The organism is Roseomonas sp. BN140053, from assembly GCF_047690175.1.
GTDB lineage: Bacteria > Pseudomonadota > Alphaproteobacteria > Acetobacterales > Acetobacteraceae > Roseomonas.
Window position 1 is genome coordinate 1 of record NZ_JBLLEB010000011.1, and the last position, 55630, is coordinate 55630.

The 55630-nt window shown below is 71.7% G+C and carries 49 protein-coding genes and 1 tRNA gene (1 of these 50 cut by a window edge); 16 read left to right on the forward strand and 34 right to left on the reverse strand.

The annotated features are described in order from the left end of the window. Window positions 1–44: 44 nt before the first annotated feature. Window positions 45–118, forward strand: a tRNA-Met gene (locus tag ACLIBK_RS12365). Between the two features lie 175 nt (window positions 119–293). On the opposite strand, the gene ACLIBK_RS12370 is transcribed toward ACLIBK_RS12365, so the two are convergent. Then, window positions 294–1211: a L,D-transpeptidase family protein gene (locus ACLIBK_RS12370; protein ID WP_415387565.1), complete on the reverse strand. Its 918-nt coding sequence runs from the start codon at window positions 1209–1211 to the stop codon at window positions 294–296. Window positions 1212–1515: 304 nt separating this feature from the next. On the opposite strand from ACLIBK_RS12370, the gene ACLIBK_RS12375 reads away from it, so the two are divergent. Further along, a complete protein-coding gene (locus tag ACLIBK_RS12375) occupies window positions 1516–1992 on the forward strand; it encodes a DUF3830 family protein (protein WP_415387566.1) in 477 nt (158 codons plus the stop codon). Between the two features lie 54 nt (window positions 1993–2046). Here the strand turns inward: ACLIBK_RS12375 and ACLIBK_RS12380 are convergent, their stop codons facing one another. The 10 genes from ACLIBK_RS12380 to paoA all read right to left on the reverse strand — a co-directional run bounded on the left by ACLIBK_RS12380 (window position 2047) and on the right by paoA (window position 12279). Beyond that, a complete protein-coding gene (locus ACLIBK_RS12380) occupies window positions 2047–3417 on the reverse strand; it encodes an amidase (RefSeq protein ID WP_415387567.1) in 1371 nt (456 codons plus the stop codon). After that, window positions 3414–3593 (reverse strand): hypothetical protein, encoded by a 180-nt coding sequence (locus tag ACLIBK_RS12385; protein ID WP_415387568.1) that lies wholly within the window; start codon window positions 3591–3593, stop codon window positions 3414–3416. The genes ACLIBK_RS12380 and ACLIBK_RS12385 overlap by 4 nt, the downstream gene beginning before the upstream one ends. Continuing rightward, the gene (locus tag ACLIBK_RS12390; RefSeq protein ID WP_415387569.1) at window positions 3590–4564 is read right to left on the reverse strand and encodes a succinylglutamate desuccinylase/aspartoacylase family protein; all 975 of its coding nucleotides are present in this window, start codon (window positions 4562–4564) and stop codon (window positions 3590–3592) included. Before ACLIBK_RS12390 ends, ACLIBK_RS12385 begins: the two co-directional genes overlap by 4 nt. Before the next feature lie 19 nt (window positions 4565–4583). Next, a complete protein-coding gene (locus ACLIBK_RS12395; protein ID WP_415387570.1) occupies window positions 4584–5642 on the reverse strand; it encodes an ABC transporter ATP-binding protein in 1059 nt (352 codons plus the stop codon). Beyond that, window positions 5639–6421, reverse strand: a complete 783-nt coding sequence (locus ACLIBK_RS12400) for an ABC transporter permease (protein WP_415387571.1) — start codon at window positions 6419–6421, stop codon at window positions 5639–5641. Before ACLIBK_RS12400 ends, ACLIBK_RS12395 begins: the two co-directional genes overlap by 4 nt. Then, window positions 6418–7266: an ABC transporter permease gene (locus ACLIBK_RS12405; RefSeq protein WP_415387572.1), complete on the reverse strand. Its 849-nt coding sequence runs from the start codon at window positions 7264–7266 to the stop codon at window positions 6418–6420. Before ACLIBK_RS12405 ends, ACLIBK_RS12400 begins: the two co-directional genes overlap by 4 nt. Beyond that, a complete protein-coding gene (locus ACLIBK_RS12410; RefSeq protein ID WP_415387573.1) occupies window positions 7263–8321 on the reverse strand; it encodes an ABC transporter substrate-binding protein in 1059 nt (352 codons plus the stop codon). Before ACLIBK_RS12410 ends, ACLIBK_RS12405 begins: the two co-directional genes overlap by 4 nt. A 132-nt stretch (window positions 8322–8453) precedes the next feature. Further along, window positions 8454–10673 (reverse strand): aldehyde oxidoreductase molybdenum-binding subunit PaoC, encoded by a 2220-nt coding sequence (gene paoC / locus ACLIBK_RS12415; RefSeq protein ID WP_415387574.1) that lies wholly within the window; start codon window positions 10671–10673, stop codon window positions 8454–8456. Window positions 10674–10678: 5 nt separating this feature from the next. Further along, the gene (locus tag ACLIBK_RS12420; RefSeq protein ID WP_415387575.1) at window positions 10679–11626 is read right to left on the reverse strand and encodes an FAD binding domain-containing protein; all 948 of its coding nucleotides are present in this window, start codon (window positions 11624–11626) and stop codon (window positions 10679–10681) included. Continuing rightward, a complete protein-coding gene (gene paoA / locus ACLIBK_RS12425) occupies window positions 11623–12279 on the reverse strand; it encodes an aldehyde dehydrogenase iron-sulfur subunit PaoA (RefSeq protein ID WP_415387576.1) in 657 nt (218 codons plus the stop codon). Before paoA ends, ACLIBK_RS12420 begins: the two co-directional genes overlap by 4 nt. A gap of 441 nt (window positions 12280–12720) precedes the next feature. Here paoA and ACLIBK_RS12430 point away from each other — a divergent pair, with 441 nt between their 5' ends. Next, on the forward strand, window positions 12721–13806 hold the full coding sequence (locus ACLIBK_RS12430; RefSeq protein ID WP_415387577.1) for an AbrB family transcriptional regulator: 1086 nt from the start codon (window positions 12721–12723) through the stop codon (window positions 13804–13806). On the opposite strand, the gene ACLIBK_RS12435 is transcribed toward ACLIBK_RS12430, so the two are convergent. After that, entirely contained in the window at window positions 13803–14606 is an 804-nt protein-coding gene (locus ACLIBK_RS12435) for a GntR family transcriptional regulator (protein ID WP_415387578.1), read from the reverse strand. The genes ACLIBK_RS12430 and ACLIBK_RS12435 overlap by 4 nt on opposite strands. 348 nt (window positions 14607–14954) lie before the next feature. On the opposite strand from ACLIBK_RS12435, the gene ACLIBK_RS12440 reads away from it, so the two are divergent. Next, complete coding sequence (locus tag ACLIBK_RS12440; RefSeq protein ID WP_415387579.1) at window positions 14955–16517, forward strand: ABC transporter substrate-binding protein; 1563 nt, start codon at window positions 14955–14957, stop codon at window positions 16515–16517. Window positions 16518–16580: 63 nt separating this feature from the next. On the opposite strand, the gene ACLIBK_RS12445 is transcribed toward ACLIBK_RS12440, so the two are convergent. From ACLIBK_RS12445 to ACLIBK_RS12490, 10 genes are all read right to left on the reverse strand, one after another. Further along, the gene (locus tag ACLIBK_RS12445) at window positions 16581–16997 is read right to left on the reverse strand and encodes a carboxymuconolactone decarboxylase family protein (protein WP_415387580.1); all 417 of its coding nucleotides are present in this window, start codon (window positions 16995–16997) and stop codon (window positions 16581–16583) included. A gap of 32 nt (window positions 16998–17029) precedes the next feature. After that, window positions 17030–19030, reverse strand: a complete 2001-nt coding sequence (locus ACLIBK_RS12450; protein WP_415387581.1) for an FAD-dependent oxidoreductase — start codon at window positions 19028–19030, stop codon at window positions 17030–17032. After that, entirely contained in the window at window positions 19027–20025 is a 999-nt protein-coding gene (locus ACLIBK_RS12455; protein WP_415387582.1) for an ABC transporter ATP-binding protein, read from the reverse strand. Before ACLIBK_RS12455 ends, ACLIBK_RS12450 begins: the two co-directional genes overlap by 4 nt. Continuing rightward, complete coding sequence (locus ACLIBK_RS12460) at window positions 20022–21008, reverse strand: ABC transporter ATP-binding protein (protein ID WP_415387583.1); 987 nt, start codon at window positions 21006–21008, stop codon at window positions 20022–20024. The genes ACLIBK_RS12455 and ACLIBK_RS12460 overlap by 4 nt, the downstream gene beginning before the upstream one ends. Continuing rightward, the gene (locus tag ACLIBK_RS12465) at window positions 21008–21898 is read right to left on the reverse strand and encodes an ABC transporter permease (RefSeq protein ID WP_415387584.1); all 891 of its coding nucleotides are present in this window, start codon (window positions 21896–21898) and stop codon (window positions 21008–21010) included. The genes ACLIBK_RS12460 and ACLIBK_RS12465 overlap by 1 nt, the downstream gene beginning before the upstream one ends. Further along, window positions 21895–22911 carry an ABC transporter permease gene (locus ACLIBK_RS12470; RefSeq protein ID WP_415387585.1) on the reverse strand — a complete coding sequence of 339 codons (1017 nt, stop codon included), beginning with the start codon at window positions 22909–22911 and terminating at the stop codon, window positions 21895–21897. Before ACLIBK_RS12470 ends, ACLIBK_RS12465 begins: the two co-directional genes overlap by 4 nt. A 59-nt stretch (window positions 22912–22970) precedes the next feature. After that, complete coding sequence (locus tag ACLIBK_RS12475) at window positions 22971–23696, reverse strand: DUF2848 family protein (RefSeq protein WP_415387586.1); 726 nt, start codon at window positions 23694–23696, stop codon at window positions 22971–22973. A 287-nt stretch (window positions 23697–23983) separates the two neighbouring features. After that, the gene (locus tag ACLIBK_RS12480; protein ID WP_415387587.1) at window positions 23984–24847 is read right to left on the reverse strand and encodes an amidohydrolase family protein; all 864 of its coding nucleotides are present in this window, start codon (window positions 24845–24847) and stop codon (window positions 23984–23986) included. A 58-nt stretch (window positions 24848–24905) separates the two neighbouring features. Further along, a complete protein-coding gene (locus tag ACLIBK_RS12485; protein ID WP_415387588.1) occupies window positions 24906–26510 on the reverse strand; it encodes a GMC family oxidoreductase in 1605 nt (534 codons plus the stop codon). 11 nt (window positions 26511–26521) lie between these two features. Beyond that, entirely contained in the window at window positions 26522–28537 is a 2016-nt protein-coding gene (locus tag ACLIBK_RS12490) for an FAD-dependent oxidoreductase (protein ID WP_415387589.1), read from the reverse strand. A 194-nt stretch (window positions 28538–28731) separates the two neighbouring features. Here ACLIBK_RS12490 and ACLIBK_RS12495 point away from each other — a divergent pair, with 194 nt between their 5' ends. The 4 genes from ACLIBK_RS12495 to ACLIBK_RS12510 are packed head-to-tail and all read left to right on the forward strand — an operon-like array spanning window position 28732 to window position 32910. Then, a complete protein-coding gene (locus ACLIBK_RS12495; protein ID WP_415387590.1) occupies window positions 28732–30315 on the forward strand; it encodes an ABC transporter substrate-binding protein in 1584 nt (527 codons plus the stop codon). Then, window positions 30315–31943 (forward strand): GMC family oxidoreductase, encoded by a 1629-nt coding sequence (locus ACLIBK_RS12500; protein ID WP_415387591.1) that lies wholly within the window; start codon window positions 30315–30317, stop codon window positions 31941–31943. Before ACLIBK_RS12495 ends, ACLIBK_RS12500 begins: the two co-directional genes overlap by 1 nt. Next, the gene (locus ACLIBK_RS12505; protein ID WP_415387592.1) at window positions 31940–32359 is read left to right on the forward strand and encodes a hypothetical protein; all 420 of its coding nucleotides are present in this window, start codon (window positions 31940–31942) and stop codon (window positions 32357–32359) included. Before ACLIBK_RS12500 ends, ACLIBK_RS12505 begins: the two co-directional genes overlap by 4 nt. Then, the gene (locus ACLIBK_RS12510; RefSeq protein ID WP_415387593.1) at window positions 32356–32910 is read left to right on the forward strand and encodes an ureidoglycolate lyase; all 555 of its coding nucleotides are present in this window, start codon (window positions 32356–32358) and stop codon (window positions 32908–32910) included. The genes ACLIBK_RS12505 and ACLIBK_RS12510 overlap by 4 nt, the downstream gene beginning before the upstream one ends. 288 nt (window positions 32911–33198) lie before the next feature. Here ACLIBK_RS12510 and ACLIBK_RS12515 read toward each other — a convergent pair whose 3' ends face one another. Next, entirely contained in the window at window positions 33199–34269 is a 1071-nt protein-coding gene (locus tag ACLIBK_RS12515) for an SDR family oxidoreductase (protein ID WP_415387594.1), read from the reverse strand. A gap of 683 nt (window positions 34270–34952) precedes the next feature. Between ACLIBK_RS12515 and ACLIBK_RS12520 the strand changes: the two genes are divergently transcribed. After that, the gene (locus tag ACLIBK_RS12520) at window positions 34953–35579 is read left to right on the forward strand and encodes a hypothetical protein (RefSeq protein ID WP_415387595.1); all 627 of its coding nucleotides are present in this window, start codon (window positions 34953–34955) and stop codon (window positions 35577–35579) included. A gap of 101 nt (window positions 35580–35680) precedes the next feature. Here ACLIBK_RS12520 and ACLIBK_RS12525 read toward each other — a convergent pair whose 3' ends face one another. Continuing rightward, entirely contained in the window at window positions 35681–36667 is a 987-nt protein-coding gene (locus tag ACLIBK_RS12525; RefSeq protein ID WP_415387596.1) for an NAD-dependent epimerase/dehydratase family protein, read from the reverse strand. Between the two features lie 132 nt (window positions 36668–36799). Here ACLIBK_RS12525 and ACLIBK_RS12530 point away from each other — a divergent pair, with 132 nt between their 5' ends. Both ACLIBK_RS12530 and ACLIBK_RS12535 read left to right on the forward strand, forming a co-directional pair. After that, window positions 36800–37549, forward strand: coding sequence for an SDR family NAD(P)-dependent oxidoreductase (locus tag ACLIBK_RS12530; RefSeq protein ID WP_415387694.1), 750 nt, complete (start codon window positions 36800–36802; stop codon window positions 37547–37549). Further along, window positions 37546–38268, forward strand: coding sequence for a carboxymuconolactone decarboxylase family protein (locus ACLIBK_RS12535; protein ID WP_415387597.1), 723 nt, complete (start codon window positions 37546–37548; stop codon window positions 38266–38268). Before ACLIBK_RS12530 ends, ACLIBK_RS12535 begins: the two co-directional genes overlap by 4 nt. A 260-nt stretch (window positions 38269–38528) precedes the next feature. Here the strand turns inward: ACLIBK_RS12535 and ACLIBK_RS12540 are convergent, their stop codons facing one another. From ACLIBK_RS12540 to ACLIBK_RS12550, 3 genes are read right to left on the reverse strand one after another with little or no spacing between them, the layout of a single operon-like run. Further along, on the reverse strand, window positions 38529–39368 hold the full coding sequence (locus ACLIBK_RS12540; RefSeq protein ID WP_415387598.1) for an ABC transporter permease: 840 nt from the start codon (window positions 39366–39368) through the stop codon (window positions 38529–38531). Next, the gene (locus tag ACLIBK_RS12545; RefSeq protein ID WP_415387599.1) at window positions 39365–40150 is read right to left on the reverse strand and encodes an ABC transporter ATP-binding protein; all 786 of its coding nucleotides are present in this window, start codon (window positions 40148–40150) and stop codon (window positions 39365–39367) included. Before ACLIBK_RS12545 ends, ACLIBK_RS12540 begins: the two co-directional genes overlap by 4 nt. Continuing rightward, window positions 40147–41193 (reverse strand): ABC transporter substrate-binding protein, encoded by a 1047-nt coding sequence (locus ACLIBK_RS12550; protein ID WP_415387600.1) that lies wholly within the window; start codon window positions 41191–41193, stop codon window positions 40147–40149. Before ACLIBK_RS12550 ends, ACLIBK_RS12545 begins: the two co-directional genes overlap by 4 nt. Window positions 41194–41277: 84 nt before the next feature. On the opposite strand from ACLIBK_RS12550, the gene ACLIBK_RS12555 reads away from it, so the two are divergent. Further along, the gene (locus ACLIBK_RS12555; RefSeq protein WP_415387601.1) at window positions 41278–42882 is read left to right on the forward strand and encodes a GMC family oxidoreductase; all 1605 of its coding nucleotides are present in this window, start codon (window positions 41278–41280) and stop codon (window positions 42880–42882) included. 270 nt (window positions 42883–43152) lie between these two features. Here ACLIBK_RS12555 and ACLIBK_RS12560 read toward each other — a convergent pair whose 3' ends face one another. The 6 genes from ACLIBK_RS12560 to ACLIBK_RS12585 are packed head-to-tail and all read right to left on the reverse strand — an operon-like array spanning window position 43153 to window position 49983. Continuing rightward, window positions 43153–43914 (reverse strand): carboxymuconolactone decarboxylase family protein, encoded by a 762-nt coding sequence (locus ACLIBK_RS12560; RefSeq protein ID WP_415387602.1) that lies wholly within the window; start codon window positions 43912–43914, stop codon window positions 43153–43155. Window positions 43915–43940: 26 nt separating this feature from the next. Continuing rightward, a complete protein-coding gene (locus ACLIBK_RS12565) occupies window positions 43941–44762 on the reverse strand; it encodes a phytanoyl-CoA dioxygenase family protein (protein WP_415387603.1) in 822 nt (273 codons plus the stop codon). 34 nt (window positions 44763–44796) lie between these two features. Then, the gene (locus ACLIBK_RS12570; protein ID WP_415387604.1) at window positions 44797–45417 is read right to left on the reverse strand and encodes a cysteine hydrolase family protein; all 621 of its coding nucleotides are present in this window, start codon (window positions 45415–45417) and stop codon (window positions 44797–44799) included. Then, a complete protein-coding gene (locus tag ACLIBK_RS12575; RefSeq protein WP_415387605.1) occupies window positions 45414–47477 on the reverse strand; it encodes a hydantoinase/oxoprolinase family protein in 2064 nt (687 codons plus the stop codon). Before ACLIBK_RS12575 ends, ACLIBK_RS12570 begins: the two co-directional genes overlap by 4 nt. Then, a complete protein-coding gene (locus tag ACLIBK_RS12580) occupies window positions 47474–49114 on the reverse strand; it encodes a hydantoinase B/oxoprolinase family protein (RefSeq protein WP_415387606.1) in 1641 nt (546 codons plus the stop codon). The genes ACLIBK_RS12575 and ACLIBK_RS12580 overlap by 4 nt, the downstream gene beginning before the upstream one ends. Before the next feature lie 2 nt (window positions 49115–49116). Next, window positions 49117–49983 (reverse strand): isocitrate lyase/PEP mutase family protein, encoded by an 867-nt coding sequence (locus ACLIBK_RS12585; RefSeq protein WP_415387607.1) that lies wholly within the window; start codon window positions 49981–49983, stop codon window positions 49117–49119. Between the two features lie 119 nt (window positions 49984–50102). On the opposite strand from ACLIBK_RS12585, the gene ACLIBK_RS12590 reads away from it, so the two are divergent. Together ACLIBK_RS12590 and ACLIBK_RS12595 are read left to right on the forward strand one after the other, a co-directional pair. Continuing rightward, entirely contained in the window at window positions 50103–51524 is a 1422-nt protein-coding gene (locus tag ACLIBK_RS12590) for an FAD-dependent oxidoreductase (protein ID WP_415387608.1), read from the forward strand. A 23-nt stretch (window positions 51525–51547) separates the two neighbouring features. After that, window positions 51548–52222, forward strand: a complete 675-nt coding sequence (locus ACLIBK_RS12595) for an isochorismatase family protein (RefSeq protein WP_415387609.1) — start codon at window positions 51548–51550, stop codon at window positions 52220–52222. Window positions 52223–52451: 229 nt separating this feature from the next. On the opposite strand, the gene ACLIBK_RS12600 is transcribed toward ACLIBK_RS12595, so the two are convergent. After that, entirely contained in the window at window positions 52452–54125 is a 1674-nt protein-coding gene (locus ACLIBK_RS12600) for a thiamine pyrophosphate-requiring protein (RefSeq protein WP_415387610.1), read from the reverse strand. Between the two features lie 97 nt (window positions 54126–54222). Between ACLIBK_RS12600 and ACLIBK_RS12605 the strand changes: the two genes are divergently transcribed. Then, on the forward strand, window positions 54223–55380 hold the full coding sequence (locus tag ACLIBK_RS12605; protein WP_415387611.1) for an ABC transporter substrate-binding protein: 1158 nt from the start codon (window positions 54223–54225) through the stop codon (window positions 55378–55380). An 18-nt stretch (window positions 55381–55398) separates the two neighbouring features. Then, window positions 55399–55630, forward strand: the start of a protein-coding gene (locus ACLIBK_RS12610) for a branched-chain amino acid ABC transporter permease (protein ID WP_415387612.1). It continues 644 nt past the right edge of the window; only the first 232 of its 876 coding nucleotides appear in the window; its start codon is at window positions 55399–55401; its stop codon lies off the right edge, out of view.

Consider the following 55630-nt stretch of genomic DNA (forward strand, 5'->3'; position numbering starts at 1 on the left):
GGCCGCCCGAGAGGAACGTTTCCCTGTCCCACAAACACCACCGACGCGGGGTGGAGCAGCCCGGTAGCTCGTCAGGCTCATAACCTGAAGGTCACAGGTTCAAATCCTGTCCCCGCATCTCCCCATCTCACACCACATCATCCCAATGCACACCACCCAACCCCAGGCCCGCATGGACCCGGGGTGCTGCGCGTTCAAAGGCGGCGTGGAGCAAGGGAGAGATGCGCTGAACTGAGACTTGGTCGTGAAAGCGCGGCTGTGAGTACGACCTTCTGCGCGCCGTCCAATCTCCCTTACAGCGGATCATCCTGCGGCGTCGCAGCGGCAGCAGCAGCTTCGGCATCGGCGGGGGTTTGCGTCGGCGGCCGCATGATGCGCCGGTACGCTGCACGGCGGCTCCCCGGTTGATCGAGGCCATAAGGGTCGGAATGGTGCACCAGCCGACCATCAGCCGCGGGCCAAACCGTCAGGTAAGCCAGCACCACCTGCACCTCCGTGGGTGGAACCGTATCGGTGGTACGGCCCGTGGCCACCGTGGCCCGGAGCACGGGCGGCATCGTATCGAGCAGCCACGCCGCGAGCTCGAAGATGCGCTCGACCCGCACGCAGCCGTGGGAGAGTGCCCGTCCCGAGCGGGCGAAGAGCTCGGGATTGCTGGTCCCATGCAGGAAGATTCCGTCGGAATCCTGCAAGCCGATGCGGATCGGGCCGAGCGGATTGCGTGGTCCCGGTGGCTGCACGAGATGCCCATTGATGGTGCGGAAACCGACCGCGCCGGCCGCGCGGATCTCGGGTTCGATGCTGGCGGGCACGTACCAGGGCGGATTGCAGCGGACCGAGGTGACAAAGGTCGCGAGCTGCGGCGTGCGCGTCCGTCCAGCCCCGACCACCACCCGGGAGCGGAGAACTTCGCGGCCATCCTCGTAGGCGATCACCTCCGCAGACGCGATGTTCACCACGATCAAGCGCGGTGCCGAGAAATCAATGGCCAAGTCATTCAAGCGCTCGAGCGTCCGGTCCAGCCCGATCCTGACCTGCCGGGCCGCAACCGGCGTCACGAGCTGTGCCTGAAGGAGACGGGCGCGCACGTCCAGGCTTCCCGTGGCCGGCGTGACCTGCCCCAGGGCCATGCGTGGCCGCAGGCCGACCGCAGTGGCCAGCGAACTGGCTCCGAGCAGGGCGACAGCGAGGGAGCGGCGTGTCGGGATCATTGTCCTGCCGGGAAGTTATGCGGCAACAGTGTAGCGCAGCCTCTCAAAATTTCTACAATGCATCGGTGCGAAAGGTGGAACGACCGTGCTGCGCAGCTATGCGGACCATTCTCGCACCACGTGGTGCGGGACGATGATGGTCTTGCCCCGGGATGAGGGGACGACGGCACCGGATTGCTGGCCGAGCGGAGACCGGGGCGCTGTAATCCGGCAGGCGCGGGGTTGGACGGGATCACGCCTACCGGCCGGTTGACCCGCCCGGCAGCCGTGAACAATGCTGCCGCTTCAACCTGAGAATCTCCGTATGCCCCGATTGCTGCGTTTCACCTTCACGCAAGCCGGCGTGTCCGGCCGCGTCGAGCTCCACGAATCCCTTGCCCCGCGCACGGTGGACGCGATCTGGGGTGCCCTGGCCGAGCCGGTGCGGGAGCTGAGTTTCCACGCCATGTATGCCGGGCCGGAAATCATGATCGGCCTGCCCGAGGCGGCGCGGAGCTTCGACCCTCGTGCCCTGCCGCCGGAAAACCAGACGGTGATCCCCGCGCCCGGCGACGTGCTGTGGTTCTACCAGGCACCCAACCTGATGAAGGGCTTGTCGGACGAGTTCTGGGAGGTCGGCATGTTCTACGGCGAAGGGGGGCGCGTCTTCGGGCCGCTGGGCTGGACGCCGGTCAGCATGTTCGGCCGCATGCTGCCCGAGGATCTGCCGGGCTTCGCGCGCGAATGCGCCGACATCCGGCTGCACGGCGCCAAGATGCTGGAAATCCGGCGCGGGGACTGAGCCGCTATACTTTGCCGTTGCGGCAGCCGTCCCACTGCCGCGACGCACTCTGCCCTACGGGACTGAAGCAGGCGGCTGAGCGTCCCGGCAGCCGAGCCGCGCTTCCAGGGCGTGGGCGGCAGCCAGCAGGCGGACCTCGCCGCCGCGACGGCCGACCAGTTGCAACGACAGTGGCATCCCCGCGGCATCGAAGCCGCAGGGCAGCACCAGCGCGGGGTGGCCCGTGACGTTGAAGGGGATCCGCAGGGACGGCTGCTGTGTAAAGGGAAAGCTGTCACCCACCGTGTCCGCGAAGAACGGGGCGCCCGACACTTCGCCGGCGCAGGCCAGCACGTCGTAACGATCGAACAGCGCGTCCATGGCGGCAGCCAGGCGTTGCCGCTGCCGCTGGGCCTGCAGCAGGTCGGCGGCCGACAGGAAGGCACCGAGGGCAAAGCGGTGCCGGGCGAGGCGGCCGTAGACCGCAGGATCGTTGCGAAGCTGCGCTTCGTGGTTGGCGAAAGCCTCGCTCAGCAGGATGACGCGGCCACAGGCGTCCAGCAGGTGCGGATCGGGCGGCACCGCATCTTCCAGCCGCGCGCCGAGGGTGGCGAACAGGGACAGCGCGCCTTCCACCGCGTCCACCACCGCTTCTGAGGCGCGCACCGCCGGGCCCGCGAAGAAGGTGCGCAGCACGCCCACGCGCAGCCCGGCCAAGTTCTCGCTCAGCTGCGGTGCCGTGGCAGTGCCGGCGATGGCGTCCAGCAGCAGGGCGCAGTCCTCGACCGTGCGGGCCAGGGGGCCGGGCTCGCCCAGGGTAAAGGTCAGGGGCAGCACGCCGCTTCGGGGAACCAGCCCCAGCGTCGGCTTCAGCCCGACCACGCCGCAATAGGCGGCCGGCTGCCGGATGGAACCGCCGGCATCGGTGCCCACCGACACCGGCGCCTGCCCATCCGCCACTGCCGCGGCGGAGCCGGAAGAGGAGCCGCCGGGGATACGCTCGGGGTTCCAGGGATTGCGGGCAGGCGGGAAAGGCAGGTCGAAGCTCGGGCCGCCATAGCTCAGCTCGTACATCGCCTGCTTGCCCAGGATCACTGCGCCCACCTCCCGCAGGCGCGACACCAGCGCGGCGTCGCTGTCGGGCACCTGGTCGAGGAAGCGGCGCGAATGCCCGGTGGTGCGCAGCCCGGCCGTGTCCAGGCAGTCCTTCAGCCCCAGCGGCACGCCGTGCAGCGGGGCGCGCGGGCCGTCGCGGCGGATGGCGGCATCGGCGGCGCGGGCCGCCTGCAGGGCACCCGCGGGGTCCAGGGTGATCCAGGCGGCGATCTCCGGCTGCCGGGCGGCGCTGCGCTCCAGCAGGGCCTCGGCCCAGGTTTCCGCCGTCAGGCTGCCGGCGGCGAGGCGGCGCGCGCCCTCGGCGGCGGAAAGCCGGGCGAGGTCGGTCACCCCTCGACGCCCAGGGGCGGACGCGGGGGCTGATCCTGCGGCGTCAGTTCTTCGCGCAAGCGGTCGAGCTGCGGCTGCATGCCCGCGAAGCCCCGGCGCAGGGCTTCCAGATCCGCATCGGTCAGCCGGCCGAGGCCGAGGCGCTCGGCCCAGGCGCGGAACTCCGCCGGGCTCACGCGTCGATCCGTTCCACCACTTCCACCACCTGGTCGCCGTTGAACAGCGGCATCCAGGCGCGCTTGATGGAGCCGACCCAGGCGCGGGGCAGGGGACAGGTGATCGTCTCCACCACCTCGCCGAAGATGTCGATCATCTCGCCCATCGGCTGGCCGCCCACCATGTCGTCGCCGGGCGCGATCAGCGGGCGCCAATAGCCGCCGCGCCGGCACTTCACGTGCACGGCGTTGCCGCCGTGGCGGATGTCGCTGACCTCCGGCACCTCGCCCGGCAGCATGCCCAGGGCGCGCGTCAGCCCGTGCAGCGTGACGCGGAAGTTGGTCAGGTCGTCCTCGGTGACGCGGGCGCCGCCGCCGCTCTCCACGATCAGCGCGGCCTTGTTGTGCTGCCGGGTGACGTTGGTGAAATAGGCGCCGTCCAGCCAGTCCTCGCTGGAGCCCCACTGGAAGCGCGAGCCGACGCAGCCGGCCAGCCGCCGGCTTTCCCGCTCCGCCGCGCCGTCGCCCTTGGCATCGAAGATCACGTAATGCGCGGTGATGGTCAGCTCGCCGCCGGAATGCAGGTCCAGCACGGCGTCGCCGCCTTCCGCGCCGGCGATGGACAGCAGCCGGTCGGCCAGCTGCTCGCTCACCGTGCCGTCGGGCTTGCCGGGAAAGACGCGGTTCAGGTTCATGCCGTCCTGCGGCGTCAGGCGGCTATGGGTGCGGGCGCCCAGCGGATTGGCCACCAGCAGCGCGGCGATGCTGCCCTTCAGGGCGGACAGGTCGATCTCGCGCAGGAAGCGCGCCAGGGACACCGGGCCGACATTCTCGCCGCCATGGATCAGGCACTGCACCAGCAGCCGTGGCCCGGGCGAGGCGCCGCGCGCCAGCAGCACCGGCGAGACCAGCGGGCCGTCGGGGTAATAGCCCAGCTCGATGAAGCCCTTGGCCAACTCGCCGGGCGCGGCTTCCGCGGTTCCGAAGCGCATGCGGTTCTCTCCTCCGGGCTCAGCCGCCGGGTATCACGATCAGATCCTCCGCCCGCCAGCGCGCGGTGGCGGCAGTACCGGCGGGGAAGCGGTCGGCATAGGCGGCGGGACCCTCGATGCTCAGGGCGCGGCCGCCGGGCAGGCGCAGCATCAGCTGCGTGCCGGTGCCCAGGAAGGAGGCCAGCTCCACCCGGCCGGCGACGGCATTGGGCTCGTCGGCGACGGGCGGCGTTTCCTCCAGCGCGATCCGCTCGGGCCGCAGCAGCAGCGTGGCGGGGCCGGCGGGCGACGCGGCCGGCGCCAGCGCGATCCCGTCCTCCGAGCGTAGCGGCCCGGCCGGCTGCGGCGTCGCCTCGAACAGGTTGGCGCGGCCGATGAAGCTGGCCACGAACCGCGTGGCCGGGCGGTCATACACCTCGCGCGGGGTGCCGAGCTGTTCCAGCCGGCCTGCGTTCATCACCGCGATGCGGTCGGAGATCGCCATGGCCTCCGCCTGGTCGTGGGTGACGAAGAGGGTGGTCAGGCCCAGCTCGGTTTGCAGCCGGCGCAGCTCCACCCGCGTGCCTTCCCGCAGCAGCGCGTCGAGGTTGGAGAAGGGCTCGTCCAGCAGCACCACCGCCGGGTTGATCACCAGCGCCCGCCCCACCGCCACGCGCTGCTGCTGCCCACCCGAGAGCTGCCGCGGCAGCCGCTTCTCCAGCCCGTCCAGCCGCAGCAGTGACACCATGCGGGCCACGCGCGCGGCGGCCTCGGCGCGCGGCACGCCGCGGCGGCGCAGGCCGAAGGCGATGTTGTCCGCCACGCTGAGATGCGGAAACAGCGCGTAGGACTGGAACACCATGCCCGCATCGCGCTTGTGCGGCGGCAGGGTGGTGATGTCGCGCCCGCCCAGCTGGATGCGGCCCTCCGTGGGCTCGATGAAGCCGGCCACCATGCGCAGCGTGGTGGTCTTGCCGCATCCCGAGGGGCCCAGCAGCGCCAGCAGCTCCCCCGGCCGGACGGAAAGGTCCATGCGCTGCACGGCCGTGCTGCCGCCGTAGCGCTTCACCAAGCCGTCGAGAACGAGGCCCGTGCTCATCGGCGAAACACCTGTTGCAGCAGCATCACCAGCAGGGCGAGCAGGATCAGCAGCGAGGACACCGCCGCCACGGTGGGGTCGAAGGCCATCTGCGCGGCGCCGTAGAGCACCACGGTCAGCGGCGCTTCCCGCGCAGAGCCCAGGAAGAGGGCCATCTCGACCTCGTCGAAGGAGAAGATGAAGGCCAGCGCCGCGGCGGCCAGCAGGCCCGGGCGCACCGCCGGCAACGTCACCAGCAGGAAAGCCTGCAAGGGCGAGGCGCCGAGGTTCTGCGCCGCTTCCTCGATCGAGCGGTCGACGCGGCGCAGCACCGGCAGCATCACCCGCAGCACCAGCGGCACGCCCACCAGCAGGTGCGACACCACCAGCCGCGTCGTGCCCGGCGGCGCCAGCGGCCGGGTGGAGAAGAACAGCGCCAGCGCCACGGCCAGCACCAGTCCGGGCAGCACCAGCGGCGACAGGAACAGCGCTTCCAACAGCGCCCGGCCGGGAAAGTGGAAACGCGTCAGCGCCACGGCCGCCGCCGTGCCGACCACGAGGGAGATCAGCGCCACCGTTCCCGCCAGCCGGACGCTGACCAGGAAGCCGCCGAGGTAGCGGGAATCCGCCAGCGCCGAGCGGTACCAGCGCAGCGACAGGCCCTGCGGCGGAAAGGCGAGGTAGCCGGTGTCGCTGAAGGAGGCGCCCACGATCACCAGCAGCGGCCCCAGCAGGTAAAGGAAGGCCAGCGCCGAGAGGATCAGCAGCACCCAGCCGAGGGGATCGCGCAGCGTGGTCACGGGCGCGGCTCCTCGGGCCCGTTCTCGCCCAGGAAGTACCCGTAGGTGAGGGCCACCGCGAGGGAGATGGCCAGCAGGATGGCGGCGATGGCGGCGGCGAAGGGCCAGTCCAGCAGTTCCAGCACCTGCTCGTAGATGGTCACGGCCATGAAGTGCCCGCGCGCGCCGCCCACCAGGGAGGGTGTGGCGAAGGCGCTGACGGAAAGCGAGAACACCAGCAGCGACCCCGCCACGATGCCGCCCCGCGCCAGCCGGAAGGTCACCAGCCACAGCGCCGTGGCCGGGGTGGCGCCCAGGTTCATCGCCGCGTTCTCCAGGTCCCGGTCCACCCCGCGCAGCACGGCGAACAGGGTGATCACCATGATCGGCAGCAGCACCTGCGCCAGCGCCACCACCACCCCCGCGAAAGTGCCGAGCAGCTGGAAGTCCGCCGCCACCAGCCCGGTGGATTGCAGCGCGCGCGACACGGCACCACCGCGGAAGAACAGCACCATCCAGGCGAAGGAGCGCACCACCGCGCTGACCCAGAGCGGAAAAGTGGTGAGCAACAGCAGCAGCCCGGCCCAGCGGCTTTCCGACCGCGCCAGCAGGAAGGCGAGGGGAAAGCCCAGCACCAGCGTGACCAGCGTCACGCACAACCCCAGCAACAGGCTGTTGCCCAGCGTCGCCAGGTAGAAGCTGTCGCCCAGGAAGCGCGTGTAGGAGGCGAAACTCACCGGCGGCGGGTTGCCGAGCGATTGCAGCAGCAGGTCGAATTGCGGCCACAGGAACAGGAGGGCGAAGAGCAGCGCCGCCGGGGCCAGCAGCCCGACGGCGACCAAGCCCTTCCGGGCGGCGGCGGTCACCGCGTAGCGATCTCGCGGTTCCAGCGCTCCGTCCAGGCCGCGCGGTTGGTGTTGATGGCGTCGCGGTCCAGCGTGGCCAGACGGTCCGTCGGCGCCATGAAGCGCGACACATCCGGTGGCAGTTGCGTACGGGTGTTCACCGGCGCCCAGCCGATTTCCCGCGCGATAGCCACCTGCACCTCGGGGTCGAGGTGGCGGTCGAGGATGGCCGAGGCCACGTCGGCATTGCGCGAGCGCCGGGCGACGCAGCCCACCAGCAGCGAGTAGGGCGCGCCTTCTTCCGGCACGGCGTAGCCGATCGGCAGGCCCATGGCGCTGGTGCGCAGCGCCGAGGCGCCGTCATAGGGCATGATCCAGATGTCGCCATTGGCGAACAGCGTCTGCACCTCGGCCGGTGAGCGGAAGATGGAGGCGCGCGGCGCGATGCGCTTCATCGCTTCCAGCCCGGGGGTAATGTTGCTCTCGCTGCCGCCGTTCAGCTTGGCCAGCATCACCAGGAAGTCGGTGCCGTAGCCGTTGGTGATGTGCGGGAAGGCGACGTGCCCTTCGTACTCCGGCTTGAAAAAGTCGCGGTAGCTGGTGGGCGGGGTGGAGATCTTGTCCGTGCGGTACAGGATGCCCTCGGTCACCAGGCCCCAGGCGATCCAATGGCCTTCCGCGTCCTTGAGGTGGTCCGGCACGCCGGCGAAGTTGCCACCGGCGGGGATGGGTTGGGTCAGCCCGTCCACCTTGGCCGCGCGTTCCTGCCCGCCGGAGAACATGAAGAGGTCGATCTGCGGCGCCTGGGTTTCCGCGCGCATGCGGGCAAAGGCCTGGGCGGAGAGCAGCGGCGTCTGCGTGCCGCGGGCGCCCGTGTCGGCCGCCACCTTGTCGAACACGATGCGCTGGATCAGGTCCTGGCTGGCACCGCCGAAGGCGGTGGCCGCGATCTCGCGCCCGCGCAGGGATTGCGCCCGCGCCGGGGTGCCGGCCAGCACGGTGGCGCCCAGCCCCGCCCCGAGCAGCGATCGCCGTCCCAGGCCGGCGAGCCCCGGAATGTTTGCGTCCCGCGCCATCTGCCCTGCTCCCGTTTCGCAGTGCAGCAGCCTCGCCTCTCACAGGCACGTGTGCAAGGGGCGACGGGCAGCGGTGCCCCGTTCTCCCAACCCGTGGGAAGGGCGGCCCGGCGGGCCGTCCTTCCCGGGCCGTCACGCCGGCATGGGCAACGTCTCGATCAGCTTGTCCAGGGTGATCGGGTAGTCCCGCACGCGGATGCCGGTGGCATTGTAGATCGCGTTGGCCACCGCCGCGCCGACGCCGCAAAGGCCGAGCTCGCCGACGCCCTTGGCCTTCATCGGCGAGGAGATCGGGTCCACCTCGTCGAGGAAGATGACCTCCTGGTGCGGGATGTCGGCATGCACGGGCACCTCGTAGCTGGCGAGGTCGTGGTTCACGAAGAAGCCATGCCGGGTGTCGACCTCCAGCGCCTCCGTCAGCGCCCCGCCAACACCCATGGTCATCGCCCCGATCACCTGGGAGCGCGCGGATTTCGGGTTCAGGATGCGGCCCGCGGCGCAGACGGCCAGCATCCGCCGCACCCGTGTCTCGCCGGTGTAGGCGTCCACGTTCACCTCCACGAAGTGGCCGGCGAAGGTGGATTGCTGGTACTTCTTGGACAGGTCGCCGTACTCGATCAGGTCCTCGGCCGAGAGCCCCGCATCGCCTGCCGCCTGTCCGAGCGGCGCGCTGCGGTTGCCCGAACGCACCTGGCCGTCGGCGAAGACCGCGTCGGAGGAGTTGAAGCCCAGCTGCCGCGTCACCGCGTCGCGCAGCTTCACGCAGGCGGCATAAACGCCCGCCGTGGAATTGTTGGCGCCGAACTGGCCGCCCGAACCGGCCGAGGCCGGGAAGTCGGAATCGCCCAGCCTCACCACGACCTTGTCGATCGGCACGCCCATCATCTCCGCCGCGGTCTGGGCGATGATGGTGTAGGAGCCCGTGCCGATATCGGTCATGTCGGTCTCGACGGTGACCATGCCCTGCGCGTCCAGCCGCACGCGGGCGCCGGACTTCACCAGCAGGTTGTTGCGGAAGCCCGCGGCCATGCCGTGGCCCACCAGCCAGCGCCCTTCGCGCTTGCCGCCGGGCGTGCGGTTGCGCTCGTTCCAGCCGAAGCGCTCGGCGCCCAGGCGCAGGCATTCCACTAGTTGGCGCTGCGAGAAGGGGCGCTCGGGGTGTTCCGGGTCCACCTGGGTGTCGTTGAGGATGCGGAACTCGACGGGGTCGAGGCCGAGCTTCTCGGCCATCTCGTCCATCGCGATCTCCAGTGCCATCATGCCCGGTGCCTCGCCCGGGGCACGCATGGAGTTGCCCTCCGGCAGGTCCAGCTCCGCCAGCCGCATGGAGGTCAGGCGGTTGGCGCCGGCATAGAGCAGCTTGGTCTGCGACACCGCCGTTTCCGGCTTGCCGTCGGGCAGGTTGCCCGAGATGCTCTCATGCGCGATGGCGGTGAGCTTGCCGTCGCGCCCGGCGCCGAGGCGGATGCGCTGGATGGTGGCCGGGCGGTGCGTGGTGTTGTTGGCCACCAGCGGCCGGGTGAGGGAAAGCTTCACCGGCCGGTTCGCCGCCTTGGCACCCAGCGCCGCCAGCACCGCGTCCGCGCGCAGGAACAGCTTGCCGCCGAAGCCGCCACCGATGAAGGGGCTGTCCATCCGGACATTCTCGGGCTGCAGGCCGAGCGTGTCCGCGATGTCCTTCTTGCCCCAGGTGATCATCTGGCTGGAGGTCCAGACGGTGAGCTTCTCGCCCTCCCACATTGCGGTGGAGGCGTGCGGCTCCATGGCCGCGTGGCTCTCGTCGGGGGTGACGTAGGTGGCGTCGAGCTGCACCGGGGCCGCCGCGAAGGCCGCGTCGAAATCGCCGACACGGTCGATCGGCGGGGCGCCGCTGCCTTCCTGGCTGTCGCCGCCCACCAGCGGGGCGGCGCCGGCGGCCGCGGCCAGGTCGAAGCGCCCGGGCTCGCGGTCGTAATCCACCTTCAGCCGGGACGCGGCGTCGCGGGCCTGCTCGAAGCTTTCCGCCACCACCACGGCGACCGCCTGGTGGTAGTGCTGGATGTCCGGCCCGCCGAACAGAAAGGCGACGTTGTGTTCCGCCTTTTTCAGGCGGGGTACGTCCAGCGTGGTCACCACGGCGAGCACGCCCGGCGCGGCCTTGGCCGCCGCGGCATCGATCGCCCGGATGCGTCCCTTGGCGATGGCCGAGCCGAGCACGAAGCCGTAGGCCGCATTGGGAGCGACGTCGTTGCGCTCATAGGCATAGGGCGCGGTACCCGTGGTCTTGAAGCGGCCGTCGATGCGGTCGAGCGGCTGGCCGACGACCTTGAGCTGGTCGATCGGGTTCTCAGTGGCGGGGGTGTCGAACTTCATGGCTTTCAGCCCTTCGCCTCGGCCAGCACGGAAGCGAGCGTCCGTTGCGCCAGGGTGACTTTGAAGGCGTTGTCGCGGGTGGGCCGGGCATCGGCCAGGATCGCGGACATGGCGGGCCTGGCGCCACGCGGCAGCTCCGCCTCCGCTTCCTCGACTCGCCAGGGCTTGTGCGCCACCCCGCCCAGTGCCACGCGCCCCGTGCCGTCCGGCTGCACCACGGCCGCCACCGAGACGAGCGCGAAGGCGTAAGAGGCGCGGTCGCGCACCTTGCGGTAGATCTGCGCCCCGCCGGCAGGCGGCGGCAGCGTTACCGCCGTGATGAGCTCACCTGCTTCCAGTGCCGTGTCGATATGGGGCGTGTCGCCGGGCAGGCGATGGAACTCGGCCATCGGGATGCGGTGCGTGCTGCCGTCAGGGCGCACGGTTTCCACCGTCGCGTCCAGCACCCGCATGGCCACCGCCATGTCGGAAGGGTGGGTGGCGATGCAATGCTCGCTGGTGCCGACCACCGCCAGGCCGCGCGTGACGCCGCCGATGGCCGAGCAGCCCGAGCCGGGGACGCGTTTGTTGCAGGCCATGTTGGTGTCGTAGAAATAAGGGCAGCGCGTGCGCTGCAGCAGGTTGCCCGCGGTGGTCGCCATGTTGCGCAGCTGGCCGGTGGCGCCGGCCAGCAGGGCGCGCGACAGCACGGCGTAGTCGCGGCGCACCCGCGGGTCGGCCGCCAGCTCGGTGTTGCGCACCAGGGCGCCGATGCGCAGGCCACCCTCGGGCGTGGGCTCGATGCGGTCCAGCCCGAGGCCGTTGACGTCGATCAGGTGCGTCGGCGCCTCGATCTGCAGCTTCATCAGGTCCAGCAGGTTGGTGCCGCCGGCGATGAACTTGGCCCCCGGGTTGCGGGCGGCCGCGGCGGCGGCGGCGGGGGTGGCGGCACGCTCGAAGGTGAAGGGCTTCATGCCTGCCTCCCGGCGACCTCGGTGATCGCGTCGACGATGTTGGAATAGGCGCCGCAGCGGCAGATGTTGCCGCTCATGCGCTCGCGCAGTTCCTCGGGGGTGAGCTGCGCGGGGGCGTTGAGGTCGGCCGACACATGGCTGGGGATGCCGGCCTCAATCTCGCGCAGCATGGCCACGGAGGAGCAGATCTGGCCGGGCGTGCAGTAGCCGCACTGGTAGCCGTCATGCTTGACGAAGGCCGCCTGCATGGGGTGCAGCTGGTCGGGCGTGCCCAGGCCCTCGATGGTGGTGATGCTGTCGCCCTCATGCATCACGGCGAGCGTGAGGCAGGAATAGATCCGCCGCCCCTCCACCATCACCGTGCAGGCGCCGCACTGGCCGTGGTCGCAGCCCTTCTTGCTGCCGGTCAGGTGCAGGTGCTCGCGCAGGGCGTCGAGCAGCGTGGTGCGTGTGTCCAGGTCGAGGTCGCGGGCCGTGCCGTTCACGGTCAGGGAAACCTTGGTCAAGCTCGGCCCTCCGGGCGGGGTGATCGGGGATGGCGCGGGCGCTGCGGGCTGGGCCACGGCAGCGGGGCCCGTCAGCACGGCCGCCGTGGCCGTGGCGCCGACCAGCAGGCCACGCCGGGACAATTCAGACTCTTCGGAAGCCTGCATGGCTCGTTCCGATCCTTCTCACCGGCGGAATGGTGGCGGGGGCGCCGAACCGCGGTTGCGATGCTTCCGGGGCGTGAACATGCGCCCCTGATCCGGCCCTGGCGGCCCGGCTGATGCGACAACGCCCGGCAACCCCCATCGGCGCCTTTTTCCGGCCATGAACACGGAAACGGGAAATGCAGCCGCGATTGATCCGGATGTGACGCGACCCGTGCTTCGGGCGTGTCCTTGGCCGTCGTGGCCGTGTTGCGGATGGTTCTCATCCAGGTGGCGCCCGAAGCGCTCGACCACCGTCACGGATCGGCGAAGGCACGGTGGCGGAGCCCCCACCAGCGGCCGGGTGCACTCGCGATCCGCTACCCGACTCCCCTCGTGGCCCGACCCACCTTACGAGCATCCCGGATCGGCTGCCCGGTGAGGACATGACATGATGGTGTGCGCTTGAGGAACCTCGTCGAGGCGTCGCAGGCCCTGCTTCTCACCCTGGCGCTGGGGAGTGCCGGCGGGTTCCTGCTGGAAAGCCTCGGCATGCCGGCGGGCTGGCTCTGCGGCTCGGTGCTCGCCGTGGCGCTGGGTGCCTTTCGGCGTTGGCCGGTGCGCGTGCCCGATCCCGTGCGGGACGGCACCTTCGCCGTGCTCGGGACCTCCATGGGCAGTGCCCTGACCCCGGACACGATCAACGATATCCGGCTCTGGCCGCTCAGCATCGCCCTGCTGCTGCTCTCGGTGGCCGCCACCATGGCGGCGGTGGCCTGGTACCTGCGGCGCGTCCATGGCTGGGACGCCGCCACCGCCCGGTTGGCGGCGGTGCCGGGCGCCCTGTCGGCGGTGCTGGCCCTGGCGACGAGCACCACGGCGCAGTTCCCGGTGGTGGCGCTGTCGCAGACCCTGCGCCAACTCCTGCTGGTCAGCCTGATGCCGCTGGCGCTTGCCTTCGACCACCGGGGTGCCCCGTTGAGCACCGCGAGCCCGGCCAGCCTGCCCGACATGGCGCTGATGCTGGCGGCGGGCCTGGCCGGCAGCCTGCTGCTGGCCAGGCTGCGGGTGCCGGGCGGACGGCTGGTGGGGGCGATGCTGGCCAGCGGGGCGCTGCACCTGGGCGGCTGGGTGTCGGGGCGGCTCGACCCGGCGGTGCTGACGGCGGCCTTCGTACTGACCGGCGCCGTGATCGGCAGCCGCTTCGCCGGCGCCCGGCCGGGGCTGCTGCTGGCCACGATCAAGCCGGCCACGATCGGCACCGCCATCGCCGTGACCATTTCCCTGGGGTTCGCGCTGCTGTGCCAGCGCCTGCTCGGCCTGCCGCTGCCCGAGATCTGGCTGGCCTATGCGCCCGGCGGGGTCGAGGCGATGACGGTGATGGCCTTCGCGCTGAACCTCGACCCGTCCTATGTCAGCGCCCACCACGTGCTGCGGCTGCTGGCCATCACCCTGCTGAGCCCGCTCTGGACCTGGTCCATCGCCGCCCACCGCGTCGCGGCCCCCGCGCCACCCGAAGCTGCGCCGCCGTCCCCCTCGGAACGTCCCTAGTCCGCGCTCTCCGCCTCGGCCGACCACAGCGACTTGCCGGAGCGCGACACCCGGCGCATGCCCATGTGGTACTCGTAGAGTTCCGGCCGGTAGAGCGCCTGGATGTATTCCACCACCCGGTCCTTGGGGTCGCGGACCTGGCGCCGGACATAGAGCAGGGCGGCCCCGACCTCCATCCTGAGCTCCTGGGCGACGGTGGTGTCGGCCAGCTTGGCGGAGATCACCTGGTCGGCGCGCGACACGGCATAGCCGGCGTCTTCCAGCAGCGCCAGCAAGGGGCGCCGGGCCAGGTCGCTGCGCTTGTACTTGCGCCCCACATCCTCCGGCACCCAGGTGGTCAGGAAGGAGAAGGGCACGTCGCGATGCAGGCGCACCCGCACAGATTTCTGCACCGTGGTGCGCGGCGGGATTTCCAGCGCCGCCGCGACCTCGGCCGGAGCGCTGAGGTAGGAGAAATCCAGCACCCGCACGCTGGTCTTGAGCCCCATCACCAGCAGGTTTTCCAGCAATCCGCTGAGATTCTGCCGAATCGGCGCCACGTCGCCGGAAGGCTGGGCAAAGGTGCCGCTGCCGCGCCGGCGGCTGATCAGCTTCTCTTTTTCCAGCCGGTCCAGGGCGCGCCGGATGGTGATGCGCGACACGGCGAAGGTGCTGGCGAGCTCGTGCTCGCTGGGCATGGCGGCATCCGCTTCCCACCGGCCTTCCGCGATCTGCTGGCGCAGGACGACGTAGATGCGGTGGTACAAGGGAAGGGGAACGTCGCCGCCCTCCACCTCGATCCGGCGCGCCATGGATGTCATGCTCGGCTGTTCCCCTTCGGAGCCCCGTTCCCGCCGCCATCGCCGTCGACCATCCGTGTTGGCCCGGCGCCGGGGCAACCGGACCGAGGAGCGGCAGCACGTCGCGAGTATAGGCCCGGGAAAGGGAGGGCGCGAAGCGATGCACGGGGAGGGTTATCGCCGGCGCGGCGAGTCGCGACGGCATTCCCGCTCGGCCTCCGCCCGATGTGATGGACTGCCCGGTTTGCCGTCCGCGTGCCGGGCAGAGATGTATGGAGGACTAGACATCTTCGCGGGGCGCCGACAGGATCGGCTGTGCCGCGGCCGCAACATGCGCCCGGCATACCCTTCTGGCCGAGGAGATGCGCGATGCTGGGCAGGCGGAACCTGATGGCCCTGGCGGCAGCGGGCAGTGTCGCCACCCCGGCGCTGGCGCAGGCCGAGCGCACCCTGGTGGTGGCCGCGTTGGCCACTCCGGCCGGCTTCGACGGCGATGCGCTGAAGCCCGCGACGCAGAACGTGGTGGTGCAGGTCTACGAGGGGCTGACGGCCTATGCCCGCATCCGCAGTGCCGATGGCGAGGAACGGCTCGACTTTTCGCGCGTCACGCCGCATCTGGCGGAAAGCTGGACCGTGTCGGAGGACCAGAAAACCTGGACCTTTCGCCTGCGCGGCGATGTGCGCAGCGCCCGCGGCAACAGCCTTTCCGCCGACGACGTGGTGTGGAGCTGGCAGAAGTCGCTGAACCAGAAGCGCACCGGCGCCTTTATCGCGGCCGTGTGCGGGGTGGAGGCGGTGGACAAGCTGGACGACCGCACGGTTCGCTTCACCCTCAAGGCGCCGAGCGAGATCTTTCCCCGCTCGCTGACCCAGTACGTCCCCGCCATCTATGACACCACCGAAGTCCGCAAGCACGTCACGCCGGAGGATCCCTGGGCGCTGCGCTGGATCGACGCCAACACCGCCGGCTACGGCGCCTACCACCTGGAAAGCGTGCGGCAGAACGAGCAGGCCGTGTTCGTGGCCAATCCGAACTACTTCGGCCCGAAGCCGCATTTCGGCCGGGTGATCTACCGCGCCGTGCCGTCCTCGGCCGCGCGGGTGCAACTGCTGCTGGCCGGGCAGGTCCATTGGATCGAGGAAATCACGCACGGGCAGGCGCAGGAGCTGCAGCGCCGCACCAAGGTGGTGCGCAGCGAGGGCACGGCCATGGCCTCGGTGCGGATGAACCCGCTGATCAAGCCCTTCGACGACCCGCGCGTGCGCCGCGCCGTGGTGCTGGCCACCAACTACGACGCGCTGAACCAGGTGGTGTTCCTCGGCCTCGGCTCGCGGCCGCGCTCCATGGTGCCGCCGGTGATCCCCGGGCACGACCCCACCGTGCCGCTGGTGGAGCGTGACGTAGAAGGGGCGAAGCGCCTGCTGGCCGAGGCCGGACACGCGAACGGCCTCGACATCACGCTGGAATATGCCGGGCTGGAATGGTGGGAGGAGGGCGTGGCGCTGCAGATGCAGCAGGGGCTGGCGGCGGCCGGTATCCGGCTGACGCCGCGGCGCATCAGCGACAACGACATGCGCGCCCGCACCGGCTTCGACCGGCGCGACATCGCCTTCTTCACCTTCAAGGACTTTCCCTTCGTCCTCGACCCCATCTACAAGCTGTTCAACGATGGGCACGGGCGCGGCACGTCCAACCGTAACCACTACAACAGCACCGAATTTGACGCGCTGCTGGACCAGGCGCTGGTGGAGGGTGACGCGGCGAAGCGGATCGAGCTGGGCAACCGCGCGCAGCACCTGCACGCCGCGGATGCCACCTGGGCCTACCTGGCCTATCCCGGCTTCTTCGAGGCCATGCCCCGCAACATGACCGGCTACGCCTGGTACCCGGACTACCATGAGCGATGGAAGGACCTGCGCCCGGCCGGCTGAGCCGGGCGGCAGACACCTGGCCTGCCAGCGGGGGTTTTCGCCCCGCCGGCGGACCATTTCCGGCTATTCGCCGGTCTTGCTGGGTGCCACGCTCTGGTCCACCCAGCCGCGGCCGGCCTTCATCTCGTTCAGCGCCTTGCAGGTCGCCTCGAAGGCGGGGATGCCGGCCGGCAGGGCGGCCATGAAGGCGGCCTCGTAGACCTCGTTCCAGGTGGCGCCCGCCTGCATGGCGCGCTTGGCGGCCCATTCCACGCCCTCGCGGTCGCCCTTCACCGCGGTGGTGACGCCCATCAGCACCAGGAAGCGGGTCTTGAGGTCCAGGGCGCGGCCTTCCTCCGAGCCGAACAGGGTGAAGGAGGCCAGCGCGCCGTAGCGCTTCAGGAATTCCGGGTTCACCTCCGCCAGCGCATCGTGCAGCGGCAGGGTATAGCCGCGCACGGCGCGGATCTTGTCGAGCTCGGCCTGGCCTTCGGGGGTCATGCGATCAGGTATCCTTGTTGTGGTGGGAGAGTTCAAAGGGCACGCGCCGCGATCTCGCCTTCGCGGATCGCGTCGCTGGCCCGGCGCGGCGACAGCGCGTCGCCGATCAGGTGCAGGTCGAGCCCCGTCGCGCGGCGCGGCTCCAGGGCGTGGAACAGGGCGTCGTCCACGGCGGCGCCCAGCACGAACACCACGTCGTGCACGGGGTCGCGCGTGTGCTGCTCGTCCGTGTAGATGTCGCGCAGCGTGACGGTGTTGCCGGCGATGGACACCAGCTCGCTGTCCACGGTGAAGCGCACGCCCAGCTTGCGCAGCATGCCGTGCACCTTGCCCCAGTCGCGGGACGAGGCGAGGTCGGGCGAGCCCTGGCCGAGCTGGGTGACGAATTCCACCGTATGGCCGCGCCGCGCCAGGTATTCCGCCACCACCGCGCCCTGGCGGCCGCCCAGGGAGTCCACCAGCAGGACGTTGGCGCCCAGCGCCGGCTCGTCGCGCAGCACCTCGTGATAGGTCCAGACATTGGGCTGGTCGGCGCCGGGCAGCACCGGCCCGTCCCAGCGCTCGGGGTGCAGCGGCGTCCAGCCATGCTTCAGGCCGTGCGAGCCGGTGGCAACCACGATCGCCTCGAAGCCCTCGGCTTCCAGCATCTCCGGCGTCGCCACGGTTTGGCAGCGGATGGTCACGGGACGCTTGGCGAGCTGGCCGCCCAGCCAGTCCACCACCCCCGTCAGCTCCTGCCGGCTGGACGCCCTGGCCCAGAGCCGCACCTGCCCGCCCAGTTCGGGCTGCCGCTCGAACAGCGTCACCGCGTGGCCGCGATCGGCCGCGGTCAGGGCCGCGCGCATGCCCGCCGGACCGCCGCCCACCACCGCCACCTTGCGCGGTGCTTCCGCCGGCGCCAGCGTGCCGGTGCCGAAGCCCAGTTCCGCGCCCGCCGCGGGATTGTGGATGCAGGCGATCGGCGCCTGCGCGAAGATGGAACTCATGCACCAATTGGCGCCGACGCAGGGACGGATGTCCTCCCGCCGTGCTTCGGCCGCCTTGCGCACCCATTCCGGGTCGGCGATCAGGGCGCGGGCCAGCGCCACCATGTCGCAGTCGCCGCGCGCGATGTAGTCCTCCGCCTCGGCCGGATCCACGACGCGGCCGACGCCCACCACGGGAACGCTCACGGCCTCCTTGATCTTGCGCGTCGCCGGCATCTGGTAGCCGTGCGGCATGGGCGAGGTCGGATAGATCAGCATCCGGTTCAGGTAGGTGCCCTGCGTGACCGAGATGTAGTCGAGGTGCCCGGTGGCATCGAGCCGCGCGGCGATCTCCGCCCAGTCATCGGGACGCAGCCCGCCCTCATGCCCGTCATCGCCGTTGATGCGCACGCCCACGATCATGTCCGGGCCGGTTTCCTGCCGCGTCGCGTCCAGGATTTCCAGCACGATGCGCAGCCGGTTCTCCAGCGAGCCGCCGAAGGCGTCGCGGCGATGGTTGGTGGCGGGGGACAGGAACTGGTTCAGCAGGTAGCCGTGCGACATGGCATGCACTTCCACCCCGTCCAGCCCGCCCTGCCTGGCGAAGCGCGCGGTGAGGCGGTAGCCCTCGATGATCGCGTTGATATCCGCGACCGTCATCTCTTTGGGTACCTCGCGGTACACGGCGTCGGGGATGGGGGAGGGGGCCCAGACCGGTTCCAGGCTGGCGACGCTGCTGGTTTCGCGGCCGCGATGCCAGGGCTGGGCGAGGATCTTGGTGCCGTACTCGTGCACGGCGTCGGCGATCTTCTGGTACTGCGGCACCATCCGCGGATCGAAGGCGAAGGCCTTGCCCTTGTAGGGCTGGGTGGTCGGGTGCACCGCCATGGCTTCCATGGTGATGATGCCGACGCCGCCCCGCGCCCGCTCGCGGTAGTAGTGGATATGCGCGTCGGTGAAGAGGTTGTCCTTCACCAGCAGCGTCGCGTGCGCCGCCATCCAGACCCGGTTGCGGATCTCGTGCTTGCCGAGCCGGATGGGGCTGAGCAGGTGCGGATAGCTGGTCATGCGGGGTTCTCTTCGAGGACGGTTATGCGGTTGCTGCCATCGGCGATGCGCAGGCAGGCGGCGAGGTCGTCGCCGGAGCGCACGGGCTCCAGCGGCGGCCTGATCCGGCGGCAGTCGTCCCGCACCACCGGGCAGCGGCTGGCGAAGGCGCAGCCGGCCGGCAGCCGCAGCGGCGAGGGGATCTCACCCTGCAGCACGTGGCGGTGCAGGCGCGAACGCGGGTCGGCGGGCAGGTGGGCGGAGATCAGCGCCTGGCTGTAGGGGTGCTGCGGCGCCCGGAACAGTGCCTCCGCCGAAGCGTATTCCGTTACTGCGCCGAGGTAGAGCACCATGATCCGGTCGCTAATCCGTTGCACCGTGCCGAGGTCGTGGGTGATGAACAGCAGCGCCACGCCGGTGTCGGCCTGGATCTGCGCCAAAAGGTCCAGGATACCGGCGCGCACCGACAGGTCCAGCGAGGAGGTCGGCTCGTCCAGCACGATCAGCTTGGGCGCGGTGGCGATGGCGCGGGCGATGCAGACGCGCTGCAACTGGCCGCCGGACATGCCGGACGGGTTGCGCCGCAGCGCCTCAGCCGGCAGGCGCACGGAATGCGCCAGTTCCTGCACCCGGTCGCGCCGCTGCGACGCGTTCAGGCTGGTGTGCAGCTTCAGCGGCTCTTCCAGCAGCGCCGCCACGCTCATGCGCGGGTTCAGCGCGCTCCAGGGGTCCTGGAACACCATCTGCATGGCGCCGCGCAGCTCACGGCACCGGCGTTCCGGCAAGGTGGTGATGTCCTGCCCGAGGAAGCGGATACGCCCGGCCGTGGGATCGAGCAGCCGCAGCACGGTGCGGCCGATGGTGGACTTGCCCGAGCCGCTTTCCCCCACCAGTCCCAACGTTTCGCCGGCGCCGATGCGGAAGCTGACATCGTTGATGGCATGCACCGCCAGCCCGCCGCGCCCGACGGGGAAGCGCTTCACGAGGTTCTCGACTTCCAGCACGGGCGCGTTCACGCCACCTCCTCCGGCAGGCGCTGGCCGGCGAAGTGGCACAGCGCAGCCTGTTCCGGGCCCAGGCTGCGCAGCGCCGGCGCGGTGCCGCAGACTTCCTGCGCGATGGCGCAGCGGTCGCGGTAGCAGCAGCCGGCGGGCAGGGCGTAGAGGTTGGGCGGCGGGCCGCCCAGCGCCGGCGCACCACCGGGACGCCGCGTTTCCGATGCTGCGGCGATCAGCGTGCGGGCATAGGGGTGGCCGGGCCGGCTGAAGACCTCCGCCACTGGGCCGCTTTCCACCACGTGGCCGGCAAACATCACGATCATGTCGTCGCAGTAATGCGCCACCACCCCGAGGTCGTGGGTGATGATCATGGCGCCGATGCCGCGCCCCCGGACGGTGTCGCGCAGCAGGTCCAGGATCTGCGCTTGCACCGTGACGTCCAGCCCGGTGGTGGGCTCGTCCGCCACCAGCAGCCGCGGTTCGTTCACCAGGGCGATCGCCAGCAGCACGCGCTGTGCCATGCCGCCGGACAACTCGTGCGCCCAGGCGCGCATCACCCGCTCGGGTCCGGCGATGCCGACGTCGCGCAGCGCGGACAGGGCGCGCGCCCGGGCCTCGGATACCGCCACTCGGCGGTGAGCGCGCTGCACGCGCACCAGCTGGTCGCCGATGCGGGCAAGAGGGTCGAGCGAGGATTTCGGGCTCTGCACCACCAGGCTCAGCTGGCTGCCGCGCAGCCGGTTCAGCTCGGCCGGCGGCAGGGCCAGCAGGTCGCGCCCCTCGAACAGCGCGCGCCCCGCCACCACCTGCGCTGGTTCCCGCAGCAGGCCCAGGATGGACATGGCGGTGAGCGACTTGCCAGCGCCGGTTTCCCCTACCACGCCCAGGATGCGGCCCGGGGCGACGGTGAAGGACACGCCGTTCAGCGCCCGCGCCACTCGTAACTGGTTATCCAGATCGCGCGAGATGAAGTGGGTGTGCAAGTCCTCGACGCGCAGCATCAGCCGGGCTTCCGGGGGTCGAGCAGTTCCTGCGCGCCGTCGCCCAGCATGTTCAGCCCCAGCACCATCAGGATCAGCGCCAGGCCGGGAAACACGCCCACCCACCATTGCCCGGTGACCAGCACCTCCGTGCCCTGGCGGATCATCGCGCCCCATTCCGGCGTGGGGGGCTGGATGCCGACGCCCAGGAAGGCCAGCGTGGCGCTGATCCGCACCGCCCAGGCCGCGCGCACGGCGGTCTGCGCGGTGGCCCCCTTCAGCGCGTTGGGCAGCAGGTGCACCAGCAGGATGCGCCAGGTCGGGTTGCCCATGGCCACCGCCGCTTCCACGAAGGTGGAGGAGCGCAGCACGATCACCTCCGCCCGCACCACGCGGGCAAACAGCGGCGCGTCCAGCAGGCCGATCACCAGCACGACGTTGAAGAAGGAGGGGCCGGCCGCCGCCACCACCGCCAGTGCCAGGATGATGGAAGGAAAGACGCGCAGCATGTCGAAGATGCGCATCAGCACCTCGTCCAGCCAGCCGCCGCGATAGCCGGCGAGCAGCCCCACCGGCACGCCTGCCAGCAGGCCGATCAGTACCGCGGGGATGGCGATGCCGAAGGCCCAGCCGGTGCCGGCCAGCACGCGGGAGAACACGTCCATGCCGTTGTTGTCGGTGCCGAACAGGAAGGGCCCGCCCGGCGGGGTCAGCACCTGGCTGGCCATGGCCGCCACCGGGTCGAAGGGGGCGAGAAAGCGGCCGAACAGCGCCAGCAGTCCCAGGCACAGGATGATGGTCGCGCCCGCCAGCAGCGTGGGGCTGCGCCGGCCCAGGCCGACCAGCCGGGCGAAGGGCTGCGGCAGCCGCCGTGCCGGTGCCTCGGCGGCGAGGGTGCGGGAAGCGCTCACGCCGTCACCGTCGCGCGCGGTTCGAACAGCAGCACGAAGATGTCCACCGCCAGGAACACCAGCACGGAAAACAGCGCCAGCAGCAGCACGTAGGCCTGCACGGCGGTGAAGTCCCCGGCGATGATGGCCGACAGCCCGTACTGGCCGACGCCACCCCAGGAGAAGACGTACTCGATCAGCGACACGGTGCCGACCAGCGAGGTCAGTTCTGTCGCCACGAAGGTCACCAGCGGGGTGGTGCTGTTGCGCAGCGCCACTGCGCGGATCAGCCGCGCCGGCAGTCCCTGCGCCCGGGCATAGCGCACGTAGTCGGAGGCCAGCACGTCCAGCACGATGGCGCGACACTGCTTGATGATCGGCGCGGCGGAGATCACCGCGACGCAGCCCACCGGCAGCACGAGCTGCGACAGGGCGGAACGTGCGGCCTCCCAGTCTCCGGCGATGATCGCGTCAAGCAGGTAGCTGCCGGTGACGTTGGGTGGCGGCGACAGCATCAGGCTGATCCGCCCCATGCCCGGCGGCGCCCATTCCAGTAGGTAGAAGAACACGAACAGGGCCATCAGCCCGAGCCAATAGGTCGGCACGGAAAAGCCGAACAGCGACAGGAAGCGGCTGACCTGGTCGAAGGCGCGGTTGGGCCGGAAGGCCGCGCGCAGCCCCACGGGGATGCCGACCGCGGCGCCGATCAGCAGTCCCGGTAGCAGCAGTTCCAGCGTGGCCGGAATGCGCGACAGGATATCTTCCAGCACCGGCCGGTTGGAAATCCAGGAACGGCCGAAATCCCCCTGCACGACATGGCCGAGATAGGTGGTGAACTGCACCCAGAGCGGCTGGTCCAGCGCCAGGGACTGCCTGACGGCGCGGAGCTCCTCCACCGTGGCGGTGGGGCCGGCCAGCATGGCCACCGGATCCTGCCCGCTGAGGCGCACCAGCATGAAGGTGAAGAACAGCACCCCCAGCAGCAGCGGCACCAGCAGCGCGAGGCGACGGAGCAGGATGCGGCGGATCGGCACGGTTCAGCCGCCCCCCTGCCGCGACACGCAACCGCCCCCGGGCACTGCCGCGCCCCGCCTCAGCCGCGGGCCGCGTTGTGCAGCGGCACGCGGTATTCCGGCCGGATTTCCCCGAACAGGTCGAGCACGTCGTAGCCGTGCCGGATGCGGCGGTTGCCGGCCGGGTCCTCCAGCTCGAACTCCCAGCGCTTGCCGTAGCCCAGTTCCTTGGACAGGCTGACAAAGGTGCCGCAGAACACGGTGAAGTCACGCTCCGGCAGTTCCGCGACGCGTTCGCGCAGGATGCGCAACACGTCGTCGGGGTGCAGGAAGATCTTCACCCCGACATCCTGGTAGGCGCGCCCATCCACCCAGGAGCGCAGCACGCAGCTGTCCCAGCGGTCGCGCATCTCCGCCAGCGGCCAAAGCACCGGTGCCAGCACGTTCACGCAGGCCTGCTTGGACCAGGGAATGGAGGACTTCTCCAGTTCGCGGTCCGTGTGGTCGCTGCCGACGCCGACATAGACCTGGTCGGCGACGTGGATCACGATCTCCACCTCGCCGGAGGTCCGCGGGCAATGCACGAAAACCTCCTCGCCGGTGATCAGCGCGTGGTGGCCGATCGGGTAGATGCGCGGCGCCGGCACATCCAGGGCCACGAAGACGCCTTCCTTCGCGACCTCCTCCTGGTGCGCCACGGCGCTGCCGGATTCCCGTGTCGCGGAACCGAGGTTGTACATGCGGCGCACCGGGAAGCTGGCCTGGCGGGGCCCGGCCTCACTCATCACGGTCACGTCGATCTGCATGGTGGCGGTTCCTTCGCGCGGCGGCTCAGTGACGGTGAAACAGGCCGCGATGCGCGGCGTGCAGCGGGCCGGGCCCGTGTGAACCGGCACCAACGGAAAGAACCGGGGCCTGCACGGTCAGGCATCCCGCCCTGGGAGTTGTTCTATCACTATAACAACAATTCCGCCCGTCGCCGGCCGTGTCAAGCGCCAAACATCGACGCGTTTTGCCACCCCTTGCAGGTCATACGGCCTGCTGCACCGCAGCGATGCAGATTGCCTCATCGCGCGTCGCCAGTGGCGGGCGGTCAGCCTTCCAGCTTGTACAGGCGCAGCGCGTTGTCGCGCAGGAATTTGCGCAGCGGGCCGGGACGCAGGCCGAGCTCCCCGACCTCGCGTCGCATGCGGTCAAAGGTCAGCACGGGGAAGTCGGTGCCGAACATCACCTTGTCCTGGCCGAAGCTGTCGATGAAGCGGGTGAACTCCGCCGGCCAGTGCTTCGGCGCGTGCGCGTCGGCGACGATGTGCACGTTGGGGTGCTTCCAGGCCATGGCGATCATCTCGGCGTGCCAGGGAATGCCGATATGGATGCCCACCAGCTTCAGCTCGGGAAAGTCGCAGGCCACGGCATCCAGCGTGATCGGCCGTCCCACCGAGCGCAGCGGCCGCTTCGGGTCGTAGATCAGGGATTGCCCGACCTGCAGCTGGACCGGCACGTCCAGTTCCACGCATTTGGCGTAGAAGGGGTACCATTTCGCGTGATCCGGAGCGAGCTCGAACCAGTGCGGATAGGCATGGGCGCCGATGAAGCCCAGCTCCTTTACCGCGTGTTCCAGCGCCCGCACCCCCGCCATCCCCTCGGTCGGATTCAGCCCGGCCAGGCCGTGGAAGCGCCCGGGATGCTCGCGCACCGCGCGCGCCACCACCTCGTAGGGCAGGTGCCAGGAACCGGGAATGCCGAGCTGCCCGGTCTTGGTGGCCACCAGGAAGGCACGCTCCACCCCGGCCGCGTCCATCAGGGCGATCATCTCGGCATAGCTGTGGCCGCTCCGCACGGAATCGTCGCGGCCGAACTTGCGCTGGTGGAACTCCGCGCCCCAGGCCGGACGCATCGCCAGGATCTCGGGCGTGATCGGGTTCACCACCGTGTCGATGGCGAGGACCTCGTGCATCGCGTCACTCCCGGACCAGCTGCGGCGAGTTGTATTGGGCATAGGACCAATTCACCGGTCAAGCGCCCGGCGGCACCAGCTCCCGCGCCGTGCCGGCGATGTGGTCTGCCAGGCGCAGTGCCAGGGCCTGCAGCGTGTTGGTGGGGTTCACCGCGCCCGCGGTCACGAACAGCGAACCGTCCGCCACGAACAGGTTCGGCACGTCATGCGTGCGGCCGAAGCGGTCGCAGACCGAGCGCTCCGGGTCCTCGCCCATGCGCGCCGTGCCCATTAGGTGAAAGCCGGCGTCGCGCACCAGCGGCACGGCCTCGCGCCTGATAGCACCGGCCTCGGCCAGCAGTGCGTCGGCCTTGGCCAGACCCCAGTCCAGGGCGCGTCGGGTGTTGCCGCCCACCTGGTACACCATGCGCGGCGCCGGCAGGCCGTGGCCGTCCTGCAGCCGCTCCGACAGTTCCACGCGGTTCTCCTCCTCCGGCAGGTCGTCGGAGCAGATGGAAACCGAGAGGGTGCGGTCGAAGCGCGCGGCGAAGCGGTCCCGGTGCGCAGCACCCCAGGGCAGGCGGCTCCCGCCACCGCCCAGCGCCGTCAGCGCCGGGCCGGGCGAGCGCATCACCTGCAGCTTGATCCCGCGCAGGAAGCCACGGGCTGGGTCCGTTTCGTAGAACTCGTGGCTGGTGATGGCGCCGGCGGTGATGCCGCGATGGCCGCCGACGGACGCGTCGAACTCGCCGATCACCCGGCCCAGCGGGTGCAGCATCAGCCGCCGCCCCACCAGGCCGGAGCGGTTGGCCAGGCCGCGCGGATGCCGGCCGGAGGCGGAAAGCAGCAGCAGCCGCGGCGTGCCCACGCCATTGGCCGCCACCACCACGGCGCGGGCGCACAGCAGCCGGCGCGTCCCCGTGGCATCCACCCATTCCGCCCCGACCGCGCGGCCCTGCGCATCCGTGGGGATGGCGGCCACGCGCGCCCCGGTCACCAACCGCACCCCGGCGGCCAGGGCGGCGGGCCAATAGGCGACGTCGGCGCTGGCCTTGGCGCGGTGGTGACAGCCGATCTCGCAAGGGCCGCAGTTCACGCAGGCACCGCGGCCGGCACCGTGTGGGCGTGTGTTCAACCCGATATCGCCCGGCCACCAGTGCCAGCCCAGCCGGTCAAAGGCTGCCGTGACCCGCCGCTCCGCCGGCAGCAGCGGGGCCGGTGGCAGGCGCGGCGCTTCGTCGAGGGGGTAGGCGGCGCTGCCGGGCAGGCCGGCCACGCCCATGATCCATTCGTTCAGCGCGTAGTACGGGGCCAGCTCGGCGTAGGAGAGCGGCCAGTCATCCGCCACGCCGTCCAGCGTGCGGACCCGGAAGTCGGACGGGTGCAGCCGCGGCAGGTGGGCCGACCACAGCACGGTGGAACCGCCCACCCCGTTCCACATCAGCGGCCGGAACGGGCTGTCGCTGTCGTCCACGGGGAAGTCGGCCGCGGCGCGGCGGCGGTTCGGGTTGGGGTGCCAGTCGCCCAGGCGGCGGCGCTCCCAGGCCGGGTCATCGCCGGGGCCGCTTTCCGGGGCGGTCCAGCCGCCCTGTTCCAGGCAGGTGACGCGGAAGCCGCGCGTGGCCAGCCGCCAGCTCAGCGCCGCACCGGCGGCCCCGGCGCCGATCACCAGCACGTCGGGCATCGCCTCGCCGTTCACAGGGTGCGCCCGGCCTGATGGCCCTCGAACACCGCTTCCAGGGCGGAACGGGCGGCCACGCAGTCGCCGATCGCCCGCAGCTCGGGTGCGCCCGGTGCCGCCTCCAGCTGCCGCAGCAACCCGTCCTCCGGCACGGCGGGGGCGGGGGCGACCAGGCTGTCCACCCCGGCGAACTCCACCGCCTCCCCGGTGGACAGGTCCTGCGCCGCCAGCAGCCCCGGGCGGAAGGACTGGGCGGCGTGCAGCCCGAGGATGCGCACCCCGCGGTCGCGCAGCCGCTGCCGCCAGGCAAAGGAGGAATAGATGTTGACCTGCCAGCCCGGCGATCCCGTGGGCGCCAGCAGGATCACCTGCCGCCCGGTGTTGGCCAGCCACTCCACGAGGCCCGCCAGCGCCCAGGAGCCCAGCACGTCCTGCACCGCCACGCGGCGGCCCAGTGCCTCCGGATCGGCCAGCGCCGCTTCCAGCGTCAGCGCCGTGCCGCCGCCGGGCAGGATGGCCGCCGCCGGGCGGGCGCCGGTGGCCAGCAGCACGGCGTCGAAGCCACCCGCCAGGATCGCTGAGGCTTCCGCCCGTTCACCCAGGCGTAAGGTCGCGCCCGAGGCGTCCAGGGCATGGCGCTGCGCGTCGAGCAGCAGCAGCATGTCCCGGCGCAGCGGCATGCGCTCGTTGGGCAGCAGCGCCCCGCCGAGCCGGTCGGACGCTTCCCACAGCACCACCCGGTGGCCGCGTGTCGCTGCCACCGCCGCCGCTTCCAGCCCGGCGGGGCCGCCGCCCACCACCGCGATGCTGCGGTGCTTCCCGTCCAGCGCCGGCGCCGGCAGCGGCCATTCCGCTTCGCGCCCCGCGGTGGGGTTGCTCAGGCAAGTGATTGGCAGCGACAGCGCCAGGAAGCCGGCGCAGCCCTGGTTGCAGCCGAGGCAGGGGCGCATGTCCGCCTCGCGGCCGTCGCGCGCCTTGTTCACCAGCGCAGCGTCGGCGATGTGTGCGCGGGCCATGCCCACCGCCGCTACCACGCCGTCGGCCAGCATTGCTTCCGCCTCCGCCACGCTGCGGAAACGGCACACGGCGAAGACCGGGACCTCCCGCCTGTCCTCGCGCAGTGCCGCGGCGATGCCACGCGGCAGGTGGTGGAAGCTGTTTCGCGGAAAGGCCATGTCGGCCATCTGCGTGCTGATGGTGGCGCTGCCGTGATAGGCGGAATGCGACACGTTCACGAAGTCCAGCGGCACCGCGGCGCAGAGCTGTTGCACCACCCACTGCATCGCCGGCAGGTCCAGCCCACCCGGCAGGAACTCGTCGGCGGAGAGCCGCACGCCCACCGCCATGCGCCCGCCCACCGCGTCGTGCACGGCGCGCACGGCGTCCAGCGCGAAGCGCAGCCGGTTCTCCGGCGTGCCGCCATACGCGTCCTCCCGCCGGTTCACGGCCGGGCTGAGGAATTGCTGCAGCAGGTGGCCGTGCGCCAGCGTCACCTCCACCCCGTCCAGCCCAGCCTCCTCCAGGTGGCGCGCCACGGCGGCATGGGCTTCCACCACCAGCGCGATCTCGGCCGCCGTCATGGGATGCGGCGGCGGCGCCGTGGTGGTCCAGGGCACGGCGCTGGCCGACCAGGCGGCGGTGCGGGCGTAGTTGCCGTCGATGTGGCGGCCGAGATGGATGATCTGCCCGAACAGCTTCGCCCCTTCCGCCTGCACGGCGCGGGCAATGCGGTTGAAAGGCGCGACGCAGGCGGGGTCGTAGCCATTGACGCCCTGACGCCGTCCCAGGCTGGACGGATGGACGCGGATGCCCTCGAACACGATCATCCCCGCCCCGCCCGCGGCGCGCGCCCGGTGGTAGTCGAGGTGCCGCTGCGTCGGCAGGTTGTCCTCGCCGTAGTTGGTGGTGTGGGCCGGCACGAAGATGCGGTTGCGCAGCGTCACCGGGCCGAGCCGCAGCGGGCGGAACACCTGCGGGAAGCGCGCCTCGCCGGGGAAGGACGCCTGCGGAACGGGCAGCGCCTGCGACATCCTGCCTTTCGCGGCGGCTGCGCCGCCACGCCCCCTGCTGCTGTACGGCGAAGTCTCGCAGTTGATCTATTGACCTGACAAGCAGTGAGCTGCTGTGCTTCCTCGGGCGCAGGCCGGAAAACCCGCGGCCCACCCCCGCTTCCGTTTGCGGCCCGCCCGGCCCGATCCCGCTTGCCCTGCACAGGAGATGTTGGATGACCCTCGGCCGCAGAACGCTCCTGGCCGGCACGGCCGCCACCACGGCGGCCTTCCTGCCGATCACCAGCCGGGAAGCGCAGGCGCAACAGGCGCGCACGCTGCTGCTGGCCGCGCCCGGCACGCCGGAAGGCTTCGACGGCGACGCGCTGCGCCCGGGCACGCAGGAAAGCGTCACGCAGATCTACGAGGGGCTGACGCGCTACGCCCGCGTCGAGCGCAACGGCCGCACCTATCTCGACCCCGGCCGCATCGAGGGCCACCTGGCCGAGAGCTGGACCACCTCGGAGGACGGCAAGCGCTGGGTGCTGACCCTGCGCGAGGGCGTGCGCAGCCCCTTCGGCAACGAGCTGACCGCGGCCGACGTGGAATGGGGCTGGAACAAGAGCTTCGCGCAGAAGCGCACCGGCGCCTTTATCGCCAGCGCCGCCAACGTCACGGCGGTCAAGGCGCTGTCCAAGCGGGAGGTGGAGTTCACCCTCTCCGCCCCGTCCTCCATCCTGCTCTCGGCCCTGACGCTCTACACCCCCGGCATCTACGACAGCACCGAGGTCAAGAAGCACGCCACCCCCGACGATCCCTGGGCGCTGAAATGGCTGGAGAGCAACAGCGCCGGCTTCGGGGCCTACCAGGTGGAATCCGTGCTGTCCGGGCAGCAGGCCGTGTTCACCGCCAATCCCAACTATTTCCGCGGCCAGCCCTTCTTCAGCCGCGTGGTGTATCGCGCCGTGCCCTCCGCCGCCTCGCGCGTGACGCTGCTGCGCAGCGGCCAGGTGCAGTGGATCGACCGCGCCAACGTGCAGCAGGTGACGGAGATGCAGAAGGACCGGCGGGTCAAGGTGCAGGACGTTCCCGGCCGCGCCATCTCCTCCGTGCGCATGAACTGCGCGATGAAGCCCTTCGACGACGTCCGCGTGCGCCGGGCGCTGAACTTCGCCCTGGACCGCAACAAGCTGCGGCAGGCCGTGCTGCTGGGCACCGGCACGGATGCGCTCAGCATCGTGCCGCCGATCCTGCAATCCTACGATCCCTCCTTCTTCGCCTACGCCTATGACCCTGCCAGGGCGCGCGCCCTCCTGGCCGAGGCCGGGCATGGCGGTGGTCTCGACCTGGAGCTGAACTTTTCCGACATCTTCTGGTGGGAGGAGCCGATGGCCATCCAGGTGTCCGACCAGCTGAAGCAGGTCGGCGTCAATGCGCGGCTGCAGCGCATCACCGGCTCCGACATGCGGGGGCGCTCGGCGCCGGGGCGGCAGGACCTGCCCTTCTTCACCTTCGAGGACGGGCCGATCGTGCTGGACCCCGTCTACAGCATGTCGCTGATGGCGCATTCCAACGGCGTGTCCAACCGCGCCCGCTACAAGAACCCTGCCCTGGACGCCGCCGTCGACGAGGCCAAGGTGACCATGGACCCGGTCCGGCGCGACGCACTGATGCGCGACGCCCAGCGGATCTGGATGGAGGACGCGCCCTGGCTCCTCACCGTGTATCCGCAGACCTTCGAGTGCATGTCGCCCGCCATCTCCGGCTGGGTGCCGCACCCGGATGAGCACGAGCGCTGGGTGGACCTGCGGATCGCCTGATGCCGGCCACGGCCACGGCCACGGCGGAGCGCGATGCCGGCTGCAACGTGGCCGTGGTGGGCGCCGGGGCTTCCGGCCTCGCCGTGGCCTGGACGCTGGCGCGGCGCGGGCTGCGCGTGGCCGTGCTGGAACAGGGCGAGGTGGTGGACCAGCGCCCGGCGCCCAGCCTGGAGATGGACTGGGAGCGCGCGCTGCAGAGCCGCTTCCACCCCGACCCCAACATCCGCCGTCTGCCGTCCGACTACCCCGTGGCCGTGCTGGGCACGGAGATCCGCCCGGCCACCTATAGCGGCGTGGGCGGCGCCACGCTGCGCTGGGGCGCGCATTTTCCCCGCCTGCGCCCGTCCGACTTTCGCGTGCGCAGCCTGGACGGCGTGGCCGAGGACTGGCCCATCGCCTACCGCGACCTGGAGCCCTGGTTCGACCTCAACGACCGGATGACGGGCGTGTCCGGCCTCGCCGGCGACCCGGCCAACCCGCCACGCCCGGCGCGGCCCTTGCCGCCCTTGCCGCTGGGGCCGGGCCCGGCGCGGCTGGCGCGCGCCTTCGACCGGCTGGGCTGGCATTGGTGGCCCTCCGACGCCGCGATCTGCACCGCGCCGCGGGACGGGCGCGAGGCCTGCAACAATTGCGGCCCCTGCGGCGTCGGTTGCCCGCGCCTGGCGCGCGCCTCGGCGGACGTGGTGTACGGCCGCCCCGCTCTCGCCGCCGGGGCGGAGATCCGCAGCGGCACGCGGGTGCTGCGGGTGGAACTGGACGCCACCGGGCGCGTGGCCGGCCTGCTCTACAGCCGCGGCGGCGAGCGGCGCTTCCTGCCGGCGCGCACCGTGGTGATGGCGGCCAACGGCATGGGCACGGCGCGGCTGCTGCTGTGCTCGGCGAGTGAGCGGCACCCGGAGGGGCTCGGCAACGCGTCCGGCCTGGTGGGGCGCAACCTGATGCACCACCCCACCGCCATGGTGACCGGCCTGTTTCCGGAGCGGCTGGACGGGCATCGCGGTCCCTTCGCCTGCGCCCTGTTCTCGCAGGAATTCGTGGAGAGCGACCCGTCGCGCGGCTTCCTGCGCGGCTACCAGATGCAGGCCACGCGCGGCGGCGGCCCGGTGCAGACGGCGCTGGGCGGCTACATGGCGCGGGTGCCCTGGGGCCGCGGCCACCACGACGCCTTCGCCGCCACCTTCACCCACAGCGTCAGCCTGACCGTCACCACCGAGGACCTGCCGGACCCGGAGAACCGCGTGACGCTGGACCCGCAGCTGCGCGACGGCGACGGGCTGCCCGCCCCGGCACTGCGCTACCGCGTGGGCGAGAACACCCGCCGCATGCTGGCGCACGGCGTGGCGCGTGCCTCGGAGGTGCTGCGCGCCGCGGGGGCCACGGGCGTTTCCGTCAATCCGCTGGTGGCCGCCGCCGGCTTCCACTTCCTGGGCACGACGCGCATGGGCGAGGACCCCGCGCGCGCCGTCACCGACGCGGTGGGCCGGGTGCACGGGGTGCCCGGGCTGCTGGCCGTGGATGGCGGCGTCTTCGTCACCGCCGGGGCGGTGAACCCCACCTCCACCATCCAGGCAGTGGCGCTGCGCGCCGCCGATGCCCTGGCCAACCGCCTGGAGCGCGCCGCCGCATGACCGACCCGCTGGACGAGGTCCTGGCCACCCTGCTGCCCGGCGAGGACGACTGGCCCGCCGGCGACAGCGTTTCGGCGCAGATGCGGCGCGACGTGGATGCGGCGCCGGATGCGGGGGCTGCGCTGAACCGGCTGCTCGGTGCCCTGCCGGCGGGATTCCGGCGCGGCGACGAGGCGACGCTGCGCGCGGTGGAAGCTGCGGAGCCGGAGGCTTTCGAGCGCGTCGTGACCCTGGCCTATATCGCCTACTACACCGACCCCGCGGTGCGCGCTGTGATCGAACGCGTCACGGGCTACGAGGCGCGGCCACCGCAGCCGCTGGGCTACGAATTGCCGCCCTTCGACGAGGAACTGCTGGCGGTGCAGCGCCGGCGCGCGCCCTTCTGGCGCGACCCGGACGCGGAGGCCGGGGCATGAGCGGGACGCGGCACCTGCGGGCGGAACGCGCGACGCCGGAGAACACCGCCGCGCTCGGCACCTGGCTCGGATCGGCCGCGCCCGTGCCGGCTTCCGGCAGCGGCTTCTACGGTGAGGCCGTGGCGCTGCGGAAGCCGGGCGGCTTCGTGACGGACGACACGCTGGACGTCTCCGTCGCCACCGTGCACCGCCGGCCGCTGCGGGTGAGCTGGCTGGAGCGGCATTTCCTGCACACCCAGACCTTTATCCCCCTCGGCGGGCGGCCGATGCTGCTGGTGCTGGCGCCGCCCACGCCGGAGGCGGAACTGCCCGAACTGGATGCGCTGCGGGCGCTGGTGTTCGACGGCAGCGCCGGCTTCGCGCTGCACCTGGGCACCTGGCACGAATTCCCGATGGCGCTGGTGGACAGCACGGACGTGCTGGTGCTGCTGCGGCGGGACACGGTGCGCGACCTCCGCCACAAGCAGGGCAACGAGGCGCACGGGCCGGACCTGGACAAGAAGGACGTGGTGGCGCGCTGCGGGGTGACGCTGGAAGTGCTGCTGGCCTGAGGAGCCCTGCCGCCGGGCGAAGCGGCGGGTCCGCCTTACTTCCTTACGATCTTACTTCCTTACCCGGGCCCCCGCCGGACAGTCATGAATCGGGCGCTGGCAGGGCCGGTCCTGGCAGGCAAGCCATTGTTTTGTCAAGAAATTACTGGCAGGCCTCGGTGCGGCCCGCCCGGGTGCGCGTGGCAATTACCCGCGAATCTGCCACTTCCGCGCGAATCTGCCACTTTCGGCCGAAGCTGACATGTCGGACGCGCGCCCGGGCGGAACCCGGGCGCGCTTCGCGTGGCGTCAGGGCTGGCCGCTGCCGCCGGCGGCGCCGTAGATCTGCCCGGTGGCGTAGCTGGCGTCCGCCGCAGCGAGCTGGACGTAGATGGAGGCGAGCTCCACCGGCTGGCCGGGGCGGCCCAGCGGGGTTTCGCCGCCGAAGCTCTTCAGCTTCTCCATCGTCGCGCCGCCCGACACCTGCAGCGGCGTCCAGATCGGGCCCGGCGCCACGCCGTTGACGCGGATGCCCTTGGGGCCGAGCTGCTTGGCCAGGGACTTGGTGAAGTTCATCTCCGCCGCCTTGGTCAGCGCGTAGTCCACCAGATTGGCGGAAGGGTCGTAGGCCTGCTCGGAGGTGGTCTGGATGATCGTGGCGCCGGGCTGCAGATGCGGCAGCGCGGCCTTGGTGATCCAGAACATGGCGTAAACGTTGGTCTTCATGGTGGCGTCGAAATCCTCGGAGGAGATGTCCTCCAGGCTGGCGCGCTGCTGCTGACGGCTGGCGTTGTTGACCACGATGTCCAGCCCCCCGAGCTGCTGCACGGCGGCGGCCACCATCTGGCGGCAATGCGCCTCGTCCCGGATGTCGCCGGGAAGGGCGACCGCGATGCGGCCTTCGCGCCGGATGAGGTCGATCACCTCGCGCGCGTCGGGCTCCTCGTCGGGGAGGTAGGAGATGGCGACGTCGGCGCCTTCCCGCGCATAGGCGATGGCGGCGGCGCGGCCCATGCCGGAATCGCCGCCGGTGATCAGCGCCTTGCGGCCGGCCAGGCGGCCGGAGCCGCGATAGCTGGTCTCACCATGGTCGGGGCGCGGGTTCATGCGGCCGGCCAGGCCCGGCCAGGGCTGGGTCTGTTCGGGGAAGGGCGGCTTGGGAAAGCGGCTGCGCGGGTCGGGGCGCGGGGCAGGGGCGGTCGCCTGCGCGCCGGGCTGGGCCGTGCCGGAAGGCGCCGTGCCCGGCTGGGTGGCGCCGGGTTGGGCCGTGGCCGTCTGGGCATTGGCGGGCTGAACGGCCGCGGCCGCCACCATGCCCGCGCCCGCCGCGGCAGCGCCGACCATGCTGCGTCGCGACAGCGGCGTTTCGGTGTTGTTCATGGTCGCTGGTCCTTTGGCTGCTGCTTGGCCCGAAACACCGTCCCTTGCGGAGCAGCATCGCGGGAAGGATCGGGGTGGGGGCCGCGGGGCAGGGGCATGGCGGGGCCGCCCGACGGGTGCGCGGGGATCCGGCCGTTGCGCCCTGGTGCCTGATCGGCCTGGGGGAGGCAGAACGGCCGCGGGCGCCCGAGGGTTCAGGGAAGCCCGGCGCAGCGCCGGGTTTTCGCCCGATCTAGCCGAGACGTGACCGCCGGGCGGAACCGGCCGGGGCAGGGAACTGGCCTGCGCCGCCCATCAGTGGCAGGCCCCGGGGCCGCCTTGGGCACCGGCAGGAGGCGATCGCTCCGCCGCTCACAGTCGCTGGTGCCGACGGAGGTGACCGCGGCGATCCTGGGCTCGATCGCCCTGGGAAACCCAGAAATCACCGGCTGCCGACATGGAATATCTGGGGAAATGCATCGGTCGCAGAAAAGTTGTGCAAGCTTTAGTTACTCTATCGTGAGTAGAATGACATTCCGAGCACATGGTCTGAGACGTGTGTCGTCCCCTTCGTGGCCCTTGGCGCAGGTGCCGTGGGGATGCCCGACGGCACCAGCCTGCTGCCACTGCCTGCCGCGATTGGCTGCCCCCCTGACCAGGCCCGGTGAAACAGCCCGGGATCAACAAAGGAAGGAAACGACCCGATGCCGAACACGACCTATACGGCGCGAAACGTCCTGAAACTGGCGGCCGGCCACCTCGTCGCCGGAAGCGGCAACGCCCTTTCGGCGGTCGCGGCCGAGACCAAGGCGCGCGAACTGGACGACCTGTTGCAGACGGCTTTCCAGTCGCGGGGCGAAAGCTACGACGGCAGCGACATCGGGCAGCACGACCTCAAGAAGGCGATCCTCTTCGTGCGCGGCAAGAAGCACAGCAAGGCGAGCCGGAAGGTCGTCATTGCCGGGGCCCAGGCCGCGCTGCAGATCACGGCCGCGGCCACCGGCGCCACCCTGGGATCGGTGGTCCCGGTGCTCGGCACCTTGGTCGGCGGGGCTGGGGGCGCGATTGCCGGTGCGGGGCTGGGCGTCACCGTCACGGCCGCCGATCAGGTGAAGCGCAGGGCCAAGGGCATCTACAAGTTTCTCCGCCATACCCGCGGCGCTCATCGCAACCAGGCCGCCGCCACGCTGATGTTCCAGGCGACCGAGGGCGAGTACCGCAACGCCCTGGTTGCCAAGAGTGCCCTGCGCATCATCCTGGGCGAGGAGTACGCCGCGGTGATGGAGAGCCAGAACACGGAACGCCTCGCCGACCGGCTGAAGTCCAACTAGTGGGGGGAGTTCAGGAGACGCTTCCCTTGCTGGTGCCTGCCGATGCTGGTGTCGGCAGGCGCATTCCTGCCTGAGCCGGCCGGGCGCGGGAAGGCAGGGTGCTAGGCGTCCCCTTCCCGCGACCAGGCGAGAAAGTCGGCGAAGGCGCGGTCCGGCGGGAAGCGCGGTTCCCAGCCGGTGGCGCGCAGGCGCTCGATGCTCATGGCGGCGCGCGGGCGGGTCTCGTTGAGGCGGATCGTGCAGGCCGCGGGGTCGTCGGACTGCTGCCAGCGGAAGCCGGGATGGGCGATGGCGAGCGTGCGGCACCAGCCCGGCAGCAGGTCGGAGCGGGTGTCGCCGGAGCAGATGTTGAACACGCGATCCGCCGGAGCGGGCGGCAGGTCCAGCAGGTGCAGCAGGGCCGCCGCGGCGTCGCGGGCATAGACCCAGCCATAGGGTGGGAGCTCGGCGGGCAGCACGGCCTCGCGGCCGGCACGGGCGGCCTGTTCCAGTTGCCAGAAGGGGCTGAGGGAGTCGCGCAGGCCGGTGTCGCGCTCCCAGGGGCCGAACAGGGCGCCGATGCGCGCCGCCACCACGTCCAGGCCCCAGAGCGCGCCCAGGCGCAGCGCCGTGCGTTCCAGCGCGTATTTGCTGATGCCGTAGAGGCTGATCGGCACCGGCGGCGTCCCGTCCTCGCGCATCGGGCCGGGGGTGTAAAAGCTTTCGCCGTAAACGGCGGAGGAGGAGGGAGCGACGACGCGGCGGATGCCGACGTCGCGCGCCGCGCGCAGCTGCGACACGACGCCGAGCAGGTTCACCTCCAGCACGCGCTCCGGCGCTTCGCGCTCGCGGTCGGGGCCGGAGGTGACGGCGGCGAAGGGAAAGAGGCGGTCCACCTGATGGCGGCGCAGGCACTCCGCGAAGCCGGCCGTGTCGCGGATGTCGCCGCGTTCGGGGAGGAGGGTGCCGGGCAGGGTACGGAAGCGGCGCAGCGCGGCCTCGGGCGGGGCATCGAGGGCGAAGAGCACCACGCGTTCGCCGCGCGCCAGCAGCGCCTCGGCCAGGTTGAGGCCGACAAAGCCGGTGCCGCCGGAGATCAGCACCGTCATGCAAAAACAACCCGCTGCATCGCGCTTCTCCCGCTGGCGGAGCGAGGTTCCGTGCCTGGGATATGTCTTGTCAAGCATACAACCTGGCGGCATCGTCCGCACCCGTCGCGGTGAAGGAGCGGGTTCTTGGTGATGGGCAGCGACACGCTGCGGGACCGGCGCGTACTGGTGACCGGCGGTGGATCGGGGATCGGGCGCAGCGTGGTGGAAGCGGCGGTGGCGGACGGGGCGCGCTGCGTGGCCGTGGTGCGCACGGCGGCGGAGCGGGACGGGCTGCTGGCGATCCTGCCGGAGGAGCGGGTGCTGCTGGCCGATCTGCGAGACCTCGGCGCGATCCCGGCGCTGGTGGCGCGGGCGGTGGCGGCGCTGGGCGGGGGGCTGGACGGTCTGGTGTATTCGGCCGGCGTGTTCGACCTGCGCGGCGCCCTGGATACGGAACGGGCGGACTGGGACGCGGTGCTGGACGTGAATCTGCATGCGGCCTTCGCGGTGGCGCGGGAATGCGGCCGCGCCATGCTGGCGGGGGGCGCGGGGTCGATGGTGCTGGTGTCCAGCCAGATCGGCTTGGTGGGGCATCCGCGGGCGGCAGCCTACGCGGCGTCCAAGGCGGCGGTGAACGGGCTGGTGCGGGCGATGGCGCTGGAACTGGCGCCGCGCGGGCTGCGGGTCAACGCGGTGGGGCCGGGGCCGACCGCGACGCCGATGACGGCGGTGGCGCGGGGCGATGCGGAACGGTCGCGCCGGTTGCTGGAGGCGATTCCGCTGGGGCGCTTCGGGCGGCCGGAGGAGAGCGCCGCGGCGATCCGCTTCCTGTTGTCGGAGGCGGCGTCCTTCATCACCGGGCAGGTGCTGGTGGTGGATGGCGGGGTGACCGCGGCATGAGCGGCGGGCCGGAGATCCCCTCGGTGGAGGAGGTGCGGGCGCGGCTGGACGCGTTGCGCGCGAACCGCGGCTTCGTGCTGGAACACCACGGCGCCATGGCGGCGGGGATGCCCGACCTGCACGCCGCCTACAACGCGATGTACGCGGCGCTGACGCTGGCGGACCGGCACCTCTCGCCCTTCGAGAAGGAGTTCTGCTGGCTGGCGATCCTGCTGGCCACGCGGGAGGCGATCGGGACGCATCACCTGGACCTGTTCCGCCGCCACGGCGGCACGGAGGCACAGGCGGAGATCGCCTTCCGCGCCGTGGGCTATGCCGGGGCGGCGGCGGGCTTCGGCTTCGTGGGGCACCACTGGAGCGGGTTCTTCCCGGGGATCGCGGCGCGCGACGCCTACCTGCGCGGGCTGCGGGCGCTGTGCGGCGGCGATGCGGCGGTGCCGTGGGACACGGTGCTGCTGGCGCTGGGCGCGGCGCAGGCGGCGCTGGGCTGCGAGGAAGGGGTCGCGGCGCATGTGGTCGCCGCCTACGAGGCGGGGGTGCCGGAGGACAAGCTGGCCGAGGCGCTCAGCCTGGTGATCTGGCCCACGGGGGTGAACAAGTTCGTGGATGCCTGCCGGGTGTGGCACGGGCTGATGGTGGCGGGGGAGGTGGTGCCGTCGCCGCGGTACCGGGTCTGGGCGGAAACGCCGGGGTTGGGGCCGTTCGGGACGGCGGGGTGAGGGTGGCCCGGGAGGGAGAAGGAATTCTCCCTCCCGATACCCTCCCTCATCTTTTTCTGGGACGCTGCCGCGGTTTCGGCGGCGACGTCGGGCGCTGTGGCCCCGAGAAGATTATTCTCGCAGCGCGGGCTGCGGCTGCAGCCGCCGGAGGGCTTAGCCCTCCGGCGTGACCCACGGCGCAGCCGAGACCGCGGCAGCGTCCTGAAAAAAGATGAGGGGGAGGGTGCGGGAGGGGGAGAATTCCTTCTCCCCCTCCTGCGTCACGGCCGCCAGCGCAGCACCCAGTTCTCCAGGTGCTTGAGCCCGGTGTTGATCAGCGCGCCGACGATCGCCAGCACGATGATGCCGGCGTAGACGCTGGTGGTGTTGAACAGCCCGGTGGCTTGGCTGATCAGGAAGCCGATGCCGCGATTGGCCGACATGAACTCGCCGATCACCGTGCCCACCAGGGCGTAGGGGACGGAGACCTTGAGGCCGGTGATCACCCAGGCCGCGGCGGAGGGGATGATGACGTGGCGCAGCACCGCCGCTTCGCCGCCGCCCATGATGCGGGTGGTGTGGACGTAGAGCGGGTTGACCTCGCGCACGCCGGCGTAGGTGTTGAGGAAGATCACCAGGAACACGATGGCGGCGGAGACCGCGACCTTGCTCTCGATGCCGATGCCGAACCAGATGATGAACAGCGGCGCCAGCGCGATCTTGGGGATGGAGTAGAGCGCGCTGATGTAGGGATCGAAGATCTCGGCCAAGGTGTTGTAGCGGCCGAAGAGGAGGCCGGACACGAAGCCCACGGTGCCGCCGATGGTGAAGCCCAGCACCGTGGCCAGCAGGGTGATGGACAGGTGGAACCACAGCGTCCCGTCCACGAGCCAGCGCCACAGCCGCGTCGCCACCAGGTCAGGCGAGGAGATCAGCAGCGTGTCGATCCAGTTGCCGGAGGCGGCGTACCACAGGGACACGAACACCACGCCCACCACCAGCCGCGCGGCGAGCACGAACCAGCGGTGGCGGGTATCGGCCGCGGCCAGGGCGGCGGTGGCGGGGGTGGAGGCGCGGACCTCGCCGCCCAGGGTGGCCGCCTGCTGCGCGACGCCGCTCATGCCGCCAACTCCTCCTCGCGCCGGATCTCGGGGGCGAGGGCGTCCCAGAGGCGGGAATAGGTGCACTCGAACACCGGGTCGAAGCGGACGCGGAACACGTCGCGGGGGCCGGGGGGGAGGTCGATCGTCTCGATGGACTTGATGCGGCCGGGGCGGCCGCTGAACACCACCACGCGCTGCGCCAGCGTCACCGCTTCGCCGAGGTCGTGGGTGACGAAGATCACCGTCTGCTTCTCGCGTTCCCAGATGCGCAGCAGCAATTCCTGCATCACCAGCTTGAGCTGCGCGTCCAGGGCGCCGAAGGGCTCATCCAGCAGCAGGGTCTTGGGGCCGTAGGCCAGTAGCTGGGCCAGCGCCACGCGCTTGCGCATGCCGCCGGAGAGTTCCGCCGGGAAGGCGTTGCCGAAGCCGGTGAGGCCCACGGTTTCCAGCATCCGCTCCGCGCGGGCAACGCGTTCGGCGCGCGGCGTGCCGCGCAGGCGCAGCGGCAGCTCCACGTTGTCGCGCGCGGTGCGCCAGGGCAGCACCGCGTCGGCCTGGGTCATGTAGCCGACGTTCTGGTTGATGCCCTGCACCGGGCGGCCGTCGTGCAGGATGGTGCCCTCGGTGATCGGCAGGATACCGGCCACCATGTTCATCAGCGTGGACTTGCCGCAGCCGGAGGGACCGACGAAGGCCACGAACTCGCCCTGCGCGATGTCGAGGTCCACGCGGTCCAGCGCCAGGGTTTCCCGGCGGCGGGACACGTAGAGCTTGCGCACGCCGCGGACGGAGATGCTCACGGCAGGCGCTTCGCGGCTTCGGCCAGGATGGAGCCGTCGAAGATGCGGTCCAGCGTCAGGCTGGCGGGCACCGGCGGCTCGCCCTGGGACACGCGGGCGACGCTGAGGAACTCGGTGTTGCGGCGGTACAGCTCGGGGGTGAAGACCGGATCGGTGGCGAAGATGCGGGAATTGGCCTCCACCGCCTGGGTGGCGATGGCGGGGTCCAGTTCCAGGAAGTTGGTAGCGAAAGCGCGGAACTTTTCCGGCTCGTCGCGGATGGAGCGCAGCGCCATGGACACGCCGGTGGCGTAGCGGATCAGCGCTTCGCGCTTGTCGCGTAAGCCCCGGGTGGAGGCGCTGGCAATGATGTAGCAGAAGGGCGCGAGGTCGGGCGGCGGGTTGGTGGCGTTGTTGAACAGGTAGGCGCAGTCCGCGCGCATCACCGCGATGTCGGAGGTGGGGGAGGACAGGCAGAAGCCGTCGATGACCTTCTGCTGCAGCCCCGCGATCATGCCGGGCCCGCCGCCCTGCATGGGCACCAGCTGCGTGTCGGAGTTGGGGTTCAGCCCGCCCTTCACCGCCAGCCAGCGCAGCAGGTTGTCCGGCGCGGCGCCGGGGCCGGTGGTGCCCAGGCGCAGGCCCTTCATCGCGGCCAGCTTGGCGGGCAGCGGGCTGCTCTCGGAAACGCCGGCGCGGTCCAGCACTTCCTTGCGCACCACGACGTGCGAGGCGTAGCGGTTGACCGAGTGCAGGAAGGACTTGGCGCCGAAATCCTGCGACACCGCGTTCATCAGCTCGCCCGGGTCGCCGGTGACGATGTCCACGCCGGAATTGCCGGCCAGCGCCGCGATGTTGGTGCCGCGGTTGGAGGCGTTGGACACCACCTTGACCTGCGCGCGCTCGAAGAAGCCGCCGGCCTGGGCGTAGTCCTCGCCTAGCCAGAGCCAGGCCTTGCTGGTGGAGCGCATGGTCTGCAGTTCCGGCACCGACTGGGCGATGGCGAAGCGCGGCAGCGTCGCGAGGGCGCCCGCTGCGGCGAGGCAGTTGCGGCGAGAGATCATGGTACGTCCCTGAACAACGGGGTGCAGCTTGTCCGCATCCTAGAACAACTGCAATCTGCCGCGGAACAGAAATCGGGGCGTTGCATGGCCGAGCGGGCGGATGTCCTGGTGGTGGGTGCCGGTTCCGCGGGCAGTGTGCTCGCGGCGCGGCTCAGCGAGGACCCGCGGCGGCGCGTGGTGCTGCTGGAAGCCGGCGGCAGCGACCGCAACCCGCTGTTCCGCGTGCCGCTGATGACCGGGGTGCTGCTGCGCAGCCGCTACGCCAACTGGTTCTACCACACCGAGGCGGAGGCGCGGATGGACGGGCGGCGCATCTTCTGGCCGCGCGGGCGGGTGCTGGGCGGGTCGTCCGCGATCAACGGCATGGTGTGGGCGCGCGGGCGGCCCTCGGATTACGACGGCTGGGCGCAGGCGGGGCTGCCGGGCTGGAGCTGGGAGGAGGCGCTGGGCGCGTTCCGCCGCATCGAGCGGTTCCAGGGCGGGGCGAGCGCGGCGCATGGCGGCGACGGGCCGCTGCCGATCACCGACGGCGGTTCGCGCCACCCGCTGCTGGACGTGTTCGTGCGGGCGGGGGTGCAGGCCGGGCACGTCGCCACGGCGGATTTCAACGCCGAGCCCTTCGAGGGTGTCGGGCGCTACCACTTCACCATCAGCGGCGGGCAGCGCTGGTCCGCCGCGCGCGCCTTCCTGCAGCCCGCGCGCGACCGGCCCAACCTGCGGGTCGTGCCGCGCGTACGCGCGCTGCGGGTGATCGTGGAAGCGGGGCGCGCGGTGGGCGTGCTGACCAGCCGCGGGGTGTTCCATGCCGGTGAGGTGGTGCTGTGCGGCGGGGCGGTGAACTCGCCGCAGTTGCTGCTGCTGTCCGGCATCGGGCCGGCGGAGGAGCTGCGCGCCGCGGGGGTGGAGCCGGTGCTGGACCTGCCCGGCGTCGGGCGCAACCTGCAGGACCACCTGCTGGCCCGCGTGGAGCACAGCAGCACACAGCCGATCACCCTGCAGTCGCTGACCCGGCTGGACCGCGCCGCGGTGGCGCTGGGGCAGGCGCTGGTGCTGCGCTCCGGCCCGGCGGCGAGCTTTCCGCTGGCGGCGGGAGCCTTCCTGCGCTCCTCCCCCGGGCTGGAGGAGCCGGACCTTCAGAGCCACTTCCTGCCGGGCCTGACCACCGCCACGCTGCGCGTCCCCGGCCTGGCCGGGCCGGCGCGGCCGGGCGAGGGGCACGGCTTCATGGCCAACGTCACGCAGATGCGGCCCGAGAGCCGCGGCAGCATCACCTTGCGCGGCGCCGACCCGCTGGCCGCGCCGGCGATCCGTCCGAACTACCTGTCCGACCCGCGCGACCGGGACGCGCTGCGCCGCGGCGTGCGGCTGCTGCGCGAGATTTTCGCGCAGCCCGCCTTCGACCCGTTCCGCGGCCCGGAGCTGTCCCCCGGCCCCGACGTACAGGACGACGCGGCGCTGGACCGCTGGCTCGCCCGCACCGCCGACACGATGTTCCACCCCGTCGGCACCTGCCGCATGGGCACGGAGGCCGACCAGGGCGCCGTGGTGGACCCGCAGCTGCGCGTGCGCGGCGTCGCCGGCCTGCGCGTCGCCGACGCCTCGGTGATGCCGCGCATCACCAGCGGCAACACCAACGCCCCCGCCATGCTGATCGGCCACCGCTGCGCGGACTTCATGGCGGCTGCTTGAGGGGGGTGGTCTTCAGTGTTCAGGCGTCGGCCAGGGGGCGCCGCCCCCTGGACCCCAGGGCAAAGGCGAAGCCTTTGTCCCGAGCCGGGGAGTTTAAACTCCCCGGACCCCACTTTTAGCGCTCCGCGAGGAGGGGCTATGGGAGATGGCTCGCTTGTGGCGCAACGTCGGTCTTGGCCCCTCCTCGCGGAGCGCTCATGAGGTCCAGGAGCCTAAGCTCCTGGCGGGGTGTCCAGAGGCCCCGGCCCGAACATCCAAGACCCCCCCCCCTCAGCCTGCCGGCGTGAGGCCCGTCGCTTCGTCGAAGCCGCCCTGGCCGGTGAGGCGGGCCCAGGCGAGGTAGCGGGGGGAGGCGGGGAGGGTGCCGGCGGCGATCAGGTCGCGCCACACGCCGCAGGCTTCCACGAAACGCGGCACGCTGCCGGGGAACATGGCCAGGCTGAGGGCCTCGGCGATCTCGTCCTCGGGCACGGCGTCGGCGTAGGCGGCGGCGAGCTGCCATTCCAGCAGGCGCCAGCGGGCGCGGCAGACGTGGACGGCGCATTGCGCGAGGTGGACGAGGCGCAGGGGGGACAGGCGGCGCACGCCGTCGAGATAGGCGGCGCGCGGGTCCCAAGGGGCGAGCTGGCGGGCCCAGGCGCGGGCGGCGAAGTCGTGCGCCTCGCCGCCCAGGGCCCAGGCGCAGGCGGCGAAGGCAGCGGCGACCGTCTCGTCCGTGCCGCCGGCGCCGCGGAACTTGGCGATGTGGTGGGTGGCCAGGGCCTCGTCGGTGGCGGCCAGCACGGCCAGCCAGACGAACTCGCGGTCGTGGTGCGACAGCGTGCGGTCCCGCAGCGCCATGGCGGTGTAGGCGGCGTCGTAGCCGGCCAGGAGTTCGGGGGAGGAGAGGGCCATCAGGCCGTGATGCGGCAGCAGGTAGCCGCGCTTGGCGCGCACGGCTTCGAGGCGGCGTTCCAGCTCGGCGGTGTCGGCGTCCGCGGGGGCGTGCTGCGCCGGTCCCGGGCCGGTTTCCCCGGATGTGCGGTCGGACATGGCGTTGCTCCCCCCGTGGCGCGCGGTCAGGCCGGCGCGAAGCCTTCGTGCTGCAGGGCGTTGAACAGGGCCAGCGCGTCGCGGTGCGCGGCGACGGCCTCGGGGCTGCCTTCGCGCTGGAGGCGCTGTTCCGGCAGGAAGTGGTTGACGCGGTCGGTGCCGCGCACCAGCAGGGCGCTGGGCTTGGAACGGCCGGTGGGCTTCACCCGGGTCGGGATGAAGCTGATGCCGTAGCCCATGCGGCGATGGTTGGCGCGGTTGGGGCCGGAGGCGTGCAGCGTGTTGGTGTTGTGCAGCGAGAGCTGGCCGGCCAGCACGGGAACCGGCACGCCGGCCTGGTCGTCATAGCCGCGCACGCCCTGGCCGCGGCGGATCATGTTGTTCTCGGAGGGGGCGTCGTAGTGCGGCAGCTGGCCGAGTTTCTGGCTGCCGGGGATGAAATGGACGCAGCCCGCTTCCTCGGTGGCGTCGGTCAGGGCGACCCAGGCGGTGACGTGCTCGGCTGGGTCGAGGAAGAAGTAGGTGCCGTCCTGGTGCCACAGCACGTAAGCGGGGGTGTTGGCTTCCTTGATCCACATGGTGGAGTGGTAGACCAGGATGTCCGGCCCGATCACGTCCTCCACCGCGTCGAGGACGCGGGGGTGGTGCACCAGCGCGTCGGCCCAGTCGAAGAGCAGGTAGGATTTCGACTTCTCGGGGAAGGCCAGCGGGTGGCCGAGGCGCGCCTCGTGCGCTTCCAGCGAGCTGCGGAAGCGCTGGACTTCGGCGGGGGAGAGCACGTCCACGGCGGTGGAGAAGCCGTCGCGGTGATACATCGCGACCTGTTCGTCCGTGAGGATCTTGGGCACGACGTTGGGTCTCCGGGGCGGGGGTTGCGGGGGATCAGCCTTGCGGCAGGGCGGCCAGGGCTTCGGCCACGGTGCACACCTTGGCCACGGGGCGCAGCGCGGCCACGGCGGTGTCGTGCACCTCCTGGCTGAAGGCGGCGCAGCCGTCGGAAAGCAGCGTGACCTCGAACTCGCGGACATGGGCGTCGCGCACGGTGCTGGCGACGCCGCCGTTGGTGACGATGCCCGCCACCAGCAGGCGCTTCACGCCGGCGCGGTGCAGGATCCATTCCAGCCGGCTCATATAGAAAGCGGAAAAGGCGACCTTCTCCACTGGCAGGTCCACGGGTTGCAGCGCGTCCACCGTGGCGTGGCCCCAGGAGTTGGGGGCGAAGTCGCCGCGGCGCAGGAAGGGGCGGAGCTGCAGGAGGTGCGGCGAGATGAAGGGCTCGCCGCCGCGGCCGGGCACCAGGGTGAAGTGGGTGGCGGCGATCCAGCCGCCGGCGGCGCGCAGCCGGTCCGCCAGGGGCTTCAGGCGGGCGGGCAGGGCGGCGATCTCCGGGTCGGCCAGGCCGCCGCGGGCGTAGGCGCCGTCGGGGTGGATGAAGTCGTTCTGCAGGTCGCAGAGCAGCAGGGCGCAATCGGACCAGTCGTGCGGGTCGGCGGCGGGGTTCACGCGGCTTCCTCCAGGATCAGGTTGCCGAAGCGGTCCACCCGGCCTTGCTGGCCCGGCTCGATCAGAATGGTGGTGTCGGGCTGTTCCAGCACCGCCGGGCCGGGCACCACCGCGCCCACGGGCAGGGAAAGGCGGTCCCAGACTACCGCCTCGTGCCAGCCGCCGAACCAGATGCGGCGGGCGCCGCGGCGGGCGGCGTCCACCGTGGCGTCGGCGGCGGGGGCGAGGCTGAGCAGGTCGATCTTGGGGCGGCGGCCGATCACGGCGGAGCGCAGGTTCAGCACGCGCACCGGCACGCCTTCCAGCACGCGACCGTAGGTGCGGCGGTAGGTGTCGGCGAAGGCGGCGGCGATGCTGTCGCGCGTCACGGCGCCGCTGCCGTCGGCGGCCAGCGGCAGGCGCACGGCGACGGTGTGGGTCTGGCCCAGGTAGCTCATGTCCAGCTCGTGCTCCGCGGCGCGGCCGGTGAAGGCGACGCCGGCGCGGTCGAGCAGGGCGAAGAGGTCAGTGGCCGTGCCGTCCATCTCGGCGCGCAGCGCGTCGGGGTCGAGGTCGGAGAGCAGGCGGTTGAGGGTGCGGACGCGGTCGTGCCGCATGTCGGCGATGACGCAGCCCAGCGCCGAGGTGACGCCGGGGAAGCGCGGCACCAGCGCCCGCGCCAGGCCGACGTCGCGGATCAGCGCGCCGGCGTGCAGCGCGCCGCCGCCGCCGAAGGGCATCAGGGAGAAGCGCTTGGGGTCGTGGCCGCGTTCGATGGAGACCAGCCGCAGGGCGCCGGCCATGCGGGCGTTGGCGACGCGCAGGATCGCTTCCGCCGCCTGCATCACACCCAGGCCGAGCGGCTGGCCGACCTGCGCCTCGATGGCGCGGGCGGCGGCGTCGGTGTCCAGGCGGGCCAGCTTGCCGCCGATCGGTTTCTCCGCGTTGATGCGGCCGAGCACGACGTTGGCGTCGGTCAGCGTCGGGCGGTCGCCGCCGGCGCCGTAGCAGACCGGGCCGGGGACGGAGCCGGCGCTCTCCGGGCCGACCTGGAGCAGGCCGGCGGCGTCGACGTGGGCGATCGAGCCGCCGCCGGCGCCGATGGTGCTGATCTCGATCATCGGCGTGCGGACGACCAGGCCGAAGTCCAGCGTGGACTGCGCCGCCAGCGCGGGGATGCCGCCCGCCACCAGCGACACGTCGAAGGAAGTGCCGCCGATGTCGCCGGTGATGACGTCGGGGAAGCCGGCAGCGGTGGCGATCTCGGCCGCGGCGATGACGCCCGCGGCGGGACCGGAGAGCGCGGTGCGCACGGGCAGCGCCTGGGCGGTGTCCACGCTCATCACGCCGCCGTTGGACTGCACCAGCAGGAACTCGCCCGCGAAGCCGTCCGCGCGCAGCTTGCTGTCCAGGGCGTGGAGGTAGCCGCCCACCACGGGCTGCAGCACGGCGTTCAGCGCGGCGGTGCTGGTGCGCTCGAACTCGCGGATCTCGGGCAGGATGTCGCTGCTGACCGCGACGTGCGCGTTGGGCCAGACTTCGCGCGCCGCGGCCAGGGCGGTGCGCTCGTTGGCGGGGTTGGCGTAGGAATGGAGGAACACGATGCACAGGGCCTGGGCGCCGGCGTCCAGCAGGCGGCGGGCCTGGGCCTTGACCTCCTCGGGATCCACTTCTTCCAGCACGGTGCCGTCGGCCAGGGTGCGTTCCGCCACTTCCAGGCGCATGTCGCGCTCGATCACCGGGCGGAAGGAGCCGAACAGGCCCCAGGTCTGGCGGCGGTCGCGGCGGCGCATCTCCAGCGTGTCGCGGAAGCCGGCGGTGGTGATGAGGCCGGCGCGCGCGCCCTTGCGTTCCAGCAGCGCGTTGGTGCCCACGGTGGTGCCGTGCACGATGGCGGAAATGTCGGGCAGCGGCGCGAGACCGGCGATGCCGGCGGCGAAGCCCACGGCTTCCTGGCCGCGCGTGGAAGGGACCTTGCCGACGCGCGCCTGGCCGGTGGTCTCGTCGAACAGGAACAGGTCGGTGTAGGTGCCGCCGACATCCACGCCGACCACGAGGCGGCCGCCGCTCGCGCCGCTCACGATGCGTCGCCTTCACGGGACAGGTAGCCCAGCCGGGCGTCGCGCGCGGCGTCGGCGGGGGTGCGGTCCGCCGGGTCGCCCCAACCGCCGCCGCCCGGGGTTTCCAGCCGGATGCGCTGGCCGCGGCGCAGCGGCACGCCCACCACCTTGGAGCCCAGCGGCGGCGTTTCCCAGCCGTGCTCGCCCTGGTAGCTGACGCGGTTGAGCGCGCCCTCGCCGCCGCCCAGCACGCCCTTGGGGGCGAAGCGGGCGCGTTCGGCGAAGACGAAGGCTTCGGCGGATTCTTCCAGCAGCTCGATCTCGTAGATCGCGCCCATGCCGCCGCGATGCGCGCCCGCGCCGCCGGAGCCGGAGCGCAGCGCCCACTGCCGGTACAGCACGGGATAGGCGGCTTCCATCACCTCCACGGGGGGGATGATGGCGGTGGCGATGGGGGGATTGCCGTGGTGCAGCCCGTCGCCCTCGGGGTTGCCGCCGTGGCCGCCGCCGAAGAAGGAGAACATCACCCAGCGCTTGCCGTCCGCCCGCTGCCCGGTGACGGAAAGGGCGTTGATGGTGCCGTAGGCGTTAGCGCAGGCGGCGTCGGGGCGGATGCGCGCGAAGGCGGAGAACAGCACGTCGATCACCCGCAGGATGGTCTCGGTGTAGCCGCCCACCGGGCGGGGGCGCTGCGCGTCCAGCAGCGAGCCGTCCGGCACCACCACGGTGATCGGGTCCAGCACGCCGGAATTGGCGGGGACCTCGGGAAACAGGTGCTTCAGCGCCACGTAGACGCTGGCCACCGAGGTGGCGCGGCTGATGTTGACAGGGCCGGCGCAGGCCGGGGCGGAGCGCGAGAAGTCCAGGGTCAGGCTCTCGCCGGACTTGGTGATGTCGACCGCGATGCGCAGCGGCACGTCGGTGCGGCCGTCATTGTCCAGGAAGTCCTCCTGGCTCCACTGCCCGTCCGGCAGAGCGGCGATGGCGGCGCGCATCTGGGCTGCGGCGCGGGCGCGGAGTTCGTCCAGCGCTTCGGCCACGGTGTCGCCGCCGTACTCGTCCAGCAGCGCATCCAGGCGGCCCAGGCCGAGTTCCAGCGCCGAGAGTTGCGCCTGCATGTCGCCATAGGCCACGTCCGGCAGGCGCGAGGCGGCCTGGATGATGTCCAGGATGTCCCGGTTCAGCTTGCCACCCGACATCAGCCGCACGGGCGGGATCAGTACGCCCTCCTGGAAGTATTCCGTGGCGGCGGGGTTGTAGTTGCCCGGCACCGGCCCGCCCACGTCGTGCCAGTGGCCCACCGAGCCGAGCCAGCAGAACACCCGCCCGTCGCGCATATAGGGTGCGATCAGCCGGAAGTCGGAAAGATGCGTGCCGCCGAGATAGGGGTCGTTGAAGATGAACACGTCGCCGGCGGCGGCGTCGGGGAATTTGTCGATGACGGCCTTGGTGGCGAAGGCCATCACGCCCACGAAGATCGGCAGGCCGGACTTGCCCTGCACCAGGGTGGCGCCGCTGGAGCGATCGTAGAGGCCGTGGCAGGCGTCGTGCGCCTCGGCGATGGTGGGGTTGAAGGCGGCGCGGAAGAGGGTCGCGTCCATCTCGTCGGCGATCTGTTCCAGCCGGCCCTTGAGAACCGCGAGGGTGACGGTGTCCATGCTCAGCCTTCCGGCTCGTATTGCGCGGCGTCCCGCAGGATGGCGTCGGTGCCCAGCACGCCGTTCAGCGCGGCGAAGTCCAGCATGCGGGGGCGGAACGGGTCGGTGGTGCCGTGCTCGCGCAGCGAGGCGAAATAGGCCAGCAGCGTATGCGCCACGGCGCGCATGGTGCCGCCGGGGAAGATGGCGATGCGGTAGCCCATGGCGCCGAGTTCGGCGGCGGAGGAGATCGGCGTGCGGCCGCCCTCCACCATGTTGGCCAGCAGCGGCAGGCGGTCGCCGAAGCGGCGGCCGACGGCGGCCATCTGCGCCAGGTCCTCGGGGGCTTCGATGAACAGGATGTCGGCGCCGGCCTCGGCGTAGAACTCGGCGCGGTCCAGCGCGGCCTCGAAGCCTTCCACTGCGATGGCGTCGGTGCGAGCGACGATCAGCGCGTGCTCGCGCGCGTCCAGGGCGGCGCGGATCTTGCCCGCCATCTCGGCGGCGGGGATCAGCCGCTTGTCGCGCAGGTGGCCGCAGCGCTTGGGAAAGGTCTGGTCCTCGATCTGGATGGCGCTGGCCCCGGCGCGCTCGAACAGGCGCACGGTGCGCTGCACGTTGAGCGCGTTGCCGAAGCCGGTGTCGCCGTCCACCACCACGGGCAGCGACACGCGCTCGCGGATGCGGGCGAGGACTTCCGCGACTTCGGTCACCGAGACCAGGCCGATATCGGGGGCGCCGAGGCTGCTGTAGGCGATGCTGGCGCCGGACAGGTAGAGCGCCTCGAAGCCGGCCTGCTCGGCCAGGGCGGCGGAGAAGGCGTCATACACACCGGGACATGCGATCGCCCGTCCGGGCTGCAGCATCGTGCGGAGATCGGGCAAACCCATTGGCATCCCGGGGCGAAGTTGTTCTATGTTTAGGACATGCGGGCTCCCATCCTGTCAACCCATCTCTCGCCCCCGAGGGCGCGCTGCCCCGGCCGCGCGACGCGCCGCGGAGCCGGGGCGTGACGGTTGCGGAGGTGCAGGCGATCCGTCCGGCAGAGGGCGTGCGCTTCGCGCTGGTTCTGCCCGTGGTGATCGTGGGGGCGGGGGCGGCGGGGCTGGTGGCGGCGCTGGCCGCACGCGCCGCGGGGGCGGAGGTGCTGGTGCTGGAGCGCGACGCGGTGCCGCGCGGCTCCACGGCGCTGTCGGCCGGGCTGGTACCCGCCGCCGGCACGCGCTGGCAGCGCGAGGCCGGGATCGAGGATTCGCCCGCGCGCTTCGCCGCCGATATTTCGGCCAAGGCGCACGGCGAGCCGGACCCTGCCCTGGTGGCGCTGGTGTCGCGCGAGGTGGGGCCGGCGCTGGAATGGCTGCACGACGCGCACGGGCTGCCCTTCTCGGTGATCCAGGACTTCCGCTACCCCGGCCATTCCGCGCTGCGGATGCACGGCATGCCCTCGCGTTCGGGCGAGGAACTGGTGGACCGGCTGCGCGGGGCGGCGGAAGCGGCGGGGGTGGAGATCCTGGGCGGGGCGCAGGTCCTGACGCTGTTCGCCGATGCCGCGGGGCGGGTGCGCGGGGTGGAATACCGCCGGCCCGACGGCGCGACCGAGCAGGTCGGCTGCGACGCGATCGTGCTGGCCTGCAACGGCTACGGCGGCAACAAGGAACTGGTGGCCCGGCACGTGCCGGAACTGGCGGAGGCGCTGTATTTCGGCCACGCCGGCAACCAGGGCGACGCGCTGCGCTGGGGCGGCGCGCTGGGAGCGGCGCTGCGCGACCTGTCTGGGCACCAGGGGCACGGCTCGGTGGCGCATCCCGCGGGCATCCTGATCACCTGGGCCACGATCACCGAGGGCGGCGTGCAGGTGAACGCGGCCGGCGCGCGCTTCGCCGACGAGAGCCGCGGCTATTCCGAGCAGGCGGCGGCGGTGCTGGAGCAGCCCGGCGGCCTGGCCTGGACGCTGTTCGACGCGCGCATCGCCGCCGTGGCGCGGCAGTTCGAGGATTTCCGGCAGGCCGAGGCGATCGGTGCCGTGCTGGCCGCGGAGGACTTGGCCGGGCTGGCCGCCGCCACGCGCCTGCCGGCGGAGGCGCTGGCGGCGACCCTGGCGGAGGTGGCGGCGCTGAAGGCCGCCGGGGGACGCGACCGCTTCGGGCGCGACTTCGCCGGGGGGCCGGAGCTGGTACCGCCGTTCCGCGCCGTGCAGGTCACGGGCGCGCTGTTCCACACGCAGGGTGGCCTCGCGGTGGACGGGGACGCGCGCGTGCTGGGCGAGGACGGCGCGGCGCTGCCCAACCTGTTCGCGGCCGGCGGCGCGGCGGTGGGCGTGTCGGGGCGGCAGGCCTCCGGCTACCTGTCCGGCAACGGCCTGCTGACCGCCGTGGCGCTGGGCCGGGTCGCCGGGCGCGCCGCCGCGCGGCTGGCGGCCGAGACCGCGTGACCTTTCCCGAGGAGCCGACCCGCATGACGCCGCATCCCGAGCTGGACCCCGCCATCCTGCGCGCCGCCGCCGAGCGGCGCGGCCGCCCGCACGTCTACGATCACTTCGAGCCGGCGCGCACCGCCCTGGTGGTGATCGACCTGCAGAACGCCTTCGTGGCGGAGGGCGCGCCCTGCGAGGTTCCCGCCGCGCGCGGCGTCGTTTCCGCGGTGAACCGCCTGGCCGCCGCGCTGCGCGCCGCCGGCGGCACCGTGGCCTGGGTGCAGGCCACCTTCGAGCACGGCGGCTGGCCGCTGTTCTTCGAGCACATGGTGCAGCCCGCCACCGCCGCCACCATCCTGGCCGCCCTGCAATCCGGGGCACCGATGCACGCGCTGTGGCCCGAACTGGAGGTCGCGCCGGAGGACGTGGTGGTGCCGAAGTACCGTTTTTCCGCCTTCCTGCCCGGGGCCAGTACCCTGCCCGCGATCCTGCGCGGCCGCGGCATCGACACGGTGCTGGTGGCGGGCTGCATGACCAACATGTGCTGCGACAGCTCCGCCCGCGACGCCGTCATGACCGACTTCCGCACCGTCATGGTGTCCGACGCCAACGCCGCCCGCACCGACACCGCCCACCTCGCGGCGCTGTCCGCCTTCCTGCAGGGCTTCGGCGACGTCCGCACGGTCGACAGCCTGATCGCCGCCCTGCGCGCTTGATCCCCTGCATCAGCGCTGGGTGGCGAGTTCGCGAGGGTTCTCGTGGTGGCGGTTGCGCCTGGTTGAACGGGCGTCGGCCAGGGGCGCCGCCCCTGGACCCCGCCGGGGAGCTTAGGCTCCTCGCGGGGGCTCCAAGGGGGCAGAGCCCCCCTTGGCCCCGGCTTCTGCACCAGGTGCAACCGCCACCACGAGAACTGTCGAGAACCCGTCACCTGGCGCGAGCGAGGGTTCAGCCGTCGCAGAGGACGTCGAGCAGGGCGCTGCGGCCGGCACGGACGGCGGCGAGGGCGCCGCGCAGGGCCGCGGGCAGGGCGGCGGGGTCGGCGACGCCGCGGCCGTAGAGGCCGCAGGCTTCGGCGATGCGGGCGTGGTCGGGGGCGGGTTCCAGGCTGGTCAGCGGCATGCGGTTGGCGCGGGCGGCGAAGCCGTCGGGGTAGAGGGCGCGGGTGGCGCGGTCCACGGCGCCCCAGCGGCGGTTGTTGAACACCACGACGAGGATGGCGAGGTTCTCGGCGGCAGCGATCTGGTGGCAGGCGACGGGGTTGGCGAAGATGAGGCAGCCGTCGCCGAGGGCTGCGATCACCTCGCGGTTCGGGGCGGCCAGCTTGGCGCCGAGGGCGGCGGGCAGGCCCCAGCCCAGCGAGCCCATGGGGGAAGAGCCGAAGAAGCTGCCGGGCTCGGTCGTGCGCATGACGCCGCGGTGCAGCGGGTACTCGTTCACCAGGAGGGAGTCGGGCGCGCGGAGCTGGTCCAGGCAGAAGCTGACCCAGCCCATGCTCATGCGCGCGGGTGGGGCGTCGAGGGTGAAGGGCGTGGTGCGGCGGGCCTGGCAAGCGGCCTCCGCGGCGGTGCGGCGGGACGGGGGTGGTGCGGCGTTGCCGAGTTCGGCGAGCAGGGCCTGGAGCAGCGGGGCGGCGCTGGCGCGCAGGGTGATGTCGGCGGGGAAGCCGCGGGACACGTAGCGCGCCTGCAGCGGGTCCTCGCCGGCTTGGATGATCGTGGCGCCGGGGGCGGGGCGCTCGGTGTCGGGGATCCAGGGCACGTCGCAGTCGAGCACCAGCACGACGTCGGCGGTGGCGAGGTGAGGCGACACCTCGAAGCCGCCGTGCAGCGGGTCATCGGTGGACAGGTTCAGGTGGCGCGGGCGGTACTCCACCACGGGGGCGGCCAGGCGCGCGGCGAGCTGCGACAGCAGCGCGGGAACGCGGCGGTCGGCGCCGGCGCGGGCGGTGACGATCAGCGGGCGTTCCGCGCGGGACAGGGCGGCCGCCGCGGCGGCCACGGCGCGCGGGTCGGGGCCCAGGGCTTCCACCGGGGCGAGGCGGGCGGGCGGAATGTCGGGCTCTGCCGGCGGCATCGCCAGCAGCTCGCGCGGCAGGGACAGGTAGACCGGGCCGCGCGGGGCGGAATGCGCCAGGGCCAGGGCACGGTCGGTGGCGGGGATCAGCTGGCGGGGGTCGCGCAGCTCGTAGTCCCACTTCACGGCCTCGCGCACCATGCCGGCCTGGTCGAACATTTCCTGCGCCCAGTGGATGTTGAGCGAGCGCGCGCCGGGGGCGCCGCCTTCCAGCACCGGCGTGCGCCCGGCGGCCAGCAGCATCGGCACGTAGTCGCGGTCGGCGTTGAGCAGCCCGCTGACGGCGTTGGCGGTGCCGACGTTGACGTGCACCATCACCGCCTGCGCGCGGCCCGACACCATGGCGTGGCCGTGCGCCATGGACACGGCGGCGTTCTCGTGCGGCGCGATCACCGCCCGGGGGACGCGGGTGCCGAGCTGTTCCGCCCGTGCCAGCCCTTCCACGATCGAGGGAAAGTCGGTGCCGGAATTGGCGAAGAGGAAGTCCACCCCGCGATCCGCCAGCAGTTGCAGCCAGGCCTCGCCCACCGTTTCCGCGTCCTGCATCGCCCATCCTGCCGCTTGCCGGGTTTCGTGAGATGTCATACTTATAGAACATATCAGCCCGCCGACGGTAGCGGGTCCAGCGCGCTCGGGGGTTCGCATGAACAGGTGCAGCGTCGTGGCCGGCCTCGTCTTCTCCGCCCTGCTCGGCACGGCCGAGGCGGCGGAGCGCACCGCGACGCTGGGCGTGGTCACCGCCCAGAGCGGCCCGCTGGCCGCCGCGGGGCGTTTCCAGCTCAACGGCTTCGAGCTGGCGGTGGACAACATCAACCGCGCCGGCGGCCTCCGCGTCGGGGGCGACACGGTGCGGCTGGTGCTGAAGGTCTACGACACGCGCTGCAACGCCGCCGAGGGCGCCAACGCCATGCAGCGCCTGGCCACGGTGGACGAGGTGCCGGTCGTGCTGGGCGAGGTGTGCAGCCCGGCGGCCGCGGCGGAAGCGCCGGTGGCGGCGGATTTCGACGTGCCGATGATCACCACCGTGCCCACGGCGCCCAACCTGACCGAGCAGAACAACCGCTACTTCTTCCGCGTCAACGCCGATAACGGCCAGCTCAACCGGGCGCTGGCGGACTACGTGGTGGCGCAGAACCTGCTGCCGCTGGCCTTCATCGCCTGGAACAACGATGCCGGGCGCGGCGGGGTGAACGGCATGCGGGCGCTGCTGCCGGCCGGGGCACGGGTCGCCTATACCGGCTATTTCAACGTCGGCGAGGTGGACTTCTCGGCCCATATCTCCAACCTGCGCAGCTCCGGCGCCAGGGCGGTGATGCTGCTGATGGACGAGGAGCCGGGAGCGCTGGCGATCCGCCAGATCCGCGATGCCGGGCTGGACGTGCAACTGATCGGCACGCTGGCGATGGGGTCGAACCGCTTCCTGGACCGCCTGAACGCGCGCTACCTGGCCGGCATGGTGCAGTACAACGCCTTTCCGCCCAACGCGCCGGTGGACCGCATCCGCGCCTTCAACGAGACCTACCGCGCCCGCTTCAATGAGGAGGCGCACGGCTTCGCGGCGCAGTCCTACGATGCCGTGTACATCGCGGCGCAGGCCATGGTGGCGGCGGGGAGCAGCACGGACGGCAAGAAGATCCGCGACGCGCTGGCGCGCACCGACCATCAGGGGGTAATCGGCCGCATCCGCTTCGATGCCCGCAACCAGGCGGACCCGCCCGTCTACATCACCGAGTGGTGCGCCGATGGCAGCCGCAAGATCACCTTTCCCGCGGAGATGGCCTCGGCCTGCGGCGGCGGCTGAGCGGCGGGGCTCGGCACGATGCTGACCGCGCTGGGGGAGCAGCTCGTCAACGGTGCCATGATGGGCACCATCTACGTGCTGGTAGCGCTGGGCATGGTGCTGATCTACGGCGTGATGCACGTGCTGAACTTCGCGCACGGCGTGCTGTTCACCGCCGGCGCCTATGTCTGCCTGCTGGTGTTCACGCGGCTGCTGGGCAACTACTGGCTGGCGCTGGGGGCCTCGATGCTGGTGCTGGCGGCGGTGGGGC

Coding starts and splice junctions, on each gene's coding strand:
- ACLIBK_RS12490 (WP_415387589.1), bottom strand. CDS start 28,537: ATGTCGCAGGCGCTGCCCGTTCCGCAGGCGTCCTTCCCCGGCGAGGCG.
- ACLIBK_RS12525 (WP_415387596.1), bottom strand. CDS start 36,667: ATGACGGTGCTGATCTCCGGCGGCACCGGCTTTGTCGGCCTCAACCTG.
- ACLIBK_RS12580 (WP_415387606.1), bottom strand. CDS start 49,114: ATGGACACCGTCACCCTCGCGGTTCTCAAGGGCCGGCTGGAACAGATC.
- ACLIBK_RS12375 (WP_415387566.1), top strand. CDS start 1,516: ATGCCCCGATTGCTGCGTTTCACCTTCACGCAAGCCGGCGTGTCCGGC.
- ACLIBK_RS12595 (WP_415387609.1), top strand. CDS start 51,548: ATGACGCCGCATCCCGAGCTGGACCCCGCCATCCTGCGCGCCGCCGCC.
- ACLIBK_RS12445 (WP_415387580.1), bottom strand. CDS start 16,997: ATGACCCCCGAAGGCCAGGCCGAGCTCGACAAGATCCGCGCCGTGCGC.
- paoA (WP_415387576.1), bottom strand. CDS start 12,279: ATGCAGGCTTCCGAAGAGTCTGAATTGTCCCGGCGTGGCCTGCTGGTC.
- ACLIBK_RS12585 (WP_415387607.1), bottom strand. CDS start 49,983: ATGGGTTTGCCCGATCTCCGCACGATGCTGCAGCCCGGACGGGCGATC.
- ACLIBK_RS12370 (WP_415387565.1), bottom strand. CDS start 1,211: ATGATCCCGACACGCCGCTCCCTCGCTGTCGCCCTGCTCGGAGCCAGT.
- ACLIBK_RS12515 (WP_415387594.1), bottom strand. CDS start 34,269: ATGAACAACACCGAAACGCCGCTGTCGCGACGCAGCATGGTCGGCGCT.
- ACLIBK_RS12395 (WP_415387570.1), bottom strand. CDS start 5,642: ATGAGCACGGGCCTCGTTCTCGACGGCTTGGTGAAGCGCTACGGCGGC.
- ACLIBK_RS12475 (WP_415387586.1), bottom strand. CDS start 23,696: ATGCAGATCGACGTGACCGTGATGAGTGAGGCCGGGCCCCGCCAGGCC.
- ACLIBK_RS12510 (WP_415387593.1), top strand. CDS start 32,356: ATGAGCGGGACGCGGCACCTGCGGGCGGAACGCGCGACGCCGGAGAAC.
- ACLIBK_RS12535 (WP_415387597.1), top strand. CDS start 37,546: ATGAGCGGCGGGCCGGAGATCCCCTCGGTGGAGGAGGTGCGGGCGCGG.
- ACLIBK_RS12505 (WP_415387592.1), top strand. CDS start 31,940: ATGACCGACCCGCTGGACGAGGTCCTGGCCACCCTGCTGCCCGGCGAG.
- ACLIBK_RS12520 (WP_415387595.1), top strand. CDS start 34,953: ATGCCGAACACGACCTATACGGCGCGAAACGTCCTGAAACTGGCGGCC.
- ACLIBK_RS12600 (WP_415387610.1), bottom strand. CDS start 54,125: ATGCAGGACGCGGAAACGGTGGGCGAGGCCTGGCTGCAACTGCTGGCG.
- ACLIBK_RS12440 (WP_415387579.1), top strand. CDS start 14,955: ATGCTGGGCAGGCGGAACCTGATGGCCCTGGCGGCAGCGGGCAGTGTC.
- ACLIBK_RS12555 (WP_415387601.1), top strand. CDS start 41,278: ATGGCCGAGCGGGCGGATGTCCTGGTGGTGGGTGCCGGTTCCGCGGGC.
- ACLIBK_RS12390 (WP_415387569.1), bottom strand. CDS start 4,564: ATGCGCTTCGGAACCGCGGAAGCCGCGCCCGGCGAGTTGGCCAAGGGC.
- ACLIBK_RS12560 (WP_415387602.1), bottom strand. CDS start 43,914: ATGTCCGACCGCACATCCGGGGAAACCGGCCCGGGACCGGCGCAGCAC.
- ACLIBK_RS12410 (WP_415387573.1), bottom strand. CDS start 8,321: ATGGCGCGGGACGCAAACATTCCGGGGCTCGCCGGCCTGGGACGGCGA.
- ACLIBK_RS12450 (WP_415387581.1), bottom strand. CDS start 19,030: ATGACCAGCTATCCGCACCTGCTCAGCCCCATCCGGCTCGGCAAGCAC.
- ACLIBK_RS12480 (WP_415387587.1), bottom strand. CDS start 24,847: ATGCACGAGGTCCTCGCCATCGACACGGTGGTGAACCCGATCACGCCC.
- ACLIBK_RS12550 (WP_415387600.1), bottom strand. CDS start 41,193: ATGATCTCTCGCCGCAACTGCCTCGCCGCAGCGGGCGCCCTCGCGACG.
- ACLIBK_RS12530 (WP_415387694.1), top strand. CDS start 36,800: ATGGGCAGCGACACGCTGCGGGACCGGCGCGTACTGGTGACCGGCGGT.
- ACLIBK_RS12605 (WP_415387611.1), top strand. CDS start 54,223: ATGAACAGGTGCAGCGTCGTGGCCGGCCTCGTCTTCTCCGCCCTGCTC.
- ACLIBK_RS12495 (WP_415387590.1), top strand. CDS start 28,732: ATGACCCTCGGCCGCAGAACGCTCCTGGCCGGCACGGCCGCCACCACG.
- ACLIBK_RS12435 (WP_415387578.1), bottom strand. CDS start 14,606: ATGACATCCATGGCGCGCCGGATCGAGGTGGAGGGCGGCGACGTTCCC.
- paoC (WP_415387574.1), bottom strand. CDS start 10,673: ATGAAGTTCGACACCCCCGCCACTGAGAACCCGATCGACCAGCTCAAG.
- ACLIBK_RS12540 (WP_415387598.1), bottom strand. CDS start 39,368: ATGAGCGGCGTCGCGCAGCAGGCGGCCACCCTGGGCGGCGAGGTCCGC.
- ACLIBK_RS12420 (WP_415387575.1), bottom strand. CDS start 11,626: ATGAAGCCCTTCACCTTCGAGCGTGCCGCCACCCCCGCCGCCGCCGCC.
- ACLIBK_RS12460 (WP_415387583.1), bottom strand. CDS start 21,008: ATGCTGCGCGTCGAGGACTTGCACACCCACTTCATCTCGCGCGATCTG.
- ACLIBK_RS12485 (WP_415387588.1), bottom strand. CDS start 26,510: ATGCCCGACGTGCTGGTGATCGGCGCCGGGGCCGCCGGTGCGGCGCTG.
- ACLIBK_RS12500 (WP_415387591.1), top strand. CDS start 30,315: ATGCCGGCCACGGCCACGGCCACGGCGGAGCGCGATGCCGGCTGCAAC.